This window comes from Pseudomonas sp. 25 R 14 (genome assembly GCF_900004755.1).
Classification (GTDB): domain Bacteria; phylum Pseudomonadota; class Gammaproteobacteria; order Pseudomonadales; family Pseudomonadaceae; genus Aquipseudomonas; species Aquipseudomonas brenneri.
Window position 1 is genome coordinate 53,392 of the sequence record NZ_CVTS01000031.1, and the last position, 57,671, is coordinate 111,062.

The following is a 57,671-nucleotide window of genomic DNA, read 5'->3' on the forward strand; positions in this document are numbered from 1 at the left end:
GGATCGAGGTGCTTAGCGGCGTACTGGAAAGCCAGGCGCGTGCGCTGAACCCCGGGTTCCTCAAGCGCATGGAGCACGGCCTGCCGTTTGTGCGGGTCAAGTTGGCGATGAGCCTGGATGGGCGCACCGCGATGGCCAGTGGTGAGAGCCAGTGGATCACCGGCCCTGCCGCCCGTGCCGCCGTGCAGCGCCTGCGGGCCGAGGCCAGTGTGGTGCTGACCGGCGCCGATACCGTGCTGGCCGATGGTGCGCGCCTGACCGTGCGCGCCGCCGAGCTGGGCCTGGATCCGCAAACCACCGCTTTGGCGATGTCGCGCCCACCGCTGCGCGTGCTGATCGATGGCCGCCTGCGGGTGCCGCTCAACGCCCCGTTCTTCAAGGCCGGCCCGGCGCTGGTCATCACCTGCGTGACCCCGGAAAACCAGTTCCCCCGTGGCCCCGAATGCCTGGTGGTACCGGGCGTCGATGGCCAGGTCGACCTGCGCTCGGCGCTGGTGGCCCTGGCGGCCCGTGGCGTCAACGAGGTGCTGGTGGAGGCCGGGCCAAGCCTGGCGGGCGCGTTTGCCCAGCAGGGGCTGGTGGACGAATACGTGATTTTCGTCGCCGGCAAGTTCCTGGGCTCCGCCGCTCGGCCTTTGCTGGACTGGCCGCTTGAGAAACTGGCCGACGCCCCCCAACTCAAGATCACTGAAATGCGCGCTGTAGGCGACGACTGGCGAGTCACTGCCATCCCTGTGCCAGCAGCGAGCGTATAATTCTGACCGGGTGCCCCAGGCGCCCGCACCGTTTTCCAGGAGAAGGCCATGTTCACCGGCATTATCGAATCCATCGGCAGCATCCGCGCCATGACCCCCAAAGGCGGCGACGTGCGCCTGTTGGTTGAAACCGGCAAGCTCGACCTCGGCGACGTCAAGCTGGGCGACAGCATCGCCGTCAGCGGCGTGTGCCTGACCGTCATCGAACTGCCGGGCAATGGCTTTGCCGCCGACGTCAGCCGGGAAACCCTGGACTGCACGGCGATGAATGATCTTGCGGCCGGCAGCCCGGTCAACCTGGAAAAAGCCCTGACCCCGACCACCCGCCTGGGCGGCCACCTGGTCAGCGGCCATGTCGACGGCGTCGGCGAAGTAGTGGCACGCAGCGAAAACGCGCGGGCCGTGGAATTTCGCATCCGGGCACCGAAAGAACTGGCCAAGTACATCGCCCACAAAGGCTCGATCACCGTCGACGGCACCAGCCTGACCGTGAACGCCGTGAATGGCGCCGAATTCGAACTGACCATCATTCCCCACACCCTCAGCGAAACCATCATGGCCTCGTACCAGCCGGGTCGCCGGGTGAACCTGGAAGTGGACTTGCTTGCCCGTTACCTGGAGCGCCTGTTGCTGGGCGATAAGGCCGCAGAGCCTGCAGCCGGTAACATCACCGAAAGTTTTCTGGCCGCTAACGGCTACCTGAAATCCTGACCAAGGGGGTGCCGCGTGGCGCTCAATAGCATCGAAGAACTGGTTGAAGACATCCGCCAAGGCAAGATGGTCATCCTGATGGATGACGAAGACCGCGAGAACGAAGGCGACCTGATCATGGCCGCCGAGTTGTGCCAGCCGGAACATATCAACTTCATGGCCAAGCACGCCCGTGGCCTGATCTGCATGCCCATGAGCCGCGAGCGCTGCGAACTGCTCAAGCTGCCGCTGATGGCGCCGCGCAATGGTTCGGGTTTTGGCACCAAGTTCACCGTCTCGATTGAAGCGACCACCGGTGTGACCACCGGTATCTCCGCCGCCGACCGCGCCCGCACCGTGCAAGCCGCTGCCGCCAAAGACGCCAAGGCCGAAGATATCGTCAGCCCTGGGCATATCTTCCCGCTGATGGCCCAGCCTGGCGGCACCCTGGCCCGTGCCGGCCACACCGAAGCTGCCTGCGACCTGGCGCGCATGGCCGGGTTCGAGCCGAGCGGGGTGATCTGCGAAGTGATGAACGACGATGGCACCATGGCCCGTCGCGCTGAACTGGAAGCCTTTGCCGCTGAACACAACATCAAGATCGGCACCATTGCCGACCTGATTCACTACCGGATGATCCACGAACGTACCGTTCAGCGGATTGCCGAGCAGCCGCTGGACAGCGAACTGGGGCATTTCAACCTGGTGACCTACCGTGATTCGGTGGAAGGCGACGTGCACATGGCGCTGACCCTGGGCAACATCTGCGCCGAAGAGCCGACCCTGGTGCGTGTGCATAACATGGACCCGTTGCGCGACCTGCTGATGGTCAAGCAGCCGGGCCGCTGGAGCTTGCGAGCCGCCATGGCCGCGGTTTCCGAGGCGGGTAGCGGTGTCGTACTGTTGCTGGGTAACCCGGTGGATGGCGATGTACTGCTGGCGCATATCCGCGAAAGCGCTGACCAGGTGCCGGTGAAAAAACCGACCACCTACAGCATCGTCGGTGCCGGCTCGCAGATCCTGCGTGACCTGGGCGTGCGCAAAATGCGCCTGATGAGTGCGCCCATGAAATTTAATGCGATATCCGGTTTCGACCTGGAAGTAGTAGAATACGTGCCCTCCGAATAAAGGCCGACGATTGTCGCGTCTTGTTCGCGGTTCAAATATCACTAAGGGGCGCGTCATATACGCGTCCCGGCTCTTTAAGAGATTTGTCGAATGACCCTGAAGACCATCGAAGGTACCTTCATCGCCCCCAAAGGCCGCTACGCCCTGGTGGTTGGCCGCTTCAACAGCTTCGTGGTTGAAAGCCTGGTAAGCGGTGCCGTGGACGCCCTGGTTCGCCACGGTGTGAGCGAAAGCGATATCACGATTATCCGTGCCCCTGGCGCCTTCGAAATTCCACTGGTTGCGCAGAAAGTTGCCCAGCAAGGCGAATACGCAGCAATCATCGCCCTGGGCGCAGTCATTCGTGGCGGTACTCCGCACTTCGAATACGTGGCTGGCGAGTGCACCAAGGGCCTGGCCCAGGTGTCCATGGAGTTCGGCGTGCCAGTGGCCTTTGGCGTACTGACCGTTGATTCCATCGAACAAGCCATCGAGCGTTCCGGCACCAAGGCCGGCAACAAAGGCGCTGAAGCTGCCCTGTCCGCCCTGGAAATGGTCAGCCTGCTGTCGCAGTTGGAGGCCAAGTGATTTCCGACGAGAGCGATCGTTTCAACCCACGCGAGCCACGTCCTGCGGACGCCGGCAAGCCATCGAAGAACGAAAAGCGCCGCGCTGCCCGTCAGTTGGCGACCCAGGCGTTGTATCAGCGTCAGATGGCGGGTACTTCGCTGAACGAAATCGAAGCGCAGTTCCGTGTCGACAACGACTTTACCTTCGCCGACCTGCCGTACTTCCACGACATCCTGCACGGCGTGCACGCCAACCTGGGCGAGATCGACACGGCCCTGGCACCTTGCCTGGACCTGACCCTCGAAGAGCTGGACCCGGTTGAACTGTGCGTGATGCGCCTGTCCACCTGGGAGCTGCTCAAGCGCGTCGACGTGCCGTATCGCGTTGTGATCAACGAAGGTATCGAACTGGCGAAAGTCTACGGTTCGACCGACGGTCACAAGTTCGTCAACGGCGTGCTCGACAAGCTGGCCCCGCGCCTGCGTGAAGCCGAAGTGAAGGCGTACAAGCGCTAACCTGCGCTTGACTCCCTGATGGGCGAGTTCGAGCTGATCCGCACCTACTTCGCCGCCGCGCCCTGTGCGCAAGGCGGCGAAGGCATTGCCCTGGGGATCGGCGACGACTGCGCCCTGCTGGCGGTTCCCCCAGGGGAGCAACTGGCGATCTCTACTGATACATTGGTGGCCGGCGTGCATTTTGCCGACCCCTGCGATCCGTTCCTGCTCGGCCAGCGCTCGCTGGCGGTGGCAGTCAGCGACTTGGCAGCCATGGGCGCCAACCCCCTCGCGTTTACCCTTGCGCTTACCACACCGACGGTTTCGGCCGATTGGTTGCAGCGCTATGCCCAGGGTTTGAACGCCATGGCCCAGCGCTGTGGCGTGGGCCTGGTGGGCGGTGATACCACCCGTGGGCCGCTGAGCCTGACCGTCACCGTGTTTGGCCGTGTCCCGGCGGGCCAGGCGCTGACCCGCAGCGGTGCGCAGCCGGGCGACTTGCTGTGTGTGGGTGGCGACTTGGGCAATGCCGCCGGCGCCTTGCCGTTGGTATTGGGGCAGCGCAGCGCTGACGCGGTTATCGCCCAGCCGCTGCTGGCACATTACTGGTCGCCGCAACCGCAGTTGGCCTTGGGCCTGGCGTTGCGTGGCAAGGCTACGTCAGCATTGGATATCTCCGACGGCCTGCTGGCTGATTGCGGGCATATCGCCAAGGCTTCTGCCGTGCGGCTGGTGATTGAGTGGCAACGGCTGCCGCTGTCTGTAGCGCTGCTGGCCTTCCTGGGCGATGACGGGGCCCATACAGCCGCCTTGAGTGGTGGCGACGATTACGTGCTGGCCTTCACCTTGCCACCCGGCGAACTGGCGCCGTTGCTGGCCGACGGTTGGCCGGTCCATGTGGTTGGGCGCGTGGAGGCGGGGTCGGGCGTGGCATTGCTTGATGCCGCCGGGCAGGACATCACCCCGGCCGTTGGTGGCTATCAGCATTTTCGTCAGGCACCGTGACGTGGTGACCTACGCTACCCTTTGCTAGGTTGTGAAAAAGATGGGCTTTCACAGGAGGTCGTCATCATGGATGTACGTCGCTGGCTGCTGATCCTGCTGTGTATCGTTGCGTCTTCAGTGCGGGCTGATGAGATGCAGGTCGTGCCTGGGCCGATTCGCCTGGTCAGTGAAACCTGGAACGACTACACCAACGCCGATGGCAGTGGCTTGGGCTGGGACCTGATGCGCGAAATTTTCGAGCCGGCCGGGATCAAGGTCAAGATCCGCAGCGTGCCCTACACCCGTTCGGTCGGCCTGGTCCGGCGTGGCGAAGCGGACGCCTGGGTCGGTTCCTATCGGGATGAAACCGAAGGCGTGTTATACGCGCGCAGGCACTATGACTCTGATCACATCTACGCCCTGGGACTTGCGAGCAGCCAGGCGCCGACCCTGGCGACCCTGGGCAATTACCGTTTGGCCTGGGTACGCGGCTACAAGTACGAGGAATACCTGCCCAATATTCACCGTTTCAACCAGATCGAGCGCCGCAGCGGGATTTTACCGATGCTCCAGCAAGGGCGGGCAGACTTCTATATCGACGCCTTGACCGAGGTAAAACACGTGGTTGGCCAAGCGTCTGATCCGTCGGTGTTCAAGCTCACCCATGTGGCCGAGCTGCCATTGTTCCTGGGGTTTGCTGACAACGAGCGGGGCAGGGCGCTGCTGGCGCTGTTTGACCAGCGCATGGAGGTCCTGGTGAAAAGCGGCGAGTTGAAGCCGATCTTCGAACGTTGGCACCAGCCCTATCCGTTCTGACCAGCATGCCTTTATGTAGGAGCGAGCTTGCTCGCGAAGAACCAGAGAACACCGCGATTATCCTGCATGCACGCGTTATCGTTGACGTCCTTCGCGAGCAAGCTCGCTCCTACATCAAAAGATGAGCATTCATAGAACCAAGGCAAAGGCCAATCGAACCTATTGATCTTTATCAGCGATAATTCAGCTTAAGCGTCTGTAGGAACGTGCTGTTACAATGCCTGCCTCTGTGAAATCTGAAATCAGGAGCACACGGTGCCCGTCGTTTTCGTTGCTGCTTCCAAGCTGCCTACCCCTTTTGCCACGTTCACCATGCATGGCTTTCTTGAAAAAGCCTCCGGGCGCGAACATGTCGTGCTCAGCCTGGGTGATGTGGCCGATGGTGCTCCGGTCCTGGGCCGACTGCACTCCGAGTGCCTGACCGGCGACGCATTGTTCAGCCAGCGCTGCGACTGCGGTTCGCAACTGGAAGCCGCCTTGCAAGCCATCGCCCGTGAAGGCCGTGGCGTGTTGCTGTATCTGCGTCAGGAAGGCCGTGGCATTGGCCTGCTGAACAAGATTCGCGCCTACGAACTGCAAGACGGCGGCGCCGATACCGTGGAAGCCAACGAGCGCCTGGGCTTTGCCGCCGATCAGCGCGACTACGCCATCTGCCTGCCGATGCTTGAGCATCTGGGTGTGCAGTCCCTGCGCCTGATGACCAACAATCCGCGCAAGGTCAAGGCCATGACCGACATGGGCATCACCGTCGCCGAGCGCGTGCCGCTGCACACCGGGCATAACCCGCACAACAAACTCTACCTGGCGACCAAGGCCAGCAAGCTCGACCACATGATGGGCAACGAGCATCAGGGCGAGGTCGACCGGGCGTGACGCGCGGCCAGGTCAAGCGGCGGCTGTCCTTCAGTTGGTGGCAGTACCTGGCGCTGGCGTTGCTGCCGTTGTTCGTGATCAACCTGGTATTTGGCCAGGGTGAGCCGCTGTTGCCGGTGCTGGCGATGCCGTTCTTTATCGCCGGTGTCGCCTCGATGTTTGCCAGCCTGCGTTACTTCCATGCCTACAAACATGCGTTGATCGCCACCTCCAAGGCCCTCGATACACCTGAAGAGCCGACCGCCTGGATCACCCTTGCAGCCCGTCGACGCACGGCATTGCTGGTCGCGGCGTTTCCGGCCTGGGTCGGTGCGCTGGCGGTGTTCGTCGGTCTGGAAGCGGTGCCGCTGTTTCTCCTGGCCTTGTCGACCCTGGTGCTGTTCTACCTCTACCGCATTCCGCGTCAGCTCGGTTGATGCGTCGCTGGCTGGTGGTTCTGCTGCTGGCCGCCAGCGCGTCGGCAACGGCGGTCGAGCGGGTGGTCAGCCTCGCGCCTTCCTTGTCTGAAATCGTCGTTGAGCTGGGTGCTGCCGATCTGTTGGTGGGCGTACTCGACGGCGGCGAACGACCTGAAGCACTGCGCAACGTGCCTTCGGTGGGGCGCTATGGGCAGTTGGATCTGGAGCGACTGCTCAGCCTGCAGCCGGACTTGCTGCTGCTCTGGCCCGGCAGCGTCGGCCCCGCCCAGCGCGAGCAACTCAAACGCCTGAACATCCCGATCTACGTTGCCGAGCCCCATAGCCTTGAACAACTGAGCAGTCAGGTGGAGGCCATCGCCGGGCAGTTGGGCCGTGCCGATGCCGGTCGCCAATTGGCCGCGCAACTGCGCCAACGCTTGGCTGCGTTGCGCCAGCGCTATCACCGCAGCGAGCCGTTGAGGGTGTTCTATCAGGTGTGGAATCAGCCGCTGTACACCGTGGGCGGTGGGCAGATCATCAGCGATGCGTTAAGTGTGTGCGGCGCACGCAATGTGTTTGATGACCTCAAGTTGCCAGCGCCACAGGTCAGCATCGAGTCGGTGTTGCAGCGTGATCCCGAGGTGATCCTGGCGGCGGATCAAGCGCAGTTGCAGGACTGGAAGGCTTGGCCGCAAGTGGCGGCGGTGGCGCAAGGGCGTTTGCTGATCGTGCCGGATAAAGGGCTGGAGCGGCCCAGTGGGCAAATGGTGGAGGCGGTGGCGAGGTTGTGTCAGGTGATTGAGCCGAACCGCTAAAACCGCTATCGCTGGCTTGCCTGCGATGGCGTCGCCCCAGACAACTTTAGAGCTGCGGTGTCCATGTCACGCCAACCATCCACGTCCGGCCCTCTTCCCGATACGGTTGGTTATTCTGGAAGCCCGGATCGTCATAGCTGTACCACGCCCGTGTATAGCGGCGGTCCAGTAGGTTATCCACCTTCAGCGACAACGCCACTTCCCGATTCAGCGCCCAGCCACTGCGCAATCCCACCAGGTAATAGCCTGGGAGCCGGTTCTTGTTGTCCTCGGCGTCGTAGCTGCTGCTGATTGCCTGCCAACTGGCGCCCAGGCTCAACTGATCGAACTGCCGATCCAGGTCCAGGTTCAAGGTGCGCCGGGCACGGCGGGCGAGGGTGTGGCCGCTGTTGCGGTCGCGTGGGTCGATGATCGACAGGCCGAGGTTGCCCTGCCAGCCGAACAGCTCCTGTTTGAGTGCGGCTTCGAAGCCGTTGATGCGGGCGGTGGCGACGTTTTGTGGCTTGCCGCTGGCGTCGAGGATGATCGCGTCTCTCAGATCAGTGCGGTACAACGAGGCTTCCAGCTGCGTGCTATCACTGAGCTGGCTGCGCCATTGCAGTTCGTAGCTTTTCGAGGTTTCGGGCTGTAGGTCAGGGTTGCTGTACTTAGTGTCGGGGTAGTACAGATCATTGAACGTCGGCGCACGAAACCCTTCGCTGTAGCTGAACAGCACGTCGTTGTTGGGGTTGACCGGCAAGGTCAGCGTGCCGCTCCAACTGTTCTGCCCGCCGAACTGCTGGTTCTGGTCGCGGCGCAGCCCCAGTTCGGTGGAAAACCACTCGCCCTTGAATCGATGCTGGATAAATGCGGCGCGGTTCCAGCGGCTGTTTTCGTTGTACGTAGTGCTGCCGTGAAAACGGTCTTCATACCAATCGCCGCCGAGGATCAGGCTGTTTTGCTGGTCGAGTGTCAGGTCGTTCTGCCAGTTGATCGAGTCGCGGTAGGTGTTGAACACGCTGAAGTCAGCGCTGAGCTTGTCACGTTTGGTGTCGCGGTTTTCGCTGTGGCCCAGCTCTACACGGCTCTGCCACGCATCGTTGAGTTGAGCGTCGATGTAGGCGCTGGCGCTGCTGACGGTGTAGTCGGTATAGGGCTTCTGGCCAACACTTTGCCCGGTGGCGAAATCATAGCGACCAAAGCTGTTGTCATATTCAGACCTGCCACGGCTATCCAGCAGGTTGAACCCCATCTCCAATTCATCACTGAACCTATGACTGAGGTTCAGGCTCAGCGACTTGTTGCGATAGGCATCATGATCGCGATCGCTGGGGAAGGAGGCGTGGCTCCAGTCGATACCGGCGGTTTCATCCAGGCTCGCGCCCAGGTTGAAGCGCGTGCGCTCATCGCCGCCCGACAGGCCCAGGCTGCGCTCCCAGGTGTGGTTGCTGCCAAAGCCCAGTTTCAGGCGCGGTTGCAGGCCTTGCCCAGCATTGCGACGGGTAAATACCTGAATCACCCCACCGATGGCGTCACTGCCGTAAATCACCGAGCGCGATCCGCGTAGCACTTCCACCCGTTCAATCTGATCGACATTCAGGTATTGCAGGCCGCTGTCGCCGGACGTGGTATTGGCAATGCGCTGGCCATCCACCAGCACCAGGCTTTGCGCCGACTTGGTGCCGCGCATGAAAATCCCCGGCAAACTGCCTCGGCCACCGGTCCGCGCCACTTGCACGCCGGGCACGCGGCTGAGCAGGTCGGTGAGGCTGGAGGGTTGTAGGCGGTCGATATCGTCGCGGGTGAAGACCGTGTTGGCGGCGCTGCTGTCATTGCGCGCCTGGACCTGGCGGTTGGCGCTGATCACCACATCGGGGAGCTTCAGGGCGTCATCGCGTTCAAAGCTGTCGGCCAGCAGGTCGGTGGCGGGGAGCAGCAGCAGGGATAGGGCAAGGCGAAGGCTGCTCATGGGCTGTCCATAGCGTTGGAAGTTGACACAGTACCCATGTGGGAGCGGGCTTGCTCGCGAATGCGGTATGTCAGTATCAAATGTGCTGACTGATACACCGCATTCGCGAGCAAGCCCGCTCCCACATTTTGCTCAGTGTTACAGGCCCAGCAGTGTCATGCGCGCACGCACCGCAGCCTCAATCCCCGCTTCATCCAGCCCACACTCGGCCAGCATCTGCGCCGGCTTGGCGTGTTCGACATAAATGTCCGGCAAACCCAGGTGCAGCACCGACTTGAGGATATTCTCCCGCGCCAGGAACTCGCTGACCGCCGCACCGGCGCCGCCCATGATGGCGTTTTCTTCAACGGTTACCAGCAACTCATGGCTGCTGGCGATTTCGCGCACCAGGGCTTCGTCCAGAGGTTTGACGAAACGCATGTCGATCACCGTGGCGTCGATGTTCTGCGCCACTTTCAGGGCTTCGGCCAGTTGCACGCCGAACACCAGGAATGCGGTCTTGCTGCCCTGGCGACGGACGATGCCCTTGCCGATCTCGATCGGTTCCAGGTCTTTCTCGATCACCGCATTCGGGCCATTGCCACGGGGGTAGCGTACCGCTGCCGGGCCGTTGTACAGGTGCCCGGTGCTGAGCATCTTGCGCAGCTCGTTCTCGTCGCTCGGGGTCATCACCAGCATGCCGGGGATGCAGCGCAAGTACGACAGGTCGTAGCTGCCAGCGTGGGTCGGGCCGTCTTCGCCGACCAGACCGGCGCGGTCGATGGCGAACAGCACGTCGAGGTTCTGCACCGCCACATCGTGAATAAGCTGGTCATAACCGCGTTGCAGGAACGTGGAGTAGATCGCCACCACCGGCTTGGCGCCTTCGCAGGCCATGCCGGCAGCAAAGGTCACCGCGTGTTGCTCGGCAATCGCCACATCGAAGTAACGCAGCGGGAAACGCTCGCTGAACGCCACCAGGTCGGAGCCTTCCTTCATCGCCGGGGTAATGCCTACCAGGCGCGGGTCGGCGGCGGCCATGTCGCATAGCCATTCGCCAAACACACCGGAGTACTTCGGCCCGCTGGCCTTTTTGGGTGCCGCCACGGGCGCGTCCAGCGGTTCGAGCTTGGTGATGGCGTGGTAACCAATCGGGTCGACTTCCGCCGGGGCGAAGCCTTTGCCTTTCTTGGTGACGATATGCAGGAACTGCGGGCCCTTGAGGTCACGCATGTTGCGCAGGGTGGCGATCAGGGTCGGCAGGTCGTGGCCGTCGATCGGGCCGATATAGTTCCAGCCCAATTCTTCGAACAGGGTGCCGGGGACCAGCATGCCCTTGGCGTACTCTTCGGTACGGCGGGCAATTTCCCACGCGCCTGGCAGGCGCGACAGCACTTTCTTGCTGCCTTCGCGCATGCTGGCGTAGGTACGGCTGGACAGAATCTTTGCCAGGTAATTGGACAGGCCGCCGACATTGCGCGAGATCGACATGTCGTTGTCGTTGAGGATCACCAGCATATTGGCATCCACTTCCGGCGCATGGTTCAACGCTTCGAACGCCATGCCGGCTGTCAGCGCGCCATCACCGATCACGGCAATTGCCTTGCGATCGCTGTTTTGCAGGCGGGCGGCAATCGCCATGCCCAGGGCTGCGCTGATCGAGGTGCTGGAATGGCCGACGCCAAAGGTGTCGTACTCGCTCTCGGCGCGGCGCGGGAAGGCGGCAATGCCATCCTTCTGGCGCAAAGTGGCCATGCGCTCGCGGCGTCCGGTGAGGATTTTATGCGGATACGCCTGGTGCCCCACGTCCCACACCAGCCGGTCGTCCGGGGTGTCGAATACGTAATGCAACGCGATGGTCAGCTCGATGACGCCCAGGCCTGCACCAAAATGCCCACCGGTCTGGCCGACCGTGTAGAGCAATTCCAGGCGCAACTCATCGGCCAGGGTTTCCAGCTCGGCTTCACCCAGGCGGCGCAAGCCGGCCGGCGTGTTGGCACGGTCCAGCAGAGGCGTGGTCGGGCGCTTGCGGGGAATCTCTTGAAACGTCGTGGGCATCAGGCGAATCGTTATAGGTATAGAAGAGGCGGCAGTTTACCTCAAGCATTGCAAACTGCCCACGCAGAGCACCGAACTTGGCTGATAGGCGGCCGTAATGACCGCTGTAATCAGTGGCGACGTTCGACGATATACCGCGCCAGGTCGCGTAGCGGCGCGGCTGCCGCGTCGAATGGTCGCAGGGCGTCCAGGGCCTGGTCACGCAGTTCCAGGGCATAGGCCTTGGCGGCTTCCAGCCCAAGCAACGACGGATAGGTCGGTTTGTCCCGGGCAATATCGGCGCCCTGGCGCTTGCCGAGGGTCGCGGTATCGCTTTCTACGTCGAGAATATCGTCCTGCACCTGGAACGCCAGGCCGATGGCCCGGGCATACACCTGCAAGGCGGCCAACTGCGCCGCTTCGGCGCGGCCACTGGCCAGGGCGCCGAGGTGTACAGCTGCCTCGATCAGCGCGCCGGTCTTGTGCCGGTGCATATATTCCAGGGCTTGCTGGTCCAGCTTGAGGCCGACCGAACCCAAGTCAATCGCCTGGCCCCCGACCATACCCGCCGGGCCCGCTGCCGTGGCCAACGCGGTGACCATGCGCAAACGGATCTGGGCATTGACGTCGCTCAAGCGTGGGTCGAGCAAGGCGCTGAACGCCAGGCTTTGCAGGCCGTCACCGGCGAGGATCGCACAGGCTTCGTCAAAGGCCTTGTGGGTGGTGGGCTGGCCGCGACGCAGATCGTCATCGTCCATCGCTGGCAAATCGTCGTGTACCAGCGAGTAGGCGTGAATCAACTCCACTGCACACGCCGCGCCATTGGCTTGCGCGGCGTCCACACCCAGCGCCTCACAGGCCGCGTAGGCGAGCAACGGCCGCACACGCTTGCCACCGTTCATCACGCTGTAGCGCATGGCTTCATACAGACGCTTGAGTTCGGGGCTTGGCGCCACAAACAGCGGCTCCAGCGCAGCATTGACCCGGGCCTGGCTGCTGGCCTGATAAACGTCGATCATTGCGGTTGTTCCGCGTCGAAAGGTTCTTCGGCCAACTCCCCATCCCGCTCCAGCAACACTTGGACCTTCTGCTCCGCCTGCGCCAGCGCGCTCTGGCAATCGCGAGTCAGGCCAATGCCTTGCTCGAATGCCGTCAACGAGTCTTCCAGCGACAACTCGCCGTTCTCCAGCCGCTCGACCAGGGTTTGCAGATCGGCGAGGGATTGTTCGAAATCGAGTGCAACTTTTTTGCGGGCCATGGCGGCTATTCCGGTTGACGGTAAACGGGCGCGACACTAGCAGATAGGGGGGGGAGGGGCAAATAAGGGGCGCTTGAGCACGCCCTGCAAAACCAATGAGGCGACCTGCTGAACTAGGTGTTGAGGGCGGTGCCCGTTTCCACCAACCGCGCAAATGGGCACTGGCCCTGGGCCTGCTCCAGGCTGCCCTCAAACGCCACCAGCCCGGCATGCACCTGTTGCAGGGCTGTAATCTGCGTCATCAATTCGACCTTTTTTTGCGCAATCGCCTGGTTGGCGCGCTGCCATGGCAGCTCGTCGCCACGGTGTCCGTGCAAAATCCCCTGCAACTCCTTGAGCTTGAAGCCCAACAGCTGCGCACACTTGATAAACGTCAGCAGCTCAACGCTCTGCGCCGAGTACACCCGATACCGCCCCTCGCGTTGCGGGGGCGGCAGCAGGCCGATGTCCTCGTAGTGACGAATCGCCTTGATTGTCGTGCCTGACAACTGCGCGGCTTTACCGATGTACATGCAGATCCTTTCCTAAAAGAGTGTGCCGGCCTTCTTCAGCCACTTGTCGCGCTGCGCCGCCGTAGAGCCCAGTAGCGGGCCGAACATCACTGTCTTGATCGGCTTGATGCCACAAAACTCAAGGGTGGTCTTACGCATCTGGTGGATGCCGGGCATGTGGTAGAACCAGCGGTAATACCACGCGGGTGTGTCCATGGTCACCAGCAGGTGGGCGGTTCGGCCTTTCAAGAGCTTGTCGGGGAACGCCTTGCCCTTGCGGTATTTGAAGGCGAAGCCGGCGAGGAAAATCCGCTCGATAAACCCCTTCAACAAGGCCGGAACGCCGCCCCACCAGATAGGGAAGACGAACGTCAGATGTGTCGCCCAGAGTATGTCGGATTGGGCGCCGAGCAAGTCGGGCTCCAGGGGTTGGGCCTGGTGATAGGCGTGGTGCAGGATCGGGTCGAAAACCAGCTCGCCAAGGCGCAGGATGCGGACTTCATGGCCGGCGGCCTTGGCCGATTGGAGGTAGGTCTCGGCGAGTGCCGAGCAGAAGCTGGTGCTGGAGGAGTGGCCGAGGATGACCAGGATGCGCTGAACCACGGGGAAAGCCCTGAGGGAAATGATGCCCAGCGTAGGGTCTGCCATATAGGGGAGAGTCAAGGGCAATGGCTTTCTAGTCGGCGGTGGTGGCCTCAGCTCCCACGGTGAGTCTGCCGATACTCGCCCGGCGGCACACCGGTGCGGCTCTTGAAGGTGCGGTGGAACGAGCGCGGCTCGGTGAAACCCAGGTATTGGGCGATGTCCTGGATCGGCAGGTCGCTGTGCAGCAGGTAGTGCTCGGCCAGTTCCTGGCGCAGGTCGTCGAGGATCTGCTGGTAGGACGTACCGGCCTGTTGCAACTGGCGCTGCAAGGTGCGCACCGACATGGCGAACTGCTCGGCCACCTGTTCCTTGCGCGGCAGGCCTTCCTTGAGCAACTGGCGCAGGGCGTTCTTCACCCGTAGCGCCAGGGTCGAATCGTCCAGCGAGGCCATCAGGGCCAGGGCATGTTCCTCCAGGGTGCGCAGCAATTGCGCATCGGCCTGGCGCAGGGGCGTTTGCAGGTAACTCAACGGCGCCACCAAGGCCGAGCAGGGTTGCTCGAATAACACCGGGCAACCGAAGAAGTCCTCGTATTGGCTCAGTTGCGCGCCTTCCGGCAACGGGTGTTCGAGCAGCACCTGGCTGGGCGACAGTTCGGTGTCGGCGATCCAGCGTGCATACACCAGCCAGGACGCCAGCACGTTCTCGACCATATGCCGACGGATCCGTGGCTGCTGGTGGCGGCAGTTCCAAATCAGCCGCACTTGCTCACCGACCATCTCCGCGCGGCTGGTGCCCATGTCACCCACCAGCTTTTCGAACGGCATGATGCGGTTCATCGCCTCGCCCAGGGTGGCGCAGTTCATGGTGATGTAACCCAGCACGCTCCACGAGTTGGGCAACACGAACCGTGCCGAATTGAGCCCGAACAACAGGTCCCCGGAATGTTCGCAGAAATACTCCAGCAGGCGTTCGTGGGCTTCCACGGGCAGGCGCAGGCTGTTGTCGTCCAGTTGGCCGGCCGTGATCCCGGCCGCCGCCAGGGCGGGGGCGGTCGCCACGCCAAGGTGTTCGGCATGGCGCAGGTATTTCAGCAGAGGAGGGACTGAGGTCGAGCCGAGTGTCTGCATGATTGGGTTCCTGGCGGGGGTGTTGCCGGCGGCATTACCTTGCGCGCTTCGATGGCTGGCAAGGTAATTTGAAACCGTGGCTAAAGTAAATGCTCCCGTGGCGACATCGGGTAATGGGCCGATTGACCCAATTGGCTACTCCATTTGTCCTGATGCGACCGTGACAGCTTGCGCCGGCTGATTAGTATGGGTGGACTGAAAATCACACGATCTGCTGGGAGAAACAGGCATGCGACGCTGGAACGGCTGGGGCGAAGAAACCACGCAGATGGAGATGCCGGCCCATGGGGCGGCGTTTTTACGCGAGCGATTGGGCGACGGGCACACCCTGCCTGACGCCAGCCTGGACAGCGCCCTGGCCCGGGTTCCCGCCTCGCGCCTGGCGCCCCATCGGCTTTACAGCATCGAACCCCGGGACCGCCTGATGCATGCCCGAGGCCAGAGCCTGCCAGACTGGCTGGCCTTGCGTGAAGGTGCGCTGGGTCAGTATCCGGATGCGGTGGCCCTGCCGGAAAGTGTCGAGCAGATCCGCCAGTTGCTGGCCCTGGCCGACAGTGCTGACCTGTGCCTGATTCCCTATGGTGGTGGCACCTCGGTGGCCGGGCATATCAACCCGCCGGCGTCCTTGCGCCCGGTGCTGACGGTGTCCCTGGCACACATGGGCCGCCTGCTCGACCTGGACGAGCAAAGCCTGATCGCCACCTTCGGCCCTGGCGCCAGTGGCCCCCAGGTGGAGAGCCAGTTGCGGGCCAAAGGCTACACTCTGGGGCACTTTCCGCAGTCTTGGGAACTGTCGACCCTGGGTGGCTGGGTGGCCAGCCGCTCCAGCGGCCAGCAATCGCTGCGCTACGGGCGGATCGAGCAACTGTTCGCCGGTGGCACCCTGGAGACGTTCGCCGGGCCGCTGGAGATCCCGATCTTCCCGGCTTCGGCCGCCGGCCCCGACCTGCGGGAAGTGGTGCTGGGCAGTGAAGGGCGCTTCGGCATCATTTCCGAGGTCAAGGTGCGGGTCAGTGCGCTGCCCGAGGATGAGCGCTTCTATGGCGTGTTCCTGCCGGACTGGCCCCGTGCCCTACAGGCTATCCGGCAATTGGTGCAGGCACGGGTGCCGCTGTCGATGCTGCGCCTGTCCAATGCCATGGAAACCCAGACCCAACTGGCGCTGGCCGGCCACCCCAACCAAATCGCCTGGCTGGAACGCTACCTGGCGCTACGCGGGGCTGGCGAGGGCAAATGCCTGCTGACCTTCGGGGTCACCGGCAATCGTCGGCAGAATGCCCTGTCGTTGCGCCAGGCGCGCCAGCATCTGAAGGCCTTTGGCGGCGTGTTCACCGGCACCCTGCTGGGCAAGAAATGGCAACAGAACCGCTTTCGCTTCCCCTACCTGCGGGAGAACCTCTGGCAGGCCGGCTACGTGGTCGACACCCTGGAGACCGCGACCGACTGGTGCCATGTCGATGGCTTGCTGCACGCTATCGAGGCCAGCTTGCGGGACTGCCTGGCGGCCGAGGGCGAGCGGGTCCATGTGTTCACCCATCTATCCCATGTCTATGGCGAAGGGTCGAGCATCTACACCAGCTATGTGTTCCGCCCGGCGGCGGATTACCCGGCCACCCTCGAACGCTGGAAGGCCCTGAAGCAGGCGGCCAGCCGCACTATCGTCGAAAACCACGGCACCATCAGCCACCAGCATGGCGTGGGCAAGGACCACGCGCCCTACCTGCCGAGGGAGAAAGGCGAATTGGCGATGGCTGCGCTGCACAGCCTGAGCCGGCATTTTGATCCGGCCGGGCGCCTCAACCCCGGCACGCTGCTGGAAGACTAGGCCCATGAGCAATGACTGGAATGCCCAATGGCGCGAAGCCGTGCTGCCGCAACTGGCGAATGAAACCTGGGACCTGATCGTGATCGGTGGCGGCATCAGTGGCGCCGGGATCCTGCGCGAGGCGGCCCGGCGCGGCTGGCGCTGCCTGCTGCTGGAGCAAAGGGACTTTGCCTGGGGCACTTCCAGCCGCTCGTCGAAAATGGTCCATGGTGGCCTGCGCTACATCGCCAAGGGCCAGTGGCGCCTGGCCCGTGATTCGGTGCGCGAGCGTCAACGCTTGATGGGCGAGGCACCGGGGTTGGTAGACCCCATGAGTTTCCTGATGCCGCACTATCGCGGCGGGTTCCCCGGGCCACGGGTATTCGGCGGTTTGCTGCGCTTGTATGACGCGCTGGCCGGTTGTCGCAGCCGCCAGTTCCATAAACCTGCACAACTGCGCTATCTGGCACCGGGCCTGAAGGAGCCAGGACTGCTGGGTGCCTCGCAGTTTCGCGATGCGCTGACCGACGATGCGCGGCTGGTCATGCGCGTGTTGGCCGAGGCCCGTGCCGATGGCGCCTGGGTGCTCAATGGCCTGCGGGTGCGCCAGGTGTTGCGCGACGGCGAGCGTGTGTGTGGGGTCGAGGTCGAGGACACTGAGGGCGGCGCGGTTATGCAAGTGCGCTGCGCGGTGCTGGCGGTGGCCACCGGAGCCTGGGCTGAGCGCCTGCAACCGGGCGGCGGGCAGCGCCAGTTGCGGCCCTTGCGTGGCAGTCACTTGTTGTTGCCGGGCTGGCGCTTGCCGGTGGCCCATGCCTTCAGTTTCATGCATCGGCGCGACGGCCGTCCGGTGTTTGTCTTTCCGTGGGAAGGGGCCACGGTGGTGGGCACCACCGACCTGGATCACCGCGAGGATCTGGACCTTGGTGCGAGCATCACCTGTGAGGAACTCGACTACTTGCTGGAGGCTTGCGCCCAGCCATTTCCCCAAGCCCAGGTGACGGCGGCGGACGTGCTGTGTACCTGGTCCGGGGTGCGCCCGGTGGTGGGCGCCGCCGACTCCCAGGCCAAGCCATCGAATGAAACCCGCGAGCACGTGCTGTGGCAGGAGCCCGGCTGCGTGACCCTGGCGGGAGGCAAGTTGACCACCTTCCGGCCCCAGGCCATCGAGGTGCTGCGGGCCTGTGCCGGGATGCTCGGCAAACCCCTGGAGGATGACGGCGCGCCGGTGTTCCAGGCCGTACCGTTGCAGGCGATCCCCGGGCTGAGCGACGCCGGCGTGCGGCGCCTGGCCGGGCGTCATGGCCGCGATCTGCCGCGCCTGGCCAGCTTGATACGCACCTTGGGCAGCGATTGCGTCGGGGCCAGCGATACCTTGTGGGCGGAGCTGGCGTTTGCCGCCGAGACCGAGATGGTTTTGCACCTGGACGACCTGTTGTTGCGGCGCACTCGCCTCGGCCTGCTATTGGCCGAAGGCGCGGCCCACTACCTGGCGGACATCCGCCGGCTGTGCCAGCCGCGCCTGGGCTGGGACGACGCGCGCTGGGAACAGGAACAGCAGCGTTACCTGCAACTTTGGCAACGTCATCACAGCGTACCCTGCGCCTCGATCTGAAGAGAGCTTCATGAAAAAAGAGAGCTTCGTGGATAACAACACCCCCGGCAAAGACTATGTGCTGGCGATCGACAATGGCACCCAGAGTGTCCGCGCGCTGTTGTTCGACCTGCAGGGCAACCTGCTGGGCAAAGGCAAGGTCGAGTTGCAGGCCTACTACTCCAGCCAGCCCGGCTGGGCCGAGCAGGACCCGGATTATTACTGGCGCAAACTGGGGGAAGCCTGCCAGCAGTTGTGGGCGCAGACCGGCATCGACCGCAGTCTGATCCGCGGCGTGTCCCTGACCACCCAGCGCGGCACGTTGATCAATGTCGATGCCCAGGGTCAGGCGTTGCGGCCGGCCATCCTTTGGCTCGACCAGCGCCAGTGCGAGCCGAAGGGCGGGATCAAGGGGCCCTGGGGCTGGCTGTTCAAGCTGATTGGCGCCCAGGCCACGGTGGACTACTTTCGCGCCCAGGCCGAGGCCAACTGGATCGCCCAGCATCAGCCGGATATCTGGGCGGCCACTGACAAGTTCCTGCTGCTCTCGGGGTTTCTCAGCCATCGCCTGACCGGCCGTTTTGTCGACTCGGTGGGCTGTTGCGTGGGCTACTTGCCCTTCGACTTCAAACACCTGCGCTGGGCCGCGCCCCGGGACTGGAAATGGCAGGCCCTGGCGGTGCGGGCGGAGCAACTGCCGAGCCTGTACAAACCGGGGGAAGAGCTGGGCCGCATTACCGCCGAGGCCAGCCGCCATACCGGGATCCCGGAGGGGTTGCCACTGATTGCCGCCGGCTCCGACAAGGCTTGCGAGGTGCTTGGTTCCGGCGTGGTGGAGGCAACGACCGCGTGTCTGTCCTATGGCACCACGGCGACCATTACCACTACTCGCTCGCGCTATCTGGAGATTGTCCCGCTGATCCCGCCTTACCCGGCGGCGATCCCTGATCACTACAACTGCGAAGTGATGATCTATCGCGGCTACTGGATGGTCAGTTGGTTCAAGAACGAGTTCGGCCTGCGGGAAATGCAGCAGGCCCGCGAGCAGGGCCTGGAACCGGAGCAGCTGTTTGATGCGCTGGTCAACGCGGTGCCGCCCGGGTCCATGGGCCTGACCCTGCAGCCCTACTGGTCGCCGGGTATCCGTGAACCCGGGGTGGAGGCCAAGGGGGCGATGATCGGCTTTGGCGATGTGCACACCCGGGCGCATATCTACCGGGCGATTCTTGAGGGCCTGGCCTATGCGCTGCGCCAGGGCAAGGAGCGTATCGAGCGCCGTTCGAAAACCCCGATCAAGCGCCTGCGCGTGGCCGGTGGCGGCTCCCAGAGCGACGCGGCGATGCAACTCACCGCGGATATCTTTGGCCTGCCCGCCGAGCGCCCCCATGTGTTCGAGGCGTCCGGGCTGGGGGCGGCGATTGCCTGTGCCGTGGGGCTTGGGCTGTACCCGGATTTTGATACGGCCATCGCCGCCATGACCCGCACCGCTGAAGTCTTCATGCCCCAGCCTGAGGCGCAACAGATGTACGACCGCTTGTACCGCGAGGTCTACCTGCACATGTATCGCCAGCTCAAGCCGCTGTACCAGAGCATCCGCGAGATCACCGGCTACCCGGCGTAGACCCCCTGTAGGAGCGAGCTTGCTCGCGAAGAACTTGATGCAAGCACGCGTTATCGTTGACGTCCTTCGCGAGCAAGCTCGCTCCTACAGGGGCATTAGACCCCGCTACGTGGCGCTATTGGAGAGTCTTTTTGGCAAGATCGGACAGTGTCGGGGCATACCCGGATTGTTAGGCTGAACGCATCTACAACAAGAGCGTAAAGCCATGAAGTTGCCGTCGTTGCTGCTGTGCCTGGGGCTGTGGAGTCTGTCGCCCGGGGTCGGCGCATGGTCCAATCACAGCGTGGGCAGCTACCTGGCCCTGCAAGACTTGCCGGCGTTGCACGAGGCGCCAAAGGTGCAGGTCGAGTCCCTTGAGCAGTTTCTTTCCCAGCAATACCCTGGCCTTGTGGCCCTGTTGGACGAGCAGGAAAACTTCGCCCGCAGCCACTTTCCCGATTACCCGCCGCGCCCCGACAACCTGCGCCTGACGCCGCAGCCCGGGGCCGATCTGCGTCGCGACTTCCTCATGGCCCTGCGGGTCAATCCACAGATCCATCTGGCCCAGGTGATCCAGCCCATGACCGGCGAAGACCTGGCGGGCCGCCGGCAACTCAAGGCCGCCGCCGTGATGGTCGAACAGACCCTCTCACCGTGGAATCGCCAGCGCTTTATCCAGTTGCAGCCAGGGCAGGAGGTCACGCCGCTGGCGGTGCTGGCGACGGCCGCCGACGAGCCGGACTACGGCCACGATATCAACTTGTTCAGCGACAACCCGGGTGACGTCGGCGCGTTGTATGGCTTCGGCGAGCAGTCGTTTGGCGACGCGCGTTTCCAGTACAGCTCCCAGGCGCCGTTCCATATGGGCTTCTTCCACGAGAGCGCGGTGGTGTATGCCGCAGCGCCGTTCCTGCTGCGCAACTGGCCGGATTGGCGGGCCTACCAGTACTTCGGCCTGGCGCGTTTTGCCTTCGCCAATGGCCATCCCTACTGGGGCTATCGCTTCCTGGGCTGGGGCATGCACTACCTGCAGGACCTGACCCAGCCCTATCACGCCACCACGCTGCCGGGTGACGACCTGACCAGCATGCTGCTGATGGAAGGCAAGGCCCTGGCCGGCTATGACAGCGACAAACAGGCGGCAATCGAACGTGTCGCCACACGCCACAACGAAGTGGAGCGCTACCAATTCGCCTGGCTACGTCACCTGCTGCTGACGGGGGCGAGCAACCCGATGCTGGCGGCCTACGCCGACACCACCCAGGACGCTGCTTACCCCGCCTATTCGGTGGACTACCTGCGCCAGGTGGTCAGCGCCGAGGCGGATGCCCAGGCGGTGGTGTTCGACGAGGCCATCGGCCAGTGGTTGGCCACGCCCGGGGCGACCCAGAGCTTCAGTGCCGGCAACCAGTTGCCCGCCGAACGCTACGACCATGCCCGGCTCAACGAGCAGTTGGTGCAGTTGTTGCGCCACTTCGGCGCCCACAGTCGCAACTACGTCCGGGCCGGCCTCGACCGCCCGGCGCCGGCGCAGTGAAACAACAGAACATCGCAGTGCAATAACAACAAGAAAGATTGCAGGGGAGAGACGGCAATGAGCACAACAGTGCGCGCGCAAGGCTCGGGATCCGAGGGTAAATGGTCCATCAAATCCACTGGGGCGGGTGTCGGCCTGATGGGCCTGCTGCAACTGTGCAGCGGTGGGAACGTGGAGGCCATGGAGTTCAGCCTGCTGGACAAGCAGGTCACCGGCTCGTTCGACAGTACCCTGTCTTATGGGCGCCTGTGGCGGGTCCAGGGGCGCGACAAGGGCAACGACGACGTCAACACCAACGATGGCAATCGCAACTTCGATACCGGACTGGTTTCCGAGGTGTACAAGATCACTTCGGAGCTGGAAGCCAACTACCAGAACTACGGATTGTTCGTGCGTGGCACGGCGTTCTATGACACCCAGATCATGGACAAGCGCAACGACTACTACCGCAACAACAGCCCGTCGCAACCCAGCCAGAGCCATCCCCAGGATGACCACTTCACCGACCAGACCCGGGATATTGCCGGCAGCCGCGTGGAGATACTCGACTCCTACGTCTATGGCAACTGGGACGTTGGCCAGATGCCCCTGACTGCCCGACTGGGGCGCCAGGTATTCAACTGGGGCGAGGGCATCTTCTATCGCGGCGGGGTCAACACCACCAACCCGGTGGACGCGGCCAAATACCGCCTGCCGGGCGCCGAGGTCAAGGAAGTGCTGATGCCGGTGGAAGCCATCAGCTTCAATATCGGCTTGAGCGACAACCTGTCGATGGAGAGTTTCTACCAGTGGAACTGGAAGGAGACACGCATCGATCCGGTCGGCACCTTCTACTCCCAGAGCGACCTGTTCGCCGATGGCGGCCGCACCGGCTACAACAACTTCACCGGCAGCGCCCTCGACACCCCGACGCCCATCGGCGGCAACGTCATCGGCCTGTACGATGCGCTGGGCAACAACCCGATGCTCGGAGGCATGCTGCGCAGCACCGGGCTCTACGCCAACGGTATGACCCCGGCCTACGGCAACACCCTCAAGGTGGCGTCGATCGGCAAGGACTACAACGCGCGCAACGATGGTCAGTTCGGCTTCGCCTTCCGTTATATCGCCGAGGAGCTCAACAGCACCGAGTTCGGCCTGTACCTGGTCAACTACCATGCCAAGGAGCCGACCATCGCCGCTGACCTGGCGGGCTATAAAGGCATCGACATGGCGGCACTGACCAGCATGCTGTCGTCGGTGGCCGGCAGCCAGGCGGCGGCCTTGGCCAATGGTTTGGCGACGGTGGATGTGATGGGCAACATCCAGGCCCACCGGCGTTATGCCGAAGACATCCGCATGTACGGCTTCAGTTTCAACACCACCCTGGGCAATGCCTCGGTGTTCGGCGAGCTGGCCTACCGGCCGAACCTGCCGATCGGCATCGCCGCCACCAACGACCTGATCGGCGACCTGGCCAATGGTGCCGGCGCAGCGGCGGGCGGGCAGTTCATCAATGTCGGCGGGCAGATGGTCAACCTCGACAGCCAGATCAACAACGCCGAGCGGGTCGAGGCTTTCAACACCTCGGTGGGCAGCATCTACAACTTCGGTCCGGGCCTGAGCTTCGACTCGTTGTTCGGGGTCTTCGAACTGGCTTCCGAGCACCTGCGCGGCAGCAGCCTGAAGTACCAGGCCTACGATGGCAGTACCCGTTACTACGCGGGTAGCGGCAACACGTCCTACGTCTCTGGTGGTGATCGTGATGATCAGGTGAACCGTGATTCCTACAGCTATACGGTGATGTTCAACGGTACCTGGAACGACGTGTACGCCGGGGTCAACCTGTCGCCTTACGTGGTCTACAAGGACGACTTCAAAGGCAACTCCTATCAGGCCGGCAACTATATCGAGGGGCGCAAGGCTTACACCCTGGGGCTCAAGGCCAACTACCAGAACAAGCTGGAAGCTGAGCTGCAATACACCGAGTTCTTTGGTGGCGGGCAGAACAACGTTATCCGCGACCGCGACAACATCGGTTTCAACCTCAAGTACTTCCTGTAAGCCGCTGTCCGCCCTGGTTCTTTGGAGATTTGCCATGTTTCAGACACATCGAATACTCACCGCCAGCCTGGCGCTGGCCCTCGGCCTGGCTGCTGGCAATGCGCTTGCTGCGCTCTCGCCCCAAGATGCGCAACAGCTCAAGTCCCAGCTCACACCCTTCGGCGCCGAGCGCGCGGGCAATGCCGCCGGCACCATCCCGACCTGGGAGGGCGGCATCACCCAGGCGCCCAAGGGTTATGAAAAGGGCAAGCACCACATCGACCCTTTTGCCGGCGACAAACCGCTGTTCACCATCACCAAGGCCAACCTGGAACAGTACAAGGCCAACCTGACGGCGGGCGAAATCGCCTTGTTCAACAGCTACCCCGACAGCTTCCAGATGCCCATCTACCCGAGCCGGCGCTCCGGCTCGGCGCCGCAGTGGGTGTATGACAACACCTTCAAGAACGCCACCAGCGCCAAGCTGCTGGACGGCGGCACCGGCTTCGCCGATGCTTTTGGCGGCGTGCCGTTCCCCATTCCGCAAAACGGCGTGGAAGCGCTGTGGAACCACATCACCCGCTATCGCGGCACCTATGTGGTCCGCCGCGCCTCGGAGGCGCCCGTGCAGCGTAATGGCAGCTTCGCCCTGGTCACGGCGCAGCAAGAAGGGCTGTTCAACTACTATCGCCAGGGCGGGCAATACGCCGACCTGAAAAACATCCTGTTCTACTACCTGACCTTCGTAAAAAGCCCGGCCCGCCTGGCCGGTGGCGCGACCCTGGTGCACGAGACCCTCGACCAGATCAAAGACGCCCGCCAAGCCTGGATCTACGACGCCGGCCAACGCCGCGTACGCCGCGCGCCGAACCTGGCCTACGACACACCGATCTCATCCTCCGATGGCCTGCGCACGGCGGACGACACCGACATGTTCAACGGCTCGCCGGATCGCTACGACTGGAAACTGCTGGGCAAGAAAGAAATCTACATCCCCTACAACAACTACAAAGTTGCCAGCGCCGACGTGAAATACGCCGACCTGCTCAAAGTCGGCCACCTCAACCCGCAATACACCCGCTACGAACTGCACCGCGTGTGGGTAGTCGAAGGCACCCTCAAACCAACGGCGCGGCACCTGTACTCCAAACGCGTGCTGTACCTCGATGAAGACAGCTGGGGCGCAGCGGTGGTCGATCAGTACGACGGCCGTGGCGAACTGTGGCGGGTGTCGATGGCCTACTTGAAAAACTTCTACGATTTGCCAACTACCTGGAGTGCATTGGACGTGTTCCATGACCTGCAGGCACGGCGGTATTACGTACAGAACCTGGATAATGAAGAGCCACAGACGGTGGATTTTGGTCAGGCGATTCCGGAGGATTCTTACTTTATGCCGGCGGGGTTGCGGTTGCGCGGGACTCGGTAGGGCTGTTGTTGTTACTTAGGTCGCGAGAGCTGTGCTTGAGGGTGCGGCTCTTGGTTTTTCGTTGGGAATAACTAAAGCCCTGGAATAGTTTGGTTAGCAGGGGGCTTTTAGATGGGATTAGGTTTTGGGGGCATTAAAAAGCCGGCTTGTGGGCGGCGTTCTTTGTTTTTTAGTAATTGAAAAATAAGGATTTAAATTTTTTAATCTTACTCATTCCCCCATTTGTCCCCCCAGTCAGTGGACTCGTGACGTTGAGAGGATGACAAGGTACAGAAAATTGAGGCATTCACTGCTGTCGCCAAGAGCAACCTTTAAAATTGGACGCCGACTCTTCGAGACGCCAGTGCCCAACGAGAGCGATACAGCTAATTAGTCAAAGCATGGACGGCTCTTCAATAGAGCTGTGCATGCTTTGGGCTAGATCACTCGCCAGTGTCGAGTAGATCCGATATGCGGGCAACATGAGTATCTATCCAGAACTAGTCCACGAGAACGGTTAAGGATATCAATATCGACTTTTTCAACACAATCGGCCGATTGCTGCCCGTCGTGAAGGGTGGGGCGAAGCTGTCGGTCGTTTGAAATTGAAATCGAAAGACACATCGATAGTTTCAATGACAGAACACTTATTCTAAGGATTGCTTGGAAAATGTGGCGTTGAGGGCTTCGGAGACCATTTCGCTCAGGAGCGGTTTGGAGCTTAACTCCATCGCCATACCGATCTTGTCTTGTTGCTCTCTGACTTTCGCCGCGTACTTTGATGATCTGCCTTCCGATGCGAGCGAAGACAACTCCTCATCAGAGAATGATTTTTCATATGCTTGCGCGATGTTTTCATTCCACCTGGATTGATACTTGGGCAATAGTGCGTCGATCTCTTTCGATACCGCTGAAGACGCATCTGCATGACCCAGCTTGCCGGCGAGAATTGTAAAGGTCACCGTCCGCTTCGCCACCGATAGTGCAATACCGGGAAGGTTTCGGCCGATTTGTGCCTGACTGACGAAAATTTTGGCGTCCCGATGAGAAGGCGTTTCAGCGGACACTCCACTTGAAAGTGCACAGAGCAACGTCAATGCGAGGGCGTTGGATATAAACCTTTTCATTACTCAGTACCATTTAATGATTGAAAATCAAAATCCGTGAGCCATGGTAAGCGGCTACTGGAAAGGGTGTCGAACCGTCTAAAACGGAGTGTCGGTGAGAGGGCGCTATTGGCCGATGCCGTTGAAAAAGTCGATTCTCCCGATAGCCGGCATACTGACCGCTGAAAGTCCATTTTTTGTACGCAGCTACGCGAAATTTGAGCCTGCAATCCACGGCTAAAAGTAAAGACTTCAATCTCAAACGCGTACTTTTCTGCGATTCAGTTCGCAGTTTCGCAACCGGCAGATGCATCCAGGGTTATGGGTGTCCTGGATCAGATTAACGGCCGTTGGGGACGGCGCACGTTGCGATCAGCCAGTGTGCCGGCGAACCCTAATTGGGCGATGCGAAGGGAGCTTATGAGTCAGAGCTACACCACCAGGCTTGACCAGTTGTGGCAGGTTCTCTGCGTCTGAATGCCTCAATATGCCATTATTTTTATTGCCGAAATCTATTAAAACTAAAAGCGACTTAACAATAGCGCTACGAGACACCTTATCAACCATAGCCAATGCACAAATTTCAAATTATTTTTTTGCGAAAAATAACAACTTAGGAATATAAAACAAAGAAAAATAAACAATCAGCGATATGAAATAATTAATAAATAACACCCCTGAGGAAAAAATAGAAAATGCTAATGGATTCGCGCCAAAAATTCGCCACTTTCTACTGTGAGCAGCAAGGTCGTGAGGGTTAAAGTAGCTGACTGAAACAATCATACAAATGAAAAAAACAAAAATAACCAAACAAAATAGATACTTTGCAATATTCATATTTTTGTATTGATTCGGATCAACAAGCATTGCCTTATAGACCCTGCAGAAGAAAATTATTGAAAAAACAGGCCCCAAAATAGCAACATAATTAGTAATGACAATTGAGCTAAATGGCAATCTTGATGACCAAAACCCAGTAACTCCTAGCAAGTGATCCTTTATGAAAATATCAATACTTGTGAATGGGTAGTTATCGGCTTGTGCAGGAAATAGAAAAGCCACAATAAAAATTGGAATCATGGTCAAAGCAATAAACACATATGGCATCGGTATTACTTGTTTAACTTCACGCTTCACAACTCCTCTCCCCTCGTTCTAGTTTCACCTTTAAACTCCGACCAAGCAAAGCTCAGTCGGAGTACAGCATCAGCTTAAAAAACCAACTGATTGATCTCGTCCGCAGTTTTATCATCAATGAAGGCAGAGGTAATTGCCATCATCAATGACACCGTAACAATTCCAGCAGTAGCGGTTGCAAAAACAGGGAATGTAAATGCAATACCGACAGCTAAAAGGGCTCCGATGCCTGCGCTGAGCGCCATCGCTTCCAACTCTAGCATGAGCGGTTTCCAATCGCCGGTTTGATATCCAGAAACTGCTTTCTCTCGAATCGCGTCCGCTTGTACAATCTTCCCAACGATACCAAATGATTTCCCAAGACGGGTAATGTTGTCTGCAAAGGTGGCCTTATCTAGGGCATTGAGAGCATTTACGACTGCTTGAGTGTCCTGAGCATTCAGCTTCATCTTTGGATTAGCTCTGACTTTTTCGAAGGTTTTCATCGCGTCAGCATAGCTTTTCACCTTCTTGCCTGAGATATTGGCTTGGAGATCAGTAGAAATTTTGCTCAGATTGGCTCCGTATTTCTTAAGAGCTGCTTCGTTTGCAGTTGCAACAAAACTCAAAGAGTCAGTATAGGCTTCAGCCTCAGCTTCAGTTAGTTTTTTATCAATAGAAACCGGTGTAACTCCCTTAACGACAATTTCAAAAGGAGTTGCTTTCATCACGCCTGCGACATTTTCAAGCTGCGCTGTAGCCTTATCTCCAATGGCATTTTTCAGGCCGCTTGGTGGAGCAGTATAAGTGATGTTCCCTGCCGAGATGTTACCATCAAATTTAAAGCTACCGTTCGGGCTTTTAGTAATGTTCCCCTCCGCGCTCAAAGATGTATTCTCTACCCAACTCGCTAATTGCCAGTCCTGAACAGCCGGAGTGAATGGGATATTTTCAACTTTAATTCTGGATACACCAATTGGAGCCGATGCTACGGCCTTGTCAAAAACTGGGCTACTCAGATGGGAAGAGTTTAAACCAAAGGCTCCAATAGAGGTTTCAGTGGCAGTACCTTTACCATACACAAAGTGTCCAAGTGCTGCGACGGGGGTTAATTTTCCACCAGTCAACCCAGGGGAGGTGGTTACTCCATCGGGGCGGAATCTGATAGTTGAGTTGTGAAGTGCCAACCCAACATTCAAACCAGGGTCAAAATACATATTACTATCCGCGAATGCGACTGATTGTAGGTCACGTGTAAATCCTGGCGCGACTGATTTGTCAATGTTTCCGCGTGTCCAACTATAGTTTTCGTCTGCGAGCTTAATAAGCATTTCTCGCCACAACCCCTTAAAATAATAGTTATTTCTCTGCTGCTGCTGCGCGCTAAAAATAATTGCTGGACTCTGTATGATTGGCCCACTACTTTGTACTGGGTCATACCCTGGACCGGCAGCTGTAATGACGAGAGCTGGGAGTTCTGTAGACATAATTGATATCCTTATCTTAAACGAAATGTTTATTTCTATCTGTATGTAGGGGAACTGCTGTATGCCTTGCTTATATTCACTGGCCATCTGGAGTTATGAGGTTAAGACCAAGGCGTTTACGAGGCATGAATGCACTGTATAAACAAACAGTATTATTCACAATCACATTTATGCATTTGCGCATAAATGCCGACGAACGGTAGAAACCTGGACGTACATTATTAGAAATTTACAATGGTCATTCCGCTGTGCCGCAACACGCTTGACCGAACGGTCCACATCAAGGAGTAGATGGCCACCTACAAGATACGGGTTTCTGGAAAACTCCGGGGTCAGAGCTCACTGTGCAAAAAACTACACATCAGCATCCGCACGGGAATGTTCAATCCCGAGGAAGCGAAGTATGCAAACGGTGTGGTGGTGGATCTGCCCTACCCCACCGACGACGTGAGATTACTCACGAAAGCCGCCGTCGAGGCGTTGGACCACGTATTCCGGCCAGGCTTTAAGTACAAGTTATGCTGCTGAACCTATGCCAACCAGGCGAATACACAGACGATCTATTCGCAGTATCACAGCCTGCAGATGCGTCCAGGGTAATGGGTGTCCTGGATCAGATTAACGGCCGTTGGGGACGGCGCACGTTGTGATCAGCCAGCGTGCCGGCGAACCCTGATTGGGCGATGCGAAGGGAGCTTATGAGTCAGAGCATCAACACTAGGCTCATGCGGCTGTGGTGTCTTGTCACGGAGCACGACGTGCTCAGGGGATCGGCAACCACCGGCGGAATCTAGCCGCGCCTTTGCTCGTCAAAGGACACCAAGCAAAGTCCCAAGGCACCGGCGGAAATTCCTCCGGTTCCCCCTCGACGGCCTGCATTGAACTGGGTGTGACCTTCCAGTCAAACACCCATTGAGTAGAATCGCGCCAGGCAAGTACCAAACCGCGCGCCTGCCGGTTATTCATATCGACACTATCCACTGGCAGCCAGGGTGGATCGAACGAAGCAGGGACGAGAAAACGCAGCTTTGTCTCGATGTCGAGGCCCGTGATTGCTGGATATTTGAAGGTGGCCATTCAGCCACTTGGGGCAACCGGATGGCCCGTGCAGATCTTTTAATCTGGATTGATCGTTCGACGACGCTTCGATTTTTACGCGTACTGCTCAGAACGCTGCTCCAGCGCGGCGAATCTCGGCCAGACTTGCCGTAGAACTGCCCCGAACTACTGGCGAATCTGCCGGAGTTTTTTAGATTCATGTGGTGGACGAGAAAATCATCGCGAGCAAAGATGCAGCAACTCATGGCAACGGCGTCATCAGCTTGCCGCGTGGTTCATCTGCGGTCCAATCGGGAGACAAGAGTTTTTCTTGCAAGTATTGGACACTCGACTGACCAGGCTCCGCGAGATTGATTGCATTTCGTTATCTGGAGATTTCCGCACCATTTTAGGAAAATTCCTACAGACATTTATGTTGTCAGTTACAAGAATTGGCCTCTTCTACGGCGACCACCTAACTCGTCATCGGCCCTAGGGGCGTATTCAGCCCGATCACCCGATCAATAGTTTGGCTAATCCAGCAAAAAAACACGCATGGATGGAATCGGCATGCTGGTATTTCACCTCGGAATGAGGTCTCTTTCTATTGTACTGCTGGGTTCGCTGGGTCTATTCAGCTCTGCCATGGCTGCTTCTATTTCTGCGCCTGGTGATCAGGACCTGATCCGCGATCGGCAAGATCGCCTCCTCGAAGAACAACAGCGGCGCCTTGAACAGCTCAAGGAGTTGCCCGGCAAAGAGGCCAGGCCCGAGGTACCGACAACCCCGGTGGACAGCCGTTGCTTCCCGATCCAGAGCATCGAGCTCGGAGGTGCCGAGGCCTTGTCCGAGGGCGAGCGCGCAGGGTTGATCCAGCCCTATTTCGGCCAATGTCTCGGTGTGCCGCAGCTCAACGAAGTGCTCAAGGTTATCACCGACCGTTATTTAGCCAAGGGCCTGGTCACCAGTCGTGCGTACTTGCCGCAGCAGGACCTTTCCAGCGGCAACCTCAAGATCCAGGTCGTCGAAGGCAAACTGGAAAGCCTGAAGGGCGCTGAAGGCAGTGGCATCACCGAGCGCCAATTGACCATGAGTTTTCCCGGCAAGCAGGGTGAACTGCTCAATCTGCGCGAAATCGAACAGATGGTCGATCAGTTGAATCGCTTGCCGTCGAACCAGGCGCAGATGGAGTTGGCGCCCGGCAAGGCCGTGGGCGGCAGTGATGTATTGGTCAAAAACACACCGCAAAAACCCTGGCGTGTCGGACTGTCACGGCATAACGGCGGTCAGCGCAGTACCGGTGAGCAGCAGTGGGGGGCCAGTCTTGAGTGGGATAACCCGTTCGGCCTGGCCGACCAGCTTTTGCTGCGTGGCGGCCACGATGGCGTCAGCGACCACCAGCAAACTTCACGCAACTCTATGCTCAGCTACAGTGTTCCGTTCGGTTGGTGGAACCTCTCGTACAGCTACATCGAAAGTGAGTACCGCTCCCAGGCCCATGCCAACAACTTCAAGTTCAAGCAGACCGGCGACAGCCAGAATCACCAGTTGCGCCTGGAGCGCGTCATCCATCGTGATGCCTTGAGCAAGACTTCCCTGAACACCGGCATCGCCTATCTGCGCACCAACAATTTTATTGAAGACAGCAAGCTCGCGTTGAGCAGCAATCGCCTCAGTGAAGCGCAAGTGGGTATCAACCATGGTCGGCGTATCGGCGGTTCATTCCTCAATATCGACCTTGGTATGCAAAACGGCATCGGCGCGTTCGATGCCCAGGCCAACCACGACCCGAAGCCCGGCCAGCCCGATGCGCGCTACCGCAAATACACCGCCACGGTGAGCTACCTGTACCCATTCAAACTCTGGGGCGAGTCCCTCAGTTTCAGCAGTTTGATGACCGGCCAGCGCAGTGAAGATGTGCTGTTCAGCTCGCAGCGCATGAGCCTGGGTGGGCAGTCGTCGGTTCGTGGCTATAAAGATCAAATGCTTGCCGGCGACAGCGGCGGTTACTGGCGCAATGACTTGCGCTGGAGCCGCCCGGTGACCTGGGCCTGGATGCGGCCGGTGTTCAGCGAATACGGCACCAGCCTCGGCTACGACCAGGGTGTGATCAGCCGTAACCGCTACAACGGCGAGCAGCACGGGCGCATGAGCAGCAACTCAGTGGAGTTGTTTGCGCGCGGCAAGAACGTCGCGGCCAGTGTGACCTTTGCACACTCTTTGGAACGACCGGACGCGATCACAGACCGTGAAGCACCGATCTATTTCCGTCTGGATTTTTCCCTTTAAATTTTTGACCGCCTTTGGGCATCGAGACATGACATGGATGTACGCCAGTTCGCCTTCCTCGCGCGCCAGCCTTCTGCTGCGGTAAAAAGCCGTTCCCATTTCCTGGGGCTGCCTAAACGCGGATTGGCATTGATCCTGGCCAACGCCATGTTCTGGCAACCGTTGTTGGCCCAGGCGGACGGTATTGTGGTGAATGCCCCGGGTACTACGCTCGGGCAAGCGGGTAACGGTGTACCCATCGTCAACATAGCCACGCCCAACGCCAATGGTCTTTCGCACAACCAGTTCCATGACTACAACGTCGGTGCCAACGGGGTCATCCTCAACAACGCCACCGACCGCACCCAGTCCACGCAACTGGGTGGCATCATCGTCGGCAACCCCAATCTCAACGGCGCCGCTGCCAATATCATCCTCAACGAAGTCAACGGCGGCAGCCCCAGCCAATTGCGTGGCTACACCGAAGTGGCCGGGCAATCGGCGCATGTGATCGTCGCCAACCCCTATGGCATCAGCTGTAACGGTTGCGGCTTTATCAACACCCCGCAAGCGACACTCACTACCGGTAAAGCCGTGATCGAAAACGGCCAGATCAATCGTTACCAGGTTGATCAGGGCAGTGTGGCTATCGAAGGCGCTGGCCTGAATGCCAGCAACGTCGACCAGTTCGAAATCATCACCCGTGCCACCACCATCAATGCGCAGATTCAGGCGAAAAAACTCACAATCGTCGCTGGTCGTAACGACGTCGACGCTCGCACCCTGAATGCCACGGCGCGGGCGGCGGATGGCAGCCAGGCGCCGGATCTGGCGATTGATTCGTCGGCGCTGGGCGGCATGTATGTGGGCGCGGTCAAGCTGATTGGTACTGAAGCCGGTGTCGGCGTGAAATTGTCGGGAGATATGGTCGCGGGCGGCGATATTCAGATCGATGGCGGTGGCAATGTGGTCATGGGCCTGACAACCGCGGGCGGTGCTGTCAATGTGAAGGCCCAGAGCGTCGAAACTCAGGGGCTGGTCGCCGCAGGCGGTTCCCTGAACATGAAAACTCAGGGCGATCTGACCAACCAAAAAAACTTGGTTGCTCGTGATCGTGTGCAGCTACAAAGCGGTGGTGCGTTGACCAACAACGGCATCATCGAAGCGGGTGTCAATGTTGACCAGACACGCAATGTTCAGGGTGATGTTCAGGTCTCAGCCGGGCAGTTGAACAACAACGGCAAGACACTCGTTGCCAGCCGCGATCTTTCAGTCAATGTCGCTGGAGCTCTGAATAATCAGGGCGGCACCCTGAGTGCACAAAACCAGCTCAAGGTCAGTGCCGCAACACTGGATAACCAACAGCAAGGTCGCGTGTTGAGTGCCGCAAGTATTGAGCTGAATACCGCACGGCTGCTCAATTCCAACGCAGGCTTGGTGGTCGGCGACCGAGGCCTGAGCGGGAGCGTCGGGCAGTTGGTTAATCGTAAGGGTGAGCTCTCAAGCCTGGCTGAAGTCACCTTGCAGGTGGAGAGTCTGGACAACGTCGCTGGCCTGATATCTGCCGGCCAGGCGCTACGCTTGACCGCAAGTAGCATGGCCAATAATCAAGGTGGTCGCCTGGTTGCCGGGCAGCATCTGCAGATTAACGCCGGGCAACTGGACAACAGCCAGTCAGGCGTCCTGACCAGTCAGGGCGACCTGGGGCTGAATATTGCCGGTACGTTGGAGAATCAACAGCAGGGCCGAATCGAGTCTGGTACTGCCGCACAGGTCAGTGCCGGAACTTTCAACAACCAGCAACAGGGTGTACTCGTCAGTGGCGGCGCCCTGGAACTGGCGACCGGCTCGCTCAATAACAGCCAAGGTGGATCAATCTCCAGCGCCAAGGCTCTCAATGCCCGTGTCACCAGCCTCGACCAGCATGAGCAAGGGCGCATTTCCAGCAATAGCGACGTAACCCTGGACCTGGGCAACGGCCACCTCGACAACCGCGATGCAGGCTTGATCAATGCCAGTGGCCAACTGACGTTGAAAAATCTCAATAGTGTCGACAACCGCAGCGGCGAAATTTCCAGTGCCTATGGTTTTACTGTCGCGGCAAACAGCCTCGACAACCGCGCAGGCAAGCTGCTCAGTGACCAGGCCTTGGGCCTGCGTATCGCCCAGACGCTGAACAATGGTGCCGGTCAGATTGCAGCCAGCGGGCTGGATATTGACGTTGCCAGTTTGATCAACGACCAACGCGGTCGAGTTCACAGTCGTGAGCGGCTTAACGCCAGGGTGGGTGGTTTGCTCGCCAATCAAAGCGGGAGTTTCAGTGCCGACGCAGGCGCACAGTTGACCGTGGGAAGCCTGGACAACAGCAATGGCGGCCAACTTTTCAGCCAACGCGATTTGAGCCTGAACCTCAATCGGGGTCACCTGAACAACCAGGGTGGCTTGATCAATTCCCCAGGCCAGTTGTTGTTGACTCAACTTAACAGCGTCGATAACCAGGGCGGCGAAATCTCCAGCGCCCAAGCCTTCGATCTGAATGCGGATCAACTCAATAACAGCGCCGGCAAGTTGCTCAGCGAGCAAGCCTTGAGTGTTCGCATTGCCCGCGCCCTGGACAACACCAAAGGTGCGTTGACCGCAAAGGCCCTGGATGTAAGGGCTGGAACGCTGATTAACCAGTCCGGTCGACTCGCTGCGGTGGATAGCGTCAATTTGCAAGTCGATGGCGAACTCGATAACCGCAGCGCAAAGGTTCTGGGCAAAAATCTTGTGCTTGGCGTTGGGACGCTCAATAACGACCAGGGCCTGGTACAGGGTGATTCGACGTTGCTGCTCCAAGCGGGCGGCGCGGTCAGCAACCAGGCAGGCACGTTGGCCGCTGGGCACAGCGTGACGCTCAACAGCGCCAGTCTGGATAACCGCAAAGGTAACTTGACCAGCGACGGTGCGCTGACGGCAGGGATTGCGGGCAGCCTGCTCAACCAAGCGGGGCTTTTGAGTGCCGGCACTGACCTGCAGTTGAATGCCACCGACCTGAACAACTCGCTCAAGGGTCGCATTGCCGCTCAGCAGGTACAGCTCACGGGGCAAGGGTTGGATAACAGTGCAGGCGGTAGTCTGTATGCCAAAGGTCAATTGGGTGTGGCCCTCGGCGGCCAGTTTAACAACGCCCAAGGCACACTGCGCAGCGATGATCGTTTGACCATCAACGCCTCCGGTTTAACCAATGATGACGCAACACTCTCCAGTGCCAGCGACCTGAAGATTACGACCGGCAAGCTGAGCAACCAGGGCGGGCGCCTTAGCAGCGCGACCCAGTTGGGTATGACGGTTACCGCGCTGGACAACAGCCGCAAGGGGCAGGTCTCCAGCCAAGCCGATGTAAGCCTGGACCTGCAAGGTGGCCATCTCAACAATAGTTCTGGTCTGATCAATGCCCCAGGGAAATTGCTGCTCAAGCAACTGGGCAGCGTTGATAACCAGAGCGGTGAAATTTCCAGTGCGCGCGCCTTTGAGTTGGCGGCGACGGCCTTGAATACGACGGACGGCAAGATACTCAGCCAGCAAGCCCTGACCTTGCGCATTGCTCAAGCGCTGGACAACACCCGCGGCTTGATTTCCGCCGCGGCCTTGCAGGTAAACAGCGCCAGTCTGGGCAACCAGGGCGGCAAGCTGAGTGCCGTTTCCGACCTGAACCTCGGCGTAGACGGTGTGCTGGACAACCGCAACGGTGAATTGCTGGGTCAGCACTCGACAGTCGAAGTGGCTGCGCTGGACAACAGTCAGGGGCGCATCCAGGGCGATAACCGCTTGACTTTGACCAGCCACGGCGCGGTCAACAATGACAAAGGCACGCTAGCTGCCGGTCAGACGCTGACGGTCAATGCTGCCAGCCTGGACAACCAGTCCAAGGGCCGTCTGACCAGCAAGGGTGACGCGCACCTGGTGGTGGGGAGTGTGGATAACCGCGGCGGCAGCATCACCTCGGTCGGGCAGTTGCAGGTCACGGGCGACCAGTTGGATAACCGTCAGGCCGGGTTGCTTAACTCGGGCAAGGCCATGAACCTGTCCATCGGCAAGCTGGACAACCAAGGGGGTGAAGTTTCCAGCGTTACCGAACTGACGATGACCGGCCGCGAACTGGACAACAGCAATGCCGGTCGCGTACTGGCCAATAGCACGCTCCAGTTGACGCTCGACAGGCTGAACAACCAGCTCAAGGGCCTGATTTCTGCGCAACAGGATGTCAACCTCAAGGCAACCAGCCTGGACAACAGCGCCCAAGGCAGTCTCTACGCCAAACGCAACCTGGATATGACCCTGACCGAACAGGCTGACAACAGCCAAGGCGTAATGCGCAGCGACGCCGCCTTGCAATTGCGCGCTGCCAGCGTGGCCAACAACGGCGGACGCATCAGCAGCGGCGGGGCACTCTTGTTGACCGCAGCCAATGCGATCAGTAACCAGAACGGTGATGTGCTCAGCGCGGATACCACGACGGTGAAAGCTGGCAGTGTCGACAACAGCGCAGGGCGTATTGTTGCTGATGGTGCATTGCAACTGACTACCGGCGTATTGCTCAACCAGCGCCAGGGCCGTGTCACCAGCGCTGATCGCCTCGACCTGATCGCGACCGACGTCGACAACCGCTTCGAGGGCCGCATCGCCAGTGACCAGGCGCTCAACGCCAATATCACCAGCCTGGACCAGCGCGGTGCTGGCGAACTTTACAGCAACAGCGAACTGACCCTGGACATGAACCATGGGCACTTGAACAACGCCGATGGTTTTATCAACGCGCCGGGGCGGTTGTTGCTCAAAAACCTGAAAGGTGTCGACAACCGTAACGGCGAAATTTCCAGCACGAAGGCCTTTACCGTGAGTGCCGACAGCCTGGATAACAGCGCCGGCAATTTACTCAGCGACCAAGGCTTGACCCTCAAAATCGAACAGGCCCTGCTCAACGTCAAGGGGCTGATTTCAGCCGCCGGCGTTGGGCTTGATGCCTCGCGCCTGGATAACCGCGAAGGCAAAGTCAGCAGCTCCGTAGGCGCGCGTCTGGCGGTCAAAGAAGATCTGCTTAACGACCAGGGCGAAATCGTCAGCACAGGCCACACGCAGTTGAATGCGGCAAGCTTGAGCAATGCCGCAGGGCAAGTGCTCGGTGATGTCAGCCTGGACGTGAAGGTCAAGGGTGCTTTGAATAATCAGGCCGGCACACTCGGTGCCGGTACCGCGCTGGACGTACGCGCGGCAAGCCTGGATAACCGCCAGGCGGGGAAATTGGCGAGTGACGGCCGGCTCAGCGCAACGATTGACGGGCTACTGGACAACCAGGCAAAAGGGCAGGTGTTGGCCAAGGGCGCGATGGAACTGCGTGCCGGCCGTCTGGATAACCGCGAAGGGCGGCTAACCGGGCAGGACCTGTTGACGCTGCACAGTGCGAATGTCGACAACCGCAGCGGTGTGATCCTTTCCCAGAAGGACCTTCAACTCAATGTGGCTGAAGTGGACAATCAGCAAGGCTCACTCAGCAGCAAGGCGGACTTGAGTTTCGCCGGGCAACAGTTGCGCAACCAGAAGGGCCTGGTGAGTGCCGTCGGGCCCCTGCGACTGACTGCCGACAATGTGCAAAACGCGGCTGGCCGCATCGCCAGTCAGAGTGATCTGCAGGCAACCATCGGCGTACTGGCCCAACAGGGCGGTGAGCTGGTTGCCCAGAACGAGCTGAGCCTGAGTGGGACTTCCCTGGACAATCGCGATGGCGGTCTGGTAGGCGCTACAAAAGCGCTGAAACTGACGGTCGACACCGTTGATAACCGCGCGGGCGAGATCTCCAGCCAGAGCAGTGTCGACTTCAAGGGACAGCGCCTGGATAACAGCGCAGGCAAACTGATGGCAGGTACGGCGCTGGAATTGGCCGTGGCCCACGTGATCAACCAAGCCCAAGGTCTGGTATTTGCCCGAGACAACCGCTTCAACGGCGCGCGCCTGGACAACGGCCAAGGCCGCTTTGCCGGCCAGCAGTCACTCGATATTTCCCTGGCTGCCATTCCCGGCACTGAATTGGACGGGCGACTGGATAACCAGCAGGGCCAGGTCAGCAGCGAGGGCACGTTGCAACTGACCAGCGCGACCCTTAACAACAACGCCGGTGCACTCTCTTCGGCGGGTGCGCTTACCCTGGCTACCGGTGGTGCTATCACCAACCAGGGCGGCATCATGGAGACCGATGCCAGTCTCATCCTGACCAGCGCCAGCCTGGACAACGGCCCCAAAGGTCTGCTCAACAGCCGTGGTGCGCTGAGCCTGAGCACCGGAGTGCTTAACAACAATGGTCGTATCACCAGCGCCGATCGCCTGGACCTGGCAGCCACCCAGGTGGACAACAGCGGACGTATCGCCAGCAGCAAAAACCTGACCGCCGCGATCACCGGCCTGAGTCAACAGGGCGGTGAGCTATTCAGTAATACCCAGCTCGATCTTGACCTGAACCACGGCCAACTGAGCAATGTGGGCGGCTTGATCAATAGCCCGCTGCTGATGTTGAAAAACCTCGCCGATGTGAACAACCAGCGTGGCGAAATTTCCAGCCAGCACGCCTTCGTCCTGGCGGCTCGTAACCTGGATAACGCCGGCGGCAAGCTGATCAGCAACCAAGGCCTGACACTGCAGATTCAAGACGCCTTGGGCAACGCCAAAGGTGCGATCAGCGCAGCCTCCCTCAACGCCAACAGTGCCCGCTTGGACAACACTGATGGTTTGCTCAACAGTCGTGGCGTCATGGACGTCTCTGCCACCCAAGCACTTGATAACCAGCGCGGAACACTGATTGCCGACGGCGCCATGCGGCTGTCTTCCGCTCGGCTCGACAACCGTGAAGGTGACGTATCGGGCAAGGCATTGGTGACGGTTGATATCGATGAGGTCGATAACCGTGGCGGTCAACTCATCAGCACTACGGCAGTGGATGTGCGTGGTGCGTCCCTGGACAACCGCAAAGGCCTGGTTGGCGCCGATAAAGCGCTGAAACTGCGGGTCGATAGTATCGACAATCGTGGCGGCGAACTGTCGACTAACGCCGACCTGACCGTCACCGGGCAAACCCTGGATAACAGCGATGCTGGTCGTGTACTGGCCGGGCAATCATTGAACCTCACGCTCACCCAGCTGCTTAATCGCAACCAAGGCCATCTCAACACTCAGCGGCTGATGCTGAGCGCTCAGGACCTGGACAACAGCAACGGCAAACTGCTCGCCCAGCAGCTTCTGCAACTTGATCTCAAAGGTGAGCTCAATAACACTCAAGGCGTGCTCAACAGTGAAGGGCGCCTGGACGTCAGTGCAGCCAGCCTGGTCAACCGTCAGGGCCGAATTTCCAGTGCCCAGGCGTTGGATCTGGGTTTAACGGGTGGAGTGGACAACGAGGGCGGTGAGCTCGTGACTGACAGCACGCTGCACCTGCGCAGCGCTAGCTTGGGGAACCAGAAGGGCGTGCTCAGTGGCAAAGGGGCGGTCAGTGTAACCACTGGCGCGCTGGATAACACTGGGGGCCGTCTCACCAGTGGCGACACCTTGGAGCTGAAGGCGGGGCTAGTGAACAACAGCGCCGGCAACATCGGCAGCGCCCAGGCCCTGACGGCCAGCGTCAATGGGCTTGATCAACAAGGTGGCAAGCTGTTCAGTAACGCGGGCCTGACCCTAGGCCTGAACAATGGTCAGCTTAACAATCAGCAGGGCCTCATCAACGCGACCGGACCGCTGGTGCTCAGCCACCTCAATGGTGTGAACAACCAAGCGGGTGAAATCTCCAGTGGCCAGGCGTTCAATATCGTGGCGCGCAACCTGGATAACAGCAGTGGTCGAGTCCTCAGCAATCAGGGCCTGACCCTGCGTATCGACCAGGTACTCACCAACGTCAAGGGTTTGGTTGCAGGTGCGAGCCTGAGTGCTCAAGCGGCCGCCGTCGATAACAGCGGCGGTACGCTCACCAGTCGTGCTGACCTTGAATTGACCAGCACCGGGCTGCTGAGCAACGGGCAGCAAGGGTTGATCAACGCCGCGCAAGCACTGACAGTCAATGCGGGCAACCTCAATAACCAGGGCGGCAGCCTGCTTGGCACCAGCGCCCTGACAATCAATGCTTCGGCCTTGGACAACAGCGCCAAAGGCCTGATCAACAGCCAGGGTCGCCTGCAGTTGAATGCACAGGCCCTGGACGCCAGCGATGGCGGTGAGGTGTCCGCCAAGGGTGATATGGACCTTACGCTGACCTCCCTGGCACTGCGTGACGGCCGGCTGATTGGTGAGCAGCGCTTGACGGTGGACCTGTCCAACGGTGATCTGGATAACCGTAAAGGCCTTGTCTTCGCTAAAGGCCCGCTGACCTTGAAGCGCTTGCGCGACCTGCAAAACCAAGGCGGTGAAGTCTCCAGCCAAAGTGTCCTGAGCCTGGCGGCCCGTAACCTGGATAACAGTGCGGGTACGCTCATCAGCCAACAGACGCTCACTGTGCAGGCAGATGAAACTGTCAATCGAGGCGGCCTGATCTCAGGTTGGCAGGGTCTGAATCTGACCGGCACGCGCCTGGACAACCGTGACAAAGGCACGCTGTCCAGCCGCAACGGCGATCTTGATGTGCGCCTCAGTGGCAGCTTACTCAACAGTGGCGAAGGCGCGCTGGCCAGCCAAGGCCGCTTGAATGTCAGCGCCGCCAGTCTGGATAACAGCAACAAAGGTGTTATCTCCAGCGGCGCGCAGCAGACCTTGAGCGTGATTGGCGCATTGAACAACACCCAAGGTGGGTTGATCGACAGCGGTTCGACGCTGGATCTGAGCGCGGCCAACCTCGACAACAGTGCCGGCACTATCACGGCCCTGCGCAACCTGAATTTTCTGGGTGGCAACTTGCTCAATACCGGTGGGTCGCTGATGGGTAACGACCATCTGGTGCTCAACCTGCAAGGTCACCTTGGCAACGTCAACGGCAAGATTGCGGGTACCAGTTCGCTGGCGCTCAAGCAAGCTATTGAAGTGGATAACCGTGGTGGGCAACTCGCTAGCCAGGGAGCTCTGTCATTGGCCATGGGTGGTCTGAACAACAGCGAAGGCGGCACCGTTGCGTCCAAAGGTCGGCTAGCCATTGATGCCAGCGCTATTGTGCAAAACAACGCCGACGGCCTGATTTACAGTCAAGAAGGCGACCTGCAAATCAAAGCCTTTGGCCTGACCAACGCGCAGGGCAAATTGCAGGGGCAAAACGGTTTGCGTGTCGAGGTCAATAGCGACCTCGACAACCAAGGCGGCAATATCATCAGCCAGACCGGCGACGTGCACCTCAAGGCCGGCAACCTCGACAACCGCAGCGGTGTGCTCGCCAGTCTCAAGGGTGCCATCGAGGCCGGTGTGGTGGGTGTGCTTCGCAACGGTCATGACCTGAGCGGTAACCCCAAGGGCGGCTTGATTCAGGGCCAGAGCCTTCTGCTGACGGCTGGCCAGCTCGATAATCAGGGTGGTCACGTTGGCGCGCAGACGGGGAATGCGCTGCTGACCGCCGCAACCCTCAATAACCAGCAGGGCGCTTTGTACGCCAAAGCCCTCATGCGCATCAATGGCGGTAGCCTTGATAACAGCACCGGCCAGATTGCCGGTGACCAGATCGCGCTAGGCCTCAATGGCCAACTGACCAACCACAACGGCCTGATCGAAAGCACCAACAACCTGACCGTGGCCGCCAACGCCATCGATAACCAGGGCGGCAAGTTACGCGCGCTGGGTCGTACGGGCAAGACGGAGTTCCAGATCGGCGGTGTGTTCGACAACCGTAACGGCGCCGTGGAAACCGCCAACCAGGACTTGACCCTGGCGGCTACCAGCTTCCAGAACAACGGCGGCCAATTGCTGCATGTGGGTGAGGGCACGTTCGACATCTCGTTGCCCAACGTGACGGGTGCCGGGGGCACCATAGTCACTCGTGGCGGCCTGACCTTGAACGCGGACACCTGGACCAACACCAGCGTCATCCAGGCCGGGCGTTTGAACGTCAACGTCAATAGCTTCACCCAGACTGAGACCGGACAACTGCTGGCTTCGACGCACTTGGAAGGCAAGGGCGGCAGTTGGGTCAATAATGGCTTGATTGCCAGTGATGGCAGTTTAAAGCTCGACCTCACGGGCGTTTATAGCGGTAACGGGCGAATCACCAGCCAGAGCGGTCTCAACCTGCATGCGGCTCAGTTGGACCTCAGTAAGAGCGCCAAGATTACTGGCGGTGGCGATACCCTGGTCAACATTGATGGTCAATTGAACAACTATGGACGCTTGACCTCTGCGACCAATCTCAATCTCTCGGCAGGGGCGCTGAACAACTACGGGACGTTGGGTGGCGCTCAGAACGTGACAGTAACCAGCGATACCCTGTTGAACGATCATGGCTTGCTGTTCAGCGGCAATGACATGGCTTTGCACAGCAACACAATCACTAACCAGTACGGCGACATCTACAGCCTTGGGCAACTGGATGTGACCGGTCGAGATGGCGTGAGCAAAGCAGCCAGTCTCGAAAACGTATCCGGCAGCATTGAGTCCGGTCGTGATATGTCACTCAAGGTTGCCAGCCTGACTAACCGCCGGGATGAGTTCACCACAAAAGACACCGCCGGTAGCGGCGGGTCACTCACCAATATTTGTTGGGACTGCCGTGGCGATCACTATGTTGTCGATTTTGTCGGCACGGAGAACTATCAAAGTGAGCTGCTGAAGACATCGGCTACTTCGACTATCCAATCGACCGGGCGTATGGATATCGCCGCTGACACGCTGCTCAATGAATACAGTGTTGTTGCTGCCGGCGCTGACATGAACATCGCTGCGGATACGCTGACCAACAAAGGCGCTGCGTCTGGCTCCGGGACGCGTACCCGTACCTGGCGGATGGAAGCGACCGACGGTACTTTTTGGCGTTTCAAACGTAGCTTCATGGACCCCTACAACGCCCAGTCAGGACCAAAAAGCCTACCGGTTAGTGCGTTGTCAACGTTCAGGCTGATTGGCGATACCTTGGTATCGTCCGCCGGCGCGTCACTGGCACCGGCGATCATCCAAGCTGCAGGTACTGTGAACATCAGCGCTAGCAAGACCTTGATCAACAGCATTGAAACGTCCTTCACTGCCTTGTCCGCGCGCGCTCCGCGTAATGAGGACACTGGCGTCGCCAGTGGCCCAGCAACAGTGGTGGTGCAACTCGCTCCACAATTGCCACCGGACCTGGCACAGCAACAAGTCAACCCCCTGACATTACGCGGGTTCACCTTGCCCAACGGCACCCACGGTCTGTTCCGCCTCAGTAGCCAGGCGGGTGATGACACTCAAGCCACCCAAGCCGCCAGTGGCCCGCAGAGTTGGACCATGGGCGGTGCCACCCTCGGCCTTGCTCAGCGTCAGGACGCACAGCCGGCGCTTGAGACGCGCACCTTCGACTTGAAAAATGTGACTCAACAGGCCGCGACTACCCGCCAGTTGGACCCGACAGCACGTCAGGTCAGTGGCATCACTGCCACCAGCAGAACACTTAACGTTGCCGGGGCCGGCGATGTCGACAACGGCAGCGGTTGGACTCCCAGCCAGATCACCACAGGTGAAATCGCCCGGGGCGAGGGCATTAACGCCCAAAATCCGTCTACAGGCCCAACTCCGCCAGTGGCCAACGTCACAGGGCCAAGCGATCAGCCTGACTTGGCGCTGACTCAAAGGGATACACACATTCAGGTCGCCACGCCGGGCGAGCCGTCTCGACCGACGTTGGACATTCCTGGCGTGACGCCGGTTATGCCAGGCGTCCAGCCGGTGGTCAGCACACCCAATACACAAAACCTGGCCAGTGGCCCCACGCAAGTGGCATTGGTTGCCGCTCAGCCGCTTGATGCCGGTGCACATACCACAACGGTTGCCAGTCAGACCGTCAATCGTGTGCAGGGCTTTACGCCTACAGCACCGTCGTCCCAGCCGCACAAGTACCTGATCGAAACCAACCCGGTGCTCACGGACCTCAAGCAGTTCATGAGCTCCGACTATTTGCTCTCAGGGCTGGGTTACAACCCGGACGAAAGCGCCAAACGCCTGGGCGATGGCCTCTATGAGCAACGGTTGATCCAGCAGGCTGTGCAGGCGCGTACAGGACAGCGTTTTATCGGCGGTCAGAACACCGACGAGAAACTGTTCAAGTACCTGATGGACAATGCGATCCAGAGCAAACAGCAACTGAACCTGGCAGTGGGCGTGACCTTGACCTCGCAACAGGTCGCGGCACTGACCCATGACATCGTCTGGCTCGAACAGCACGAAGTGAACGGTGAGAAGGTGCTGGTGCCCGTGCTTTACATGGCCCAGGCCAACAATCGTCTTGCACCCAACGGTGCATTGATCGCCGGTAACGATCTGAATCTGATCACCGGCGAGAACCTGGAGAACGCCGGCACACTGCGCGCCACCAACAATCTATCGGCCAAAGCGGGTAATGACCTGATCAACAGCGGTTTGATCGAAGCCGGTAACCGCCTGGACCTGCTGGCGGGTAACAATATCGTCAACAAGTCCGGTGGCATCATCGTCGGACGCGACGTGACGCTCACCGCGATCAAGGGTGATGTGATCAACGAACGTGCCGTAACCCGAACCGGCAATGGAACCGCGGAGCGTCGCGACTATCTCGACAGTGCGTCACGCATCGAGGCTGCGAATGACCTGACAATGAATGCCGGCCGTGACGTGTCCAACACCGGTGGCGTGCTGAAAAGCGGGCGTGATACCACGCTTGTCGCTGGCCGTGATGTTCACATCGATGCGGTTGAACAACGCAATGGCTTGGATCTGGGCAACCGTCTACGCACCGAAACTGTGACGCAAAACGGTGCCAGTGTGGAGGCTGGCCGCGACTTCAACGTGTCGGCAGGGCGTGACTTCACCGCCATTGCCAGCCGCATCGAGGCCAAGCGTGACTTGAGCATTACGACGACCGAAAACTTGAGTATTTCGTCGGCCGCCGACGAACAGCATTCATCGAGCAAGTCCAAGAAGGTCACTCAGTCCAAGGATCACATCAGCCAGGTTTCCAGCGTGCTGACGGCCGGCGGCGACGTATCGCTCAATGCTGGTAAAGATCTGGAACTCACCGCCAGCCGGATTTCCGGTGGCGGCAACGTGGCCCTTGATGCACAACGCGATGTGAGCATCCTGTCGGCACTGGACGAAGACGCTTCGTTCTACTCGAAAAAGAGCAAAGGCTCATTCGGCCGCAGCAAAAGCCGACAGCAGGAAAGCTACGACAGCACCAACGTAGCCTCCGTCGTCGAAGCCGGCAAAGACCTGACCGTCAACGCCAGCAAGCAAGCCGATGGCGGCATGAGCATCGATGGCGGACGTGACGTCACTGTGATCGGCAGCCAGTTGAAAGCAGGCGGCGACATGTTGTTGGGTGCCACCGGTGACATCGCGGTGCTGTCGGGTGTCGAGGAGCATGGCTCCTACAGCAAGAAGATCAAGTCCGGGTTCCTGGGGCTTTCCAAAAGCGGCAAGAGTCAGTTGAAAACTACTGCCAGCCAAGTGGGCAGTGAGTTGGAGGCGGGCAATGACGTGGTGGTGGCGGCGGGTAATGATGTGCGGGTGCGGGCCAGTGAGATCAGTGCTGAAAACGATGTCGAGTTAAGGGCTGGGTTGGTCAAGGACACGGGTGACATCAACCTGATTTCTGCGAATGACACCGCTTATAGCCGTAGCGAGAAATACGAGAAGAAAACCGGCTCGATTTCGGGTGGGTTCATTGCGATTTCTTCAGCCAAGAAAGCTGGCCAGGAAGCCCAAAGCAGTACCAGTGTAGGTAGCCAGGTGGCGGCGGATCGTGATGCGAGCTTGCAAGCCGAGCGAGATATTAACTTGGTAGGCAGTGGCGTCAGTGCTGGACGTGATGTCAGTCTTAATGCGGGGCGCGATGTCAACGTCGTTGCGGCGCAAAACACCCAGAGCCAGCGGGATTGGGCCAAGTCGAAGCAGACGGGGGTTGGTGTTTCCAGTGATGGGAACGGCGTGAGTTTCTTCGCCGGTACTGAAGGCAGTTCGGAGAAGAATCGCATTGAGCGAGAAACTGCCGTCGGCAGCCAGGTAAGCGCCGGGCAAGATGTGGCGATCAACGCCAAGCGTGATATCAACCAGCGCGGCTCTGATGTGGGCGCTGCCAATGATATTGAGCTGACTGCGGGTAGAAATATCAATATCGATGCCGCGCGCGAAAGTGTGCTCACAGAGCAGATACGCGAGAAAGAGAGCAACGGCCTGGGTGTTTCGATCAACCATAACTATGCCAATACCAAGAACGCTGTCAGCGGAGCAGGGAAAGGCGAGGACAATGTCAGCAAAGGATCGAGCACACTGAAGGCCGTGGATTCGGTCAGCCAGTTTGTGAGCGGCCCGACGGGAGATGCCAAGTTCGGTAATAGCAAGCAGAGCACAAGTGAGCAAACCACAGAGGTTACGAACCGCTCATCGACACTGCAGGCGGGCAATGACATCACGCTGTCGGCAGGCAATGACGTCAACGTCAAAGGCAGTCGCTTGAATGCAGGGCGCGATATCAATATCAAGGGGCGCGACGTCACCCTTGATGTGGCCAAGGGCAGCGTCAGCCAGGAGAGCACCCAGACCCAAAGTTGGGGAGGGATCCATGGTGGAACCAGTGGCGGGTTTAAAGTCGGTATCGGCGGCAGTCACGGGGTAGCGAATGAGGACCGTAATCGCGAGTCCTCGGCAGCAATGGAGTTGGATGCTGGCCGCAACATAAAACTTGATGCCAGCAACAACCTGAACCTTGTGGGGACGCAAGCCAAAGCAGGTCGAGATATCGACTTGAAAGCGGGTAATGAACTTAACATTGGCTCCTCGCAGAACGCTTCCAGCAGCGAGAGCAACAGAAACAGTGCCGGAGGAGAAGTCGGCATTACGGTTGGGTCGGACGGCGTTGGCTTCTATGCCAGTGTCAGCCTGGGCAAGGGTAACCTGGACCGTGACGGCAAGGCACAGCAAGAGGCCTATCTCTATGCCGGCGATCGTCTTGGCTTCACCAGTGGCCGTGACACCAACATTACCGGTGCAACCCTGCGAGGTGATGAAGTTGTCGGTCGTGTCGGAGGGGACCTCAAAGTTGCCTCGATTGCTGATACTGGCAAGGTCAAGGGCAAAGAGTTCGATCTCAACGCTACCGTGACTATTGGCCCAGGCGCTGGAGTGAGCGGTTCGGTAGGGTTTGGTCAAACCAACGGAAAGACCAACTGGATTGAAGATCAGACCCGTATCACCGCCAAAGACAAGGTTGATATCCGCACTGAAAATAATACTCAGATTAACGGTGCACTGATTGCTTCCGACAGCGGCAAGCTCAAGCTGGATACCCGTACCCTGGGCTTCAGCGACATATCCGGGGAAGACAAGGAACATGGTTATTACCTGAACGTTGGCGGTACGTTCAAGGCCTCCCAGGAGCAAAATTCCACGACGACTGATGCCAGCCAGGTCGGCAAAGGCAAGGATGGCGAGACCAGCGGCAATATCAGCGGTTGGAAGTACGACAAAGAGCGAGAGCAAACCGTTCGTGCCACGGTGGGTGCGGGTGAAGTCATCGTTCGAAATGACGCAGAGACGGGGCGTGACTCGACCTCTGGCTTGAATCGCGATGTCGACAAGGCTTATGAGATCACACGTGATAAAGAGTCCCGGACTGATCTTTACGTCAGCAGTTCATCTGTCGAAGACATGCTCACACCCTACGAGACCGCCAAGCAATGGGGTAATGATCTTTACAACTACGACAAGACAGCCAAGGCGAATTGGGACGCGGCTAGTATTGGGGTGAATGCTGTCGTAAACAAAGTCGAGGCAGCCCTTGGTCGCAAGATTGACACAGGGGCGGTTGCCATAGCCGGCAAAGACCTGGCGGAAAGCACCCTTGAAGCGTTGATTCTGTCGGGCAAAAGCCGCAGTGCGGCTATGGATATGATGAAAGACCCTGAGTTCCAGGCAGGGGTGCTGAAAAAGCTAGATAGCATCATGCATATCAACGAAGGCGTTTTGAAAAAAACGCAGTCAGATGTTAACGCGATGATAAGCAAGTACGACTCCACGGTTGCTGGAACGATGGTGATCAAAGAGCCAGTCATCACAGTAGGCGAGGAAACGGCACTCATGGCCGCACTCGACCTCGCTGGGGACCTGCATCAGTATCAACTCGCTCATCCGGATAGCATGGAAGCGGTGGTGTATGTACTAGCGCTTGCACAAGGCCCCAAAGGTGTTCTTCAGTTAATCGCTGGGAAAATCGTTGACGAAACACCCCAGGGACAAAAGTTCTCCGAGCAGGTGGAGGCGTTTGAAACGAGGGTTGGCAAGGCGGTTGCTGAAAAGATGCTCGGGCTTTCTGAGCCTACTGACCTTCTAAAACCCGAGGACGACGGGGATCAGAAGTTTATCGGGGGAGGGAAGTTGCTCGTCAGTATCTTGTCGGGTGGGTTGCCTGGGTTACCTAAGAAGAGAGGTGACACGGCAGGAACCGTCAAGGATCGACCAGTTGACCACTTTAATGATAAAAAAGACCCTGAGATGATTTTGGGCGGGGCTCACAGAGACACGACTAAACCAGCCAATGACAAATTAGACTCCCATCATTGTCCGGCGAAAGGCTGTTATGTCGGTGCCCCGATAAGTTCAAAGGACGGCCCTGCTATAAAAATGGACCCCAAGGATCATGCGGATACGGCTAGCCATGGGCGTTCGGATGAGGCAAAAGCCTATCGTGCAAAGCAGGAGGAGTTGCTAGCCCAAGGAAAGCTGAAGGAGGCAATCCAAATGGACGTGGATGATATAAGAGGCAAATTTGGAAATAAGTATGATGCCGCTATAAAACAAATGTTGGATTATGCAGATACTTTGAATCCTGATGAATTCAAGAAAAGGTAAGGTTTTATGATTTTTGATTATTTGATGACTGGCTCAATTGGTCCCATACGCGTTGGTATGCCGAGAGAGGAAGTTCGCGCCTGTTTAGGTGGAGAGTTAAGAACGTTCAAAAAAACGTCTTTGTCGTCAAATACGCTGGATGCTTTTGATCATCACTCTGTGCACGTTTATTATGACGATGGTGATCTTGTAAAAGGTGTAGAGTTTTTTTCGGTTGAGAATTTTTCTTGGCATGGAAAAAAAATCGTAGGTGAAAGTTATGCTGAGCTGAAGAAGTGTTTGGCTCAGCATGGTGTGGTTTTTTCTTCAGATGATTGTGGTGTTGACGTGGATGGACTTGGGATGGGATTTTACATTCCGGATATAAGTGATGAAGGGGAGTTTGCATTAGTTAAAAGTGTATACATTGATTTGTCTGTAGGCTAAGCGTACGGCGCCGAAGTAGAAGTCAGAGAGGTCTCCATAAATTTGCCTGTTCTTCATGTGCTCCTTTTTTGAAAGATATAGAGGGGGTCGATAGAGAAAACGGATAAAATCCGTCGGTTAGCATTCGGCTTGATAGGTCAAGGCCATAGATATTTGTAACGGCCTGCAAACGAAAACACTTCGACCTGCAATCAGAGCGGTTTTCGACCAAAATTTATTGCATCTATCTTGGCCCGCGAACCGGGATTAAGGAAACTCTGAAAAAGTCTGTTTTTTGGAAAAACACCGACCTGAAGCCCACGTATTTCCTGGGCTCACGTTTTTGAGATAGGGCTTTTTCAGACCATTCTTAACTGCTAATGGGCCTGCAATTAGCCGATTTATCTTTACCTCGCAGACTTGACAGAAACGACCTTAATAAACCGGTACTTCTTCCTTGCCATCTTCGTCGCCTCCAGTTCAGTACTGAAGAGTGTGCTCTTAGGCTCAAATTTTCTGATGCTTTTTATAGGTCATATAGTTTGCAGGTGCGCACTGTATTTGTCCGTTAAGCAAAAATCAAGGCACGGAAAATACCGTGCCTTAATATTAGTTTATTCCGATTGGATTATCATTTTTATCATAACAAATCGGATATTGGCAGTGCCCACCGGCATTGAGTACTTCCAGTTCATAGACCGTTGGTAGGTACTGCTTGAGCTCTGCCTTGGAAACTTTCTTACCATTAATGGTGCAGTCATCGTCCGCCCGTGGGTTGCACCAGGCTTTCTTTACTTCGATTGTTTTGGTGGGCTTTGTCATGGGGGGCTTTTCGACCTGTGGTTCGCTATCGACTGAGCCACTCGTTTCATTCGCATCCAGCGAGTAGGCAGCAATAGAGTCTTTTACGCTCGCATTGCTAACACCGTGGTCAAGCAAAAAGTCCTGAAGTGTTGCACGAGCTTGAGAGTAAGTAACTTCTTTCCCCTTTTTATTTGGTCCGCCGTCCATGCGGTACGCTATCGGATAACCATCCTCGCTTTCATAGATGTAATAGTAAATTGAAAGGCTAAAGCTTAGGTCCTGACCGTACATGCCATAGATGCCTGAGCCATTGGATGCACGGCAAGTGCCTCGCACACATTTACCGCTAACATGGTTGCTGAAGGTAACGTTACGCTGTTGTTGTGCATTCCACTGAGTGATGTTTCTTGGAATGCTATACCAAGTGCAACGGTAGAATTTCGCCCCATACTGATTTTTGGCCTCCGCGCAGGGAATGGCATAAGGCAGGTCGTTCATAGTTTGTTCATTTGGCAGCATGGGTGGATACATGTAACCGTAGTCAACTTCGGCTTGGGCGTTTATGGCGACTGTGAGCGCAAGGCAAATGGTTGCTTTTAGTATGGTTGACTTTGTTTTCAATTTATTAAGCTCTCAAGTGTGCGCTGTCGCGCTAATTAATGCTGCCGTATGTTATTTTTTATAGATAATTTTTAGTTTTTTATTGACGTAGTCTTTTATGATTTCGTAGTCGGGATTGTAGGTCGCTAGAGTATGACCAGTGCTGACAACGGTAGCAGCGGCGGCTAAAGCGACGCCGATAGGGAGAGAAGCCGCTCCAATAACAGTGCCCAATATACCGCCTTGAGCTAAAGCACCTTTCAGATCGACTTTTACGCGGCACTTTAGATCTAGGCTTTCTATCTTTTTTTCGATAATTACTACGCTCTTAGTGAATTGACCTCTTAAGCCTATAACCTCAAAAGACTTTTTGGCTTTTAGAAAAGTTTCTATTTGAGACTCGTTTAATCCATTTACGGTTGAAAGAGACATATTTCGGATTCTCTGTATTGGTGGTAGGAAGGCCCACTGCTAGCTCTGCTCTACGTCACAGAAATGTCAAAAAGGGTCGTAAATGCCGTGGTCGTGAAGGCATCATAGCGCGACGATTTTCGCCATGGCAAGAATCTCTGCGACTCACGATAAAGACGGCGACCTAGTGCAGCTTGGTGCGGCGGTACGCGCACGAAGACTAGGGCATACGCTGTCGCAAGAAGCCTTGGCGGATGCTGCCGGGATCGACCGTTCTCACATGGGAAAAATAGAGCGAGGGGAGAGGAACGTTACCTTTTTGAATATCCTCCGGATCGCGACTGCATTGCACTGTAAGCCGTCAGATTTGTTCATCGACGCAGGACTATGACCGTTCATTAATCAGCGGTTTGTTTGCGTAAGCTGTTCTTAATTCCTGGACCTGCCCATTCTTTGCGTAGTTCAGTTGGGTAGGGAAGGCCGGATCTAAATGGTTCCCATAGGGCATAAAGCGCCCAGCCATGAGGCACTGGCTGGGCTGTTTTGGTGTGCGAAACGGTTCAGGCCGCGAGGCGTAGAGCCGCATCTAGTGCCCTCTGCTTAATGACGGCACCTTGTCCAAACCATGCCGAGTCCATCCGGTACTCAGAGCTCCTTGCCCGCCGCTCGTGGTCGACATATTCGGTCACGGCGTTGAGCAGTCCCCATGCGGTGCCTTTAGCAGACTGCAAGGTTGAGCCTCGGCCTTGTCCCTCATACAGGCTTTGTACTTTGCGTAGTGCTCGTTCGTTCGGTAGTACTTCAGGAATGGGGCTGTTAGCAGGGGTGTCGCACAGGACGCTGAGGAAGAAACTCATCGCTTCCGGCCATTGCACCTTGCGCTCTGCGAGCATGTGCATTCGATGCATGAATTCGTCCCACTGTGATACCGCGATACCCAGCTGCTTCTTTACCGCCTGCGGATCAAACCGAGTACTGTGCGGAACCTTGATAGCGCGGCTTGCCCCATCCAGGGCAATAGTCAGTGTGTTGTTGCAGACAACTCGAACGGTCGTGGGGGTGGCGGTGGTAGCTAACGTTCCGTCGCACGAGGTTGCCAGTAGCAAATAACCATTCACTTCATCATTACCCGCCAACGTTGCGTTTTGCCCTGTCCGCGCCAACGCCCAGAACTTACGACCTCCTTTTAACACTCCCGCAGTTTCCAGCTCATACCCGGAGACCTCAGTGAGGTCGCGGTAAAATTCCAGCACATCGCGAGGCTGCACTATTTGGTAGCGCTGTGAGACTACTGAAAGTGCTACTTTGGTGTCAGAGCGGTAAAGAACCTTCTGTTCTGGGAATGTATAAATTGATCCCAGGTTACCTACCATGTTGGCCTTGAAATGGACGGGACTATCTTCTATGCGCCAGTTCATACCGGCTTCTTTCTGCCAGACCTCAATAGGTTGCTTGGGTGAAAGTACCGAGCCGAGCCCATGCCATGGCGTTTCACCGACATAAGCCATGTGTTCGATTAAATGTGCCATTAGTTTTTTCCTTGTTTGACAGGCGAGCGCCAACGCTGCTGGGATATCAGCGGTGCGTAATATGCAAGCGAGATGAATATCAGTTGTCTTGAATTGCTTCGACTGTGTGTGAAGCCTTCACGGATGTTGCAGGCAAGTGCATCTTGAAAGAACAGTTACAGTGACTGCATCGGTAGGAGTCGAAGACGTTGCGATCAATTAATGCTCCGATCCTCGCTCCCGCGATACATCCGGCTGCGCCGCTTGCGAATGCCGCCATAATGGATGAGGCCAATCGGCCTACTGCTGTGGTTAGCCCGCCTGTTGGGCTGCCAGTGATCAAAATAATATTGGCACCGATTGTGGTAGCGGATAATCCTTTGAGCACACCGCTCACTCCACCGATGGCGGCACCTGCTTTCTTGGCTGTAGCTTGTTGTGCGACGGCTGATGATCCGCAGCTTGGGCATTCAATCATTTTTTCAGACCTCTAAATAATTATCGGTGTCAAGGATGTTGTCGTTGCTCAAGTGTTATGTATGGTTAAAATTGTTTCGAATTGATTCTTGGTGTCCACGAAGAGGACCGAAGTTAGTTCTCTCTGGCAAAAGAACTAATATTTCAAACGAGGGAACTAACATTTCATAGCTGGGAACCAACTTTCTGTACTGGAAGGTAGGCTAGTGCATGCCTCAGTCCGGTAGTGGATCGGTCGTCAATTGAAATCTGGTTTAGCACCTGGGAATTTTTTACTGGGTGCTAAGTCGAGTGAGTGCGGGAAGAAGATCTTTTACCGTTGGGGCTCATTGAAACCCGAGGGTACCTACCATGCAGCGAGATTCGGCAGTACATCCTAGTGTTATCAGACTCAAGCAGCTTTCAGTTAGGGTGGGGCTGTCACGGTCAACTATTTATGATCGGATCAACCCAAGATCTTCGCGATATGACGCAACGTTCCCTAAGCCTTTTAAATTGGGCAGCTTTGCTGTGGGGTGGCTGGAGGAAGATGTAAGCGCTTGGCTACAGCGATGCGTCAGCGTTTCTTATAATGGTTCTAATTCGAGCAACCACAAGCACTAACTTTCATTTTTCTATTGGGTCATATCTCCAGCGTGCGGTGCTGTTGTTTATCTAATTCGTTGGGTTGGCCGGGGCAAACAGAGAGTTTGAATATTGGTATCTATGTTATATCTAGAATAGTATCTAGTAACTCTAGTATCCATATTCAATGTCTATGCCTAATACCCATCTTTGATGCACGCCGTGATAGAACATGGGCCTGCATGGGCCTGCATGGGCAGTATTGGGTGATGGGTGCAGTAGTGGCTTATCGTTAGTTGCGTGCTCTATGTGATGAATGATTAGAGTGCCTGTCCATATAAGGTGAGTGCATGAGGTTTGATGAAGAGTTGGATTTGTATTTTGAACATGAGTCGTACATGTATGCGGACATCAACGGTGAGACGGTTGAGCAGTATACCGATCAAGCGTTATTGGCGAGTGATATCCGTTCAATTGTCAAAGTAATGTTGCGTCTGAAGGCCTTTGAGAAGGGCTTGTTTCTGCCTCGTACGACGGCAATGTCTAAGCAGAAGAAGGTCAGGATGTTGGAGCAGGACTGTCTAAGCTTACTAAAGGTGGATTTTGGGATGATCAAAGAGGTTTATCCCTGTCATGAGTTTAATCCGCTGTTGAGAGTCTTTGTGAAGAACTTTATTGGAGTGGAACTGAAAACAGATATATACAAGGTTGAGCTGCTTCAATCTGATGAATTATCCCCGCTCCATGACTTGATAGAAAAGGTTAAGCAGGAAATTCGTGGGGTGGAGTTTCAAACTAATTTTAAAGGGTTTAGCCGGTCTGCCAATAAGAATTATAAAAGCCTAGTTGGATATATTGAGTCGCTGTTTGTGCGTTACGCTAGGATGCTAGTGATTCGTATCGATTTCACCTATCGCAGCCAGTACTGCGTTCCTCGAGGAGAAACCGCTATCACCCATGCCGAAGCCAGGAGGCATCGCGAAGCCTTAATGAAGTATCTCAGGAGCCCTAAGTCACCGGGTGTCGTAGGGTATGCTTGGAAACTGGAATATGGTCTTGATAAGTCCTACCATTATCACTGTTTGTTGTTTTTGAATGGAACTGATCATCGAGAGGATATCGTCATTGCCAAGCTTCTGGGCGAATACTGGGTAGAGATGGTGACTGAAGGGAAAGGAATTTATTATAACTGCAACAAGAACAAAGCGGCGTTTGAAAAGAAAGGGATCTTAGGGGTTGGCATGATTAGCCACCATCAGGCCGGTCTAAGGGCTGGGCTAAACCTTGTGGCGGCGTATCTGACCAAGCCGGATTACTTCATCCGGATGATCGCACCTGACGGCGGTAGGTGCTTCGGGAAAGGAGGGCGGGTATCTCCCAAGGAAACAAAACGAGGTAGGCCCAGAAAGCAGCCTGAGGCGTTACCAAGTGAATAACCTATTCACTAGTGCCCAGAAAGGCCGCTCGGCATACGGAGCCTTCTTCCTTCATCCATTTCGTCATCAGGTTAGTAAGTTGGGAGGGGGTGAGATTCATGCTTGAATTTTTATTTAGTTTTACTGCTTCCTCATAAATACAGTTTGCAGCGTCTCGCTCTTTTCTCCAGCCTTCCGTCGGCCGAAGCGAGCTAATTAAAACTGCTATCTTGTTCTGGTTTTTTTGGCTGTTCTTTGAACGTCCTCGGGCCCCTCCATTAATTCGAGGAAGTGTCACTCCACTGGCATATCCCTCGAAGTGGCTAGCATGACAGATAAGTTTCGAAGCGCTAGCGATGGATCCATTTTTACATTCAAAGTCAAATAGGAGGAGGTAGGTGAGTGCGATTAGGGTGTATTCTCGCGCTGGGTGGGTTTGCGAGTCGAACTCACTCATCACCCATTGAGACGTCTTCTGGTCTTTGCACGTCTCTCCCGTTTTTACTTGGGCTTCTATGCTATTTTTGATGTGGTTATAATCTTCGCCAATAGAGTGTGTTATAAGGTAGCACAATGACTCTTCTATCCTGAGCCTTTCGCTATTCCAGTTAGCCTGTAGTTCTTCTTTTAGTTGCTCAAGCTCATGCAAGGCTTGAGCTTGATGTTGCGATGAATTGGTCATGTCGACTCCTTGAAGGTGCGGCTTGATATACTAGGTATTCAGACTTCGAGATTACTGTTGAGCGTTGGATTGAGGAAGGCTGCCCAGTCCTTCATCAGCAATCGGCGTTTATCAAGGAAGTCCGAGCGCGAATAGGCCCCTTCAGTCTGATCGCGTTCATCATGCGCCAATGCCATCTCGCAAACCTCGCGTGGGTAGTGAGTGCACTCACCGGCCCAGTCACGAAACGAGGATCGAAAGCCGTGACGTGTTACATGTTCATACTCCATGCTGTGTAGGAGCGTACGTATTGCGTTTGCGTGCATGGCCCCTGTCTTGCCCTGGCCTGGAAACAGAAAGGCGCTTCCCTCATCTCGTGGAATACTCTTCACCAGCTTTACGACTTCCTCGGCAAGTGGAATTACGAAGGCTACCCGCATCTTCATTCGCTCGTCAGGCAGCGACCAAGTCCCAGCTTCTAGATCAAACTCATCCCAACGAGCGAACCTAACCATGTGGGCGCGTGCGCTGGTCATGATCAACAGTTGAGCGGCCCAAGACGGGGGCGTGGAGTTTGCCCTGAGCTTTATCATCAGATCCGGCACATCCTGCCAGCGCAAAGCTTCAAAGTGCTCGCGCTTCCGAGCCTTCTTCTTTTCAGCACGGCTCAACAGATTGTCTAAGTGCCCGCGCCAGCGAGCGGGGTTCTCACCCTTTCGCAGGTTGCGTGCCTTAGCGGCGTCCAAAACTTGCTCAATTTGCCCACGTACCTCATCGGCGGTTCGTGTTTTGGTGGCCCAGATAGGTTGCAGCACCTTGAGTACTTCGGGAGTACCGATGTCTTCGGCTGACAGCTTGCCTATGTGATCAAACGCATACAGCTCCAGCTTACGCAGCCACCCTTTACGCCACTTCTCCGACCACGCCGCGCCGTGAGCATCACGGTATTCCGTTGCGAGGGTCTCGAACTTCAGTTGCTTCGCTTCACTTGCTCGCTGGGCTTCCCGTTGAGCTGCGCGCTCTATGTCGCGAGCGGCTAATGGGTCTACGCCATCACTCAATTGGGTGCGTTTAGCACTGGCATCTTGTCTGGCCTTCTTGAGACTCACCTCAGGGAATGAGCCCAGCCCCATCTCTCTACGACGGCCCGCCAGCTGGAAGCGAAGCAGCCAGGATTTACGTCCGGTAGGTTTGACGACCAAGCGAAGCCCATCACCATCTTCATAGGTGCCGGGTTCGGTCAGGTTTTCGACTTGTTTCGGATTCAGCTTACCCATTGGATTTCCCCTGTCGTCCCTTTTGTCCCCCCATCTGTCCCCCCACTTCATCGCCGGATGAGGTCAAATGGCGTCGAACACCATCGGACAGGGGAATGCCTGAAACCCCCGGAATAGCTAAGCTATCAGGAAGAATCTCGGATGGGATAGGATTATTTCGGACAATTAAAAAGCCGGCTTGTGGCCGGCTTCTCGGGGACTGGTTAAGTCTATTTTTGGTAAACCTCACCAGCCTTCAATCGTTCACTCAAGCTCTCGCCCAAGTGATAAAGGGGGCATCAGCGGGAACTCCTCCGCATCGCCGGGCAGGGTGTGTCGGCGCTACGCCAACCCCTGCCAAATGTGCCGCGCATGATACTGGCACTCCTCTCAATTTTCCAGCGTCTGGTCTGATTTAGAGCTGTCGTGGCCGATCAGGTGCTCGTCCAGCGGGACGGGAGGGCGGCGGTTGTTCAGGGTGGACCACCAGAAGACCCAGCCCAGGATGTGTACGTTCTGCTCGAAGCGCTGGTCGTAAGTCAGGAGTTCGTCGGGATGTTCGTTGCTGTTGTGGCTGCGGATGCGCAGGCCGCCGCCGGGGCGGTTGTAGAGGTATTTGATGCGCAGCATGCCGTCGTGTTCGAGGGCGTAGATTTCGCCGT

Annotated in this window: 37 protein-coding genes and 4 pseudogenes (2 of these 41 only partly in view); 25 read left to right on the top strand and 16 right to left on the bottom strand. The window is 57.9% G+C overall.

Annotation, left to right across the window (positions count from 1 at the left end; genetic code table 11):
* The 10 genes from ribD to BFQ03_RS07460 all read left to right on the top strand — a co-directional run.
* On the top strand, positions 1-755 hold the 3' portion of the coding sequence (ribD, locus tag BFQ03_RS07415) for a bifunctional diaminohydroxyphosphoribosylaminopyrimidine deaminase/5-amino-6-(5-phosphoribosylamino)uracil reductase RibD (protein WP_032861638.1). It extends 382 nt beyond the left edge of the window; only the last 755 of its 1,137 coding nucleotides appear in the window; its start codon lies off the left edge, out of view; its stop codon occupies positions 753-755.
* Between the two features lie 48 nt (positions 756-803).
* Positions 804-1,466: a riboflavin synthase gene (locus BFQ03_RS07420; protein WP_032861639.1), complete on the top strand. Its 663-nt coding sequence runs from the start codon at positions 804-806 to the stop codon at positions 1,464-1,466.
* 15 nt (positions 1,467-1,481) lie between these two features.
* Positions 1,482-2,573 (top strand): bifunctional 3,4-dihydroxy-2-butanone-4-phosphate synthase/GTP cyclohydrolase II, encoded by a 1,092-nt coding sequence (gene ribBA, locus BFQ03_RS07425; RefSeq protein ID WP_032861641.1) that lies wholly within the window; start codon positions 1,482-1,484, stop codon positions 2,571-2,573.
* A gap of 90 nt (positions 2,574-2,663) precedes the next feature.
* Positions 2,664-3,140: a 6,7-dimethyl-8-ribityllumazine synthase gene (ribE, locus tag BFQ03_RS07430; RefSeq protein ID WP_003176356.1), complete on the top strand. Its 477-nt coding sequence runs from the start codon at positions 2,664-2,666 to the stop codon at positions 3,138-3,140.
* The gene (gene nusB, locus BFQ03_RS07435; RefSeq protein ID WP_032861642.1) at positions 3,137-3,637 is read left to right on the top strand and encodes a transcription antitermination factor NusB; all 501 of its coding nucleotides are present in this window, start codon (positions 3,137-3,139) and stop codon (positions 3,635-3,637) included. Before ribE ends, nusB begins: the two co-directional genes overlap by 4 nt.
* Before the next feature lie 18 nt (positions 3,638-3,655).
* Positions 3,656-4,621: a thiamine-phosphate kinase gene (thiL, locus tag BFQ03_RS07440; protein WP_032861643.1), complete on the top strand. Its 966-nt coding sequence runs from the start codon at positions 3,656-3,658 to the stop codon at positions 4,619-4,621.
* Positions 4,622-4,687: 66 nt separating this feature from the next.
* On the top strand, positions 4,688-5,416 hold the full coding sequence (locus BFQ03_RS07445; RefSeq protein WP_065942776.1) for a substrate-binding periplasmic protein: 729 nt from the start codon (positions 4,688-4,690) through the stop codon (positions 5,414-5,416).
* 255 nt (positions 5,417-5,671) lie between these two features.
* Positions 5,672-6,289, top strand: a complete 618-nt coding sequence (gene ribA / locus BFQ03_RS07450; RefSeq protein WP_032861645.1) for a GTP cyclohydrolase II — start codon at positions 5,672-5,674, stop codon at positions 6,287-6,289.
* Positions 6,286-6,705 carry a hypothetical protein gene (locus BFQ03_RS07455; protein WP_032861647.1) on the top strand — a complete coding sequence of 140 codons (420 nt, stop codon included), beginning with the start codon at positions 6,286-6,288 and terminating at the stop codon, positions 6,703-6,705. The genes ribA and BFQ03_RS07455 overlap by 4 nt, the downstream gene beginning before the upstream one ends.
* Positions 6,705-7,502, top strand: a complete 798-nt coding sequence (locus BFQ03_RS07460) for a cobalamin-binding protein (RefSeq protein ID WP_065942777.1) — start codon at positions 6,705-6,707, stop codon at positions 7,500-7,502. The genes BFQ03_RS07455 and BFQ03_RS07460 overlap by 1 nt, the downstream gene beginning before the upstream one ends.
* Positions 7,503-7,548: 46 nt before the next feature.
* Here the strand turns inward: BFQ03_RS07460 and BFQ03_RS07465 are convergent, their stop codons facing one another.
* The 7 genes and pseudogenes from BFQ03_RS07465 to BFQ03_RS07495 all read right to left on the bottom strand — a co-directional run bounded on the left by BFQ03_RS07465 (position 7,549) and on the right by BFQ03_RS07495 (position 14,930).
* Entirely contained in the window at positions 7,549-9,450 is a 1,902-nt protein-coding gene (locus BFQ03_RS07465; RefSeq protein ID WP_065942778.1) for a TonB-dependent receptor domain-containing protein, read from the bottom strand.
* 138 nt (positions 9,451-9,588) lie between these two features.
* Positions 9,589-11,487, bottom strand: a complete 1,899-nt coding sequence (dxs, locus tag BFQ03_RS07470; protein WP_032861650.1) for a 1-deoxy-D-xylulose-5-phosphate synthase — start codon at positions 11,485-11,487, stop codon at positions 9,589-9,591.
* A gap of 110 nt (positions 11,488-11,597) precedes the next feature.
* On the bottom strand, positions 11,598-12,485 hold the full coding sequence (gene ispA, locus BFQ03_RS07475; protein WP_032861652.1) for a (2E,6E)-farnesyl diphosphate synthase: 888 nt from the start codon (positions 12,483-12,485) through the stop codon (positions 11,598-11,600).
* The gene (locus BFQ03_RS07480) at positions 12,482-12,724 is read right to left on the bottom strand and encodes an exodeoxyribonuclease VII small subunit (protein WP_032861653.1); all 243 of its coding nucleotides are present in this window, start codon (positions 12,722-12,724) and stop codon (positions 12,482-12,484) included. The genes ispA and BFQ03_RS07480 overlap by 4 nt, the downstream gene beginning before the upstream one ends.
* A gap of 113 nt (positions 12,725-12,837) precedes the next feature.
* On the bottom strand, positions 12,838-13,236 hold the full coding sequence (locus tag BFQ03_RS07485; RefSeq protein WP_065942779.1) for a MerR family transcriptional regulator: 399 nt from the start codon (positions 13,234-13,236) through the stop codon (positions 12,838-12,840).
* Positions 13,223-13,818 (bottom strand): annotated as a pseudogene (locus BFQ03_RS07490) (NAD(P)H-dependent oxidoreductase). Before BFQ03_RS07490 ends, BFQ03_RS07485 begins: the two are co-directional and overlap by 14 nt.
* A gap of 92 nt (positions 13,819-13,910) precedes the next feature.
* On the bottom strand, positions 13,911-14,930 hold the full coding sequence (locus tag BFQ03_RS07495; protein WP_032861656.1) for an AraC family transcriptional regulator GliR: 1,020 nt from the start codon (positions 14,928-14,930) through the stop codon (positions 13,911-13,913).
* A 229-nt stretch (positions 14,931-15,159) separates the two neighbouring features.
* On the opposite strand from BFQ03_RS07495, the gene BFQ03_RS07500 reads away from it, so the two are divergent.
* From BFQ03_RS07500 to BFQ03_RS07525, 6 genes are all read left to right on the top strand, one after another.
* On the top strand, positions 15,160-16,755 hold the full coding sequence (locus BFQ03_RS07500; RefSeq protein ID WP_065942780.1) for an FAD-binding oxidoreductase: 1,596 nt from the start codon (positions 15,160-15,162) through the stop codon (positions 16,753-16,755).
* 4 nt (positions 16,756-16,759) lie between these two features.
* Positions 16,760-18,349, top strand: a complete 1,590-nt coding sequence (locus tag BFQ03_RS07505) for a glycerol-3-phosphate dehydrogenase/oxidase (protein ID WP_065942781.1) — start codon at positions 16,760-16,762, stop codon at positions 18,347-18,349.
* Between the two features lie 10 nt (positions 18,350-18,359).
* Complete coding sequence (locus BFQ03_RS07510) at positions 18,360-19,949, top strand: FGGY-family carbohydrate kinase (protein WP_050593406.1); 1,590 nt, start codon at positions 18,360-18,362, stop codon at positions 19,947-19,949.
* A 205-nt stretch (positions 19,950-20,154) separates the two neighbouring features.
* Entirely contained in the window at positions 20,155-21,465 is a 1,311-nt protein-coding gene (locus BFQ03_RS07515) for a phospholipase (protein WP_065942782.1), read from the top strand.
* A gap of 138 nt (positions 21,466-21,603) precedes the next feature.
* Positions 21,604-23,508 (top strand): DUF1302 domain-containing protein, encoded by a 1,905-nt coding sequence (locus tag BFQ03_RS07520; RefSeq protein WP_065942826.1) that lies wholly within the window; start codon positions 21,604-21,606, stop codon positions 23,506-23,508.
* Positions 23,509-23,542: 34 nt separating this feature from the next.
* Entirely contained in the window at positions 23,543-24,916 is a 1,374-nt protein-coding gene (locus BFQ03_RS07525; RefSeq protein WP_065942783.1) for a DUF1329 domain-containing protein, read from the top strand.
* Positions 24,917-25,542: 626 nt separating this feature from the next.
* On the opposite strand, the gene BFQ03_RS07530 is transcribed toward BFQ03_RS07525, so the two are convergent.
* Entirely contained in the window at positions 25,543-26,022 is a 480-nt protein-coding gene (locus BFQ03_RS07530) for a hypothetical protein (protein ID WP_065942784.1), read from the bottom strand.
* A 264-nt stretch (positions 26,023-26,286) separates the two neighbouring features.
* Between BFQ03_RS07530 and BFQ03_RS28900 the strand changes: the two are divergent.
* A pseudogene (locus BFQ03_RS28900) lies at positions 26,287-26,478 on the top strand (DUF4113 domain-containing protein); the annotation flags it as partial.
* A gap of 111 nt (positions 26,479-26,589) precedes the next feature.
* Here BFQ03_RS28900 and BFQ03_RS29655 read toward each other — a convergent pair.
* Positions 26,590-27,138: a hypothetical protein gene (locus BFQ03_RS29655; RefSeq protein ID WP_139115654.1), complete on the bottom strand. Its 549-nt coding sequence runs from the start codon at positions 27,136-27,138 to the stop codon at positions 26,590-26,592.
* A 74-nt stretch (positions 27,139-27,212) separates the two neighbouring features.
* Positions 27,213-28,604 (bottom strand): lipid II-degrading bacteriocin, encoded by a 1,392-nt coding sequence (locus BFQ03_RS28905; protein WP_175403883.1) that lies wholly within the window; start codon positions 28,602-28,604, stop codon positions 27,213-27,215.
* Positions 28,605-28,883: 279 nt separating this feature from the next.
* Between BFQ03_RS28905 and BFQ03_RS07540 the strand changes: the two are divergent.
* From BFQ03_RS07540 to BFQ03_RS29660, 5 genes and pseudogenes are all read left to right on the top strand, one after another.
* Positions 28,884-29,398: pseudogene (locus BFQ03_RS07540) on the top strand (DUF4113 domain-containing protein); the annotation flags it as partial.
* 157 nt (positions 29,399-29,555) lie between these two features.
* Positions 29,556-30,017 (top strand): annotated as a pseudogene (locus BFQ03_RS30550) (AAA family ATPase); the annotation flags it as partial.
* 195 nt (positions 30,018-30,212) lie between these two features.
* Positions 30,213-31,931, top strand: coding sequence for a ShlB/FhaC/HecB family hemolysin secretion/activation protein (locus BFQ03_RS07545; protein ID WP_139115655.1), 1,719 nt, complete (start codon positions 30,213-30,215; stop codon positions 31,929-31,931).
* A gap of 33 nt (positions 31,932-31,964) precedes the next feature.
* Entirely contained in the window at positions 31,965-48,908 is a 16,944-nt protein-coding gene (locus BFQ03_RS07550) for a hemagglutinin repeat-containing protein (protein ID WP_239695225.1), read from the top strand.
* A 6-nt stretch (positions 48,909-48,914) separates the two neighbouring features.
* Positions 48,915-49,334 (top strand): outer membrane protein assembly factor BamE, encoded by a 420-nt coding sequence (locus BFQ03_RS29660; RefSeq protein ID WP_139115656.1) that lies wholly within the window; start codon positions 48,915-48,917, stop codon positions 49,332-49,334.
* Positions 49,335-49,922: 588 nt separating this feature from the next.
* On the opposite strand, the gene BFQ03_RS07555 is transcribed toward BFQ03_RS29660, so the two are convergent.
* Together BFQ03_RS07555 and BFQ03_RS07560 are read right to left on the bottom strand one after the other, a co-directional pair.
* Positions 49,923-50,615: a hypothetical protein gene (locus BFQ03_RS07555; RefSeq protein WP_239695226.1), complete on the bottom strand. Its 693-nt coding sequence runs from the start codon at positions 50,613-50,615 to the stop codon at positions 49,923-49,925.
* Positions 50,616-50,789: 174 nt separating this feature from the next.
* Positions 50,790-51,149, bottom strand: coding sequence for a hypothetical protein (locus BFQ03_RS07560; RefSeq protein ID WP_065942786.1), 360 nt, complete (start codon positions 51,147-51,149; stop codon positions 50,790-50,792).
* A gap of 124 nt (positions 51,150-51,273) precedes the next feature.
* Here BFQ03_RS07560 and BFQ03_RS07565 point away from each other — a divergent pair, with 124 nt between their 5' ends.
* Positions 51,274-51,519, top strand: coding sequence for a helix-turn-helix domain-containing protein (locus BFQ03_RS07565; protein WP_065942787.1), 246 nt, complete (start codon positions 51,274-51,276; stop codon positions 51,517-51,519).
* A gap of 169 nt (positions 51,520-51,688) precedes the next feature.
* Here BFQ03_RS07565 and BFQ03_RS07570 read toward each other — a convergent pair whose 3' ends face one another.
* Positions 51,689-52,657: a DUF932 domain-containing protein gene (locus tag BFQ03_RS07570; RefSeq protein ID WP_065942788.1), complete on the bottom strand. Its 969-nt coding sequence runs from the start codon at positions 52,655-52,657 to the stop codon at positions 51,689-51,691.
* A gap of 807 nt (positions 52,658-53,464) precedes the next feature.
* Between BFQ03_RS07570 and BFQ03_RS28915 the strand changes: the two genes are divergently transcribed.
* A complete protein-coding gene (locus tag BFQ03_RS28915) occupies positions 53,465-53,716 on the top strand; it encodes a helix-turn-helix transcriptional regulator (RefSeq protein ID WP_083204809.1) in 252 nt (83 codons plus the stop codon).
* A gap of 311 nt (positions 53,717-54,027) precedes the next feature.
* On the top strand, positions 54,028-55,113 hold the full coding sequence (locus tag BFQ03_RS07575; RefSeq protein ID WP_065942789.1) for a YagK/YfjJ domain-containing protein: 1,086 nt from the start codon (positions 54,028-54,030) through the stop codon (positions 55,111-55,113).
* Between the two features lies 1 nt (position 55,114).
* On the opposite strand, the gene BFQ03_RS07580 is transcribed toward BFQ03_RS07575, so the two are convergent.
* From BFQ03_RS07580 to BFQ03_RS07590, 3 genes are all read right to left on the bottom strand, one after another.
* Positions 55,115-55,774, bottom strand: a complete 660-nt coding sequence (locus BFQ03_RS07580) for a hypothetical protein (RefSeq protein ID WP_065942790.1) — start codon at positions 55,772-55,774, stop codon at positions 55,115-55,117.
* Positions 55,775-55,812: 38 nt separating this feature from the next.
* Positions 55,813-57,030, bottom strand: a complete 1,218-nt coding sequence (locus tag BFQ03_RS07585) for a tyrosine-type recombinase/integrase (RefSeq protein WP_065942829.1) — start codon at positions 57,028-57,030, stop codon at positions 55,813-55,815.
* A gap of 369 nt (positions 57,031-57,399) precedes the next feature.
* A protein-coding gene (locus tag BFQ03_RS07590; RefSeq protein WP_082445637.1) for a LexA family transcriptional regulator crosses the window boundary here: on the bottom strand, positions 57,400-57,671 show its 3' portion. The gene runs 502 nt beyond the window's last position; 272 of the gene's 774 nt are visible here — the last part of the coding sequence; its start codon lies off the right edge, out of view — the gene reads right to left on this strand; the stop codon is at positions 57,400-57,402.

Excerpts from the sequence above, each read along its gene's own strand:
- BFQ03_RS07420 (WP_032861639.1), top strand. The coding sequence starts at position 804 with ATGTTCACCGGCATTATCGAATCCATCGGCAGCATCCGCGCCATGACC.
- ribE (WP_003176356.1), top strand. The coding sequence starts at position 2,664 with ATGACCCTGAAGACCATCGAAGGTACCTTCATCGCCCCCAAAGGCCGC.
- thiL (WP_032861643.1), top strand. The coding sequence starts at position 3,656 with ATGGGCGAGTTCGAGCTGATCCGCACCTACTTCGCCGCCGCGCCCTGT.
- BFQ03_RS07445 (WP_065942776.1), top strand. The coding sequence starts at position 4,688 with ATGGATGTACGTCGCTGGCTGCTGATCCTGCTGTGTATCGTTGCGTCT.
- BFQ03_RS07460 (WP_065942777.1), top strand. The coding sequence starts at position 6,705 with ATGCGTCGCTGGCTGGTGGTTCTGCTGCTGGCCGCCAGCGCGTCGGCA.
- BFQ03_RS07465 (WP_065942778.1), bottom strand. The coding sequence starts at position 9,450 with ATGAGCAGCCTTCGCCTTGCCCTATCCCTGCTGCTGCTCCCCGCCACC.
- dxs (WP_032861650.1), bottom strand. The coding sequence starts at position 11,487 with ATGCCCACGACGTTTCAAGAGATTCCCCGCAAGCGCCCGACCACGCCT.
- ispA (WP_032861652.1), bottom strand. The coding sequence starts at position 12,485 with ATGATCGACGTTTATCAGGCCAGCAGCCAGGCCCGGGTCAATGCTGCG.
- BFQ03_RS07480 (WP_032861653.1), bottom strand. The coding sequence starts at position 12,724 with ATGGCCCGCAAAAAAGTTGCACTCGATTTCGAACAATCCCTCGCCGAT.
- BFQ03_RS07485 (WP_065942779.1), bottom strand. The coding sequence starts at position 13,236 with ATGTACATCGGTAAAGCCGCGCAGTTGTCAGGCACGACAATCAAGGCG.
- BFQ03_RS07495 (WP_032861656.1), bottom strand. The coding sequence starts at position 14,930 with ATGCAGACACTCGGCTCGACCTCAGTCCCTCCTCTGCTGAAATACCTG.
- BFQ03_RS07500 (WP_065942780.1), top strand. The coding sequence starts at position 15,160 with ATGCGACGCTGGAACGGCTGGGGCGAAGAAACCACGCAGATGGAGATG.
- BFQ03_RS07505 (WP_065942781.1), top strand. The coding sequence starts at position 16,760 with ATGAGCAATGACTGGAATGCCCAATGGCGCGAAGCCGTGCTGCCGCAA.
- BFQ03_RS07510 (WP_050593406.1), top strand. The coding sequence starts at position 18,360 with ATGAAAAAAGAGAGCTTCGTGGATAACAACACCCCCGGCAAAGACTAT.
- BFQ03_RS07515 (WP_065942782.1), top strand. The coding sequence starts at position 20,155 with ATGAAGTTGCCGTCGTTGCTGCTGTGCCTGGGGCTGTGGAGTCTGTCG.
- BFQ03_RS07520 (WP_065942826.1), top strand. The coding sequence starts at position 21,604 with ATGGGCCTGCTGCAACTGTGCAGCGGTGGGAACGTGGAGGCCATGGAG.
- BFQ03_RS07525 (WP_065942783.1), top strand. The coding sequence starts at position 23,543 with ATGTTTCAGACACATCGAATACTCACCGCCAGCCTGGCGCTGGCCCTC.
- BFQ03_RS07530 (WP_065942784.1), bottom strand. The coding sequence starts at position 26,022 with ATGAAAAGGTTTATATCCAACGCCCTCGCATTGACGTTGCTCTGTGCA.
- BFQ03_RS28905 (WP_175403883.1), bottom strand. The coding sequence starts at position 28,604 with ATGTCTACAGAACTCCCAGCTCTCGTCATTACAGCTGCCGGTCCAGGG.
- BFQ03_RS07545 (WP_139115655.1), top strand. The coding sequence starts at position 30,213 with ATGCTGGTATTTCACCTCGGAATGAGGTCTCTTTCTATTGTACTGCTG.
- BFQ03_RS07550 (WP_239695225.1), top strand. The coding sequence starts at position 31,965 with ATGGATGTACGCCAGTTCGCCTTCCTCGCGCGCCAGCCTTCTGCTGCG.
- BFQ03_RS29660 (WP_139115656.1), top strand. The coding sequence starts at position 48,915 with ATGATTTTTGATTATTTGATGACTGGCTCAATTGGTCCCATACGCGTT.
- BFQ03_RS07555 (WP_239695226.1), bottom strand. The coding sequence starts at position 50,615 with ATGAACGACCTGCCTTATGCCATTCCCTGCGCGGAGGCCAAAAATCAG.
- BFQ03_RS07560 (WP_065942786.1), bottom strand. The coding sequence starts at position 51,149 with ATGTCTCTTTCAACCGTAAATGGATTAAACGAGTCTCAAATAGAAACT.
- BFQ03_RS07565 (WP_065942787.1), top strand. The coding sequence starts at position 51,274 with ATGGCAAGAATCTCTGCGACTCACGATAAAGACGGCGACCTAGTGCAG.
- BFQ03_RS07570 (WP_065942788.1), bottom strand. The coding sequence starts at position 52,657 with ATGGCACATTTAATCGAACACATGGCTTATGTCGGTGAAACGCCATGG.
- BFQ03_RS28915 (WP_083204809.1), top strand. The coding sequence starts at position 53,465 with ATGCAGCGAGATTCGGCAGTACATCCTAGTGTTATCAGACTCAAGCAG.
- BFQ03_RS07575 (WP_065942789.1), top strand. The coding sequence starts at position 54,028 with ATGAGGTTTGATGAAGAGTTGGATTTGTATTTTGAACATGAGTCGTAC.
- BFQ03_RS07580 (WP_065942790.1), bottom strand. The coding sequence starts at position 55,774 with ATGACCAATTCATCGCAACATCAAGCTCAAGCCTTGCATGAGCTTGAG.
- BFQ03_RS07585 (WP_065942829.1), bottom strand. The coding sequence starts at position 57,030 with ATGGGTAAGCTGAATCCGAAACAAGTCGAAAACCTGACCGAACCCGGC.